This window comes from Actinomadura physcomitrii (genome assembly GCF_008923205.2).
Taxonomy (GTDB): Bacteria; Actinomycetota; Actinomycetes; order Streptosporangiales; family Streptosporangiaceae; genus Spirillospora; species Spirillospora physcomitrii.
Window position 1 is genome coordinate 251708 of sequence record NZ_WBMS02000001.1, and the last position, 57671, is coordinate 309378.

Annotated in this window: 53 protein-coding genes, 1 tRNA gene and 1 pseudogene (1 of these 55 cut by a window edge); 30 read left to right on the forward strand and 25 right to left on the reverse strand. The window is 68.8% G+C overall.

From position 1 onward, the window contains the following. On the reverse strand, positions 1-1620 hold a 1620-nt coding region (locus F8568_RS01130), incomplete at its 3' end, for a 3-hydroxyacyl-CoA dehydrogenase (protein ID WP_151590644.1). A gap of 125 nt (positions 1621-1745) precedes the next feature. Between F8568_RS01130 and F8568_RS01135 the strand changes: the two genes are divergently transcribed. After that, positions 1746-2954 carry an acetyl-CoA C-acetyltransferase gene (locus tag F8568_RS01135; RefSeq protein ID WP_151590217.1) on the forward strand — a complete coding sequence of 403 codons (1209 nt, stop codon included), beginning with the start codon at positions 1746-1748 and terminating at the stop codon, positions 2952-2954. Between the two features lie 121 nt (positions 2955-3075). Here the strand turns inward: F8568_RS01135 and F8568_RS01140 are convergent, their stop codons facing one another. Beyond that, positions 3076-3357 (reverse strand): hypothetical protein, encoded by a 282-nt coding sequence (locus tag F8568_RS01140; RefSeq protein WP_151590220.1) that lies wholly within the window; start codon positions 3355-3357, stop codon positions 3076-3078. Positions 3358-3515: 158 nt separating this feature from the next. On the opposite strand from F8568_RS01140, the gene F8568_RS01145 reads away from it, so the two are divergent. Then, the gene (locus F8568_RS01145; RefSeq protein ID WP_151590222.1) at positions 3516-3773 is read left to right on the forward strand and encodes a winged helix-turn-helix domain-containing protein; all 258 of its coding nucleotides are present in this window, start codon (positions 3516-3518) and stop codon (positions 3771-3773) included. A gap of 197 nt (positions 3774-3970) precedes the next feature. Then, on the forward strand, positions 3971-4222 hold the full coding sequence (locus tag F8568_RS01150) for a GntR family transcriptional regulator (RefSeq protein ID WP_151590224.1): 252 nt from the start codon (positions 3971-3973) through the stop codon (positions 4220-4222). Between the two features lie 52 nt (positions 4223-4274). Here the strand turns inward: F8568_RS01150 and F8568_RS01155 are convergent, their stop codons facing one another. The 6 genes from F8568_RS01155 to F8568_RS01180 form a co-directional block, all read right to left on the reverse strand. After that, on the reverse strand, positions 4275-4928 hold the full coding sequence (locus tag F8568_RS01155) for a maltokinase N-terminal cap-like domain-containing protein (RefSeq protein WP_151590226.1): 654 nt from the start codon (positions 4926-4928) through the stop codon (positions 4275-4277). A 59-nt stretch (positions 4929-4987) separates the two neighbouring features. Beyond that, positions 4988-5929: a TIGR01777 family oxidoreductase gene (locus tag F8568_RS01160; RefSeq protein WP_151590228.1), complete on the reverse strand. Its 942-nt coding sequence runs from the start codon at positions 5927-5929 to the stop codon at positions 4988-4990. Positions 5930-6019: 90 nt separating this feature from the next. Then, a complete protein-coding gene (locus tag F8568_RS01165) occupies positions 6020-6349 on the reverse strand; it encodes a DUF3140 domain-containing protein (RefSeq protein WP_151590230.1) in 330 nt (109 codons plus the stop codon). Then, on the reverse strand, positions 6346-6576 hold the full coding sequence (locus tag F8568_RS01170) for a hypervirulence associated TUDOR domain-containing protein (protein ID WP_151590232.1): 231 nt from the start codon (positions 6574-6576) through the stop codon (positions 6346-6348). The genes F8568_RS01165 and F8568_RS01170 overlap by 4 nt, the downstream gene beginning before the upstream one ends. A gap of 49 nt (positions 6577-6625) precedes the next feature. Continuing rightward, positions 6626-7870 carry an NAD(P)/FAD-dependent oxidoreductase gene (locus F8568_RS01175; protein WP_151590234.1) on the reverse strand — a complete coding sequence of 415 codons (1245 nt, stop codon included), beginning with the start codon at positions 7868-7870 and terminating at the stop codon, positions 6626-6628. Between the two features lie 107 nt (positions 7871-7977). Then, entirely contained in the window at positions 7978-8568 is a 591-nt protein-coding gene (locus F8568_RS01180; protein WP_151590236.1) for a TIGR03086 family metal-binding protein, read from the reverse strand. Between the two features lie 315 nt (positions 8569-8883). Between F8568_RS01180 and F8568_RS01185 the strand changes: the two genes are divergently transcribed. Together F8568_RS01185 and F8568_RS01190 are read left to right on the forward strand one after the other, a co-directional pair. Continuing rightward, positions 8884-11031 carry a (Fe-S)-binding protein gene (locus F8568_RS01185; protein WP_151590238.1) on the forward strand — a complete coding sequence of 716 codons (2148 nt, stop codon included), beginning with the start codon at positions 8884-8886 and terminating at the stop codon, positions 11029-11031. Between the two features lie 129 nt (positions 11032-11160). After that, entirely contained in the window at positions 11161-11919 is a 759-nt protein-coding gene (locus tag F8568_RS01190) for a ZIP family metal transporter (protein WP_151590240.1), read from the forward strand. Positions 11920-12070: 151 nt separating this feature from the next. On the opposite strand, the gene F8568_RS01195 is transcribed toward F8568_RS01190, so the two are convergent. The 4 genes and pseudogenes from F8568_RS01195 to dcd form a co-directional block, all read right to left on the reverse strand. Beyond that, entirely contained in the window at positions 12071-12952 is an 882-nt protein-coding gene (locus tag F8568_RS01195) for a glycine betaine ABC transporter substrate-binding protein (protein ID WP_236008233.1), read from the reverse strand. A gap of 154 nt (positions 12953-13106) precedes the next feature. Further along, positions 13107-13751 (reverse strand): annotated as a pseudogene (locus tag F8568_RS01200) (ABC transporter permease); the annotation flags it as partial. Between the two features lie 178 nt (positions 13752-13929). Further along, positions 13930-15198, reverse strand: a complete 1269-nt coding sequence (locus F8568_RS01205) for a quaternary amine ABC transporter ATP-binding protein (RefSeq protein ID WP_151590244.1) — start codon at positions 15196-15198, stop codon at positions 13930-13932. A gap of 185 nt (positions 15199-15383) precedes the next feature. Continuing rightward, a complete protein-coding gene (gene dcd / locus F8568_RS01210; RefSeq protein ID WP_151590246.1) occupies positions 15384-15959 on the reverse strand; it encodes a dCTP deaminase in 576 nt (191 codons plus the stop codon). 92 nt (positions 15960-16051) lie between these two features. On the opposite strand from dcd, the gene F8568_RS01215 reads away from it, so the two are divergent. After that, a tRNA-Gly gene (locus F8568_RS01215) sits at positions 16052-16125 on the forward strand. A 484-nt stretch (positions 16126-16609) separates the two neighbouring features. Here the strand turns inward: F8568_RS01215 and F8568_RS01220 are convergent. Then, entirely contained in the window at positions 16610-17116 is a 507-nt protein-coding gene (locus F8568_RS01220; RefSeq protein WP_151590248.1) for a hypothetical protein, read from the reverse strand. 376 nt (positions 17117-17492) lie between these two features. After that, positions 17493-18227 carry a hypothetical protein gene (locus F8568_RS01225; RefSeq protein ID WP_151590250.1) on the reverse strand — a complete coding sequence of 245 codons (735 nt, stop codon included), beginning with the start codon at positions 18225-18227 and terminating at the stop codon, positions 17493-17495. Between the two features lie 285 nt (positions 18228-18512). Between F8568_RS01225 and F8568_RS50115 the strand changes: the two genes are divergently transcribed. The 6 genes from F8568_RS50115 (at position 18513) to F8568_RS01255 (ending at position 25980) form a co-directional block, all read left to right on the forward strand. Beyond that, on the forward strand, positions 18513-19502 hold the full coding sequence (locus tag F8568_RS50115) for a LuxR C-terminal-related transcriptional regulator (protein ID WP_160573457.1): 990 nt from the start codon (positions 18513-18515) through the stop codon (positions 19500-19502). Between the two features lie 26 nt (positions 19503-19528). After that, entirely contained in the window at positions 19529-21319 is a 1791-nt protein-coding gene (locus F8568_RS01235) for a S9 family peptidase (protein ID WP_151590254.1), read from the forward strand. A gap of 97 nt (positions 21320-21416) precedes the next feature. Then, positions 21417-22685, forward strand: a complete 1269-nt coding sequence (locus F8568_RS01240) for an MFS transporter (RefSeq protein WP_160573458.1) — start codon at positions 21417-21419, stop codon at positions 22683-22685. A 167-nt stretch (positions 22686-22852) separates the two neighbouring features. Next, complete coding sequence (locus F8568_RS01245) at positions 22853-23428, forward strand: hypothetical protein (protein WP_151590258.1); 576 nt, start codon at positions 22853-22855, stop codon at positions 23426-23428. Positions 23429-23699: 271 nt separating this feature from the next. Continuing rightward, entirely contained in the window at positions 23700-24131 is a 432-nt protein-coding gene (locus F8568_RS01250) for a hypothetical protein (RefSeq protein WP_151590260.1), read from the forward strand. 37 nt (positions 24132-24168) lie between these two features. Further along, positions 24169-25980 (forward strand): relaxase/mobilization nuclease domain-containing protein, encoded by a 1812-nt coding sequence (locus tag F8568_RS01255; protein WP_151590262.1) that lies wholly within the window; start codon positions 24169-24171, stop codon positions 25978-25980. Between the two features lie 249 nt (positions 25981-26229). Here the strand turns inward: F8568_RS01255 and F8568_RS01260 are convergent, their stop codons facing one another. Then, positions 26230-26685, reverse strand: coding sequence for an RICIN domain-containing protein (locus tag F8568_RS01260; protein WP_160573459.1), 456 nt, complete (start codon positions 26683-26685; stop codon positions 26230-26232). A gap of 231 nt (positions 26686-26916) precedes the next feature. Between F8568_RS01260 and F8568_RS01265 the strand changes: the two genes are divergently transcribed. The 7 genes from F8568_RS01265 to F8568_RS01295 all read left to right on the forward strand — a co-directional run bounded on the left by F8568_RS01265 (position 26917) and on the right by F8568_RS01295 (position 36810). Further along, complete coding sequence (locus F8568_RS01265; protein ID WP_151590266.1) at positions 26917-30672, forward strand: nSTAND1 domain-containing NTPase; 3756 nt, start codon at positions 26917-26919, stop codon at positions 30670-30672. Between the two features lie 420 nt (positions 30673-31092). Next, positions 31093-31386, forward strand: a complete 294-nt coding sequence (locus F8568_RS01270) for a hypothetical protein (RefSeq protein WP_160573460.1) — start codon at positions 31093-31095, stop codon at positions 31384-31386. Positions 31387-31466: 80 nt separating this feature from the next. After that, complete coding sequence (locus F8568_RS01275; protein WP_160573461.1) at positions 31467-32333, forward strand: DUF2637 domain-containing protein; 867 nt, start codon at positions 31467-31469, stop codon at positions 32331-32333. Further along, entirely contained in the window at positions 32330-34330 is a 2001-nt protein-coding gene (locus F8568_RS01280; protein WP_151590270.1) for a toprim domain-containing protein, read from the forward strand. Before F8568_RS01275 ends, F8568_RS01280 begins: the two co-directional genes overlap by 4 nt. A gap of 19 nt (positions 34331-34349) precedes the next feature. Beyond that, on the forward strand, positions 34350-35201 hold the full coding sequence (locus F8568_RS01285; RefSeq protein ID WP_160573462.1) for a hypothetical protein: 852 nt from the start codon (positions 34350-34352) through the stop codon (positions 35199-35201). A 20-nt stretch (positions 35202-35221) separates the two neighbouring features. Then, a complete protein-coding gene (locus F8568_RS01290; RefSeq protein ID WP_160573463.1) occupies positions 35222-35527 on the forward strand; it encodes a superinfection immunity protein in 306 nt (101 codons plus the stop codon). An 809-nt stretch (positions 35528-36336) separates the two neighbouring features. Further along, complete coding sequence (locus tag F8568_RS01295; RefSeq protein ID WP_151590272.1) at positions 36337-36810, forward strand: hypothetical protein; 474 nt, start codon at positions 36337-36339, stop codon at positions 36808-36810. Positions 36811-36815: 5 nt separating this feature from the next. On the opposite strand, the gene F8568_RS01300 is transcribed toward F8568_RS01295, so the two are convergent. Continuing rightward, positions 36816-37151 carry a hypothetical protein gene (locus tag F8568_RS01300; protein ID WP_151590274.1) on the reverse strand — a complete coding sequence of 112 codons (336 nt, stop codon included), beginning with the start codon at positions 37149-37151 and terminating at the stop codon, positions 36816-36818. Between the two features lie 165 nt (positions 37152-37316). On the opposite strand from F8568_RS01300, the gene F8568_RS01305 reads away from it, so the two are divergent. Further along, entirely contained in the window at positions 37317-37634 is a 318-nt protein-coding gene (locus F8568_RS01305) for an Imm51 family immunity protein (RefSeq protein ID WP_151590276.1), read from the forward strand. 35 nt (positions 37635-37669) lie between these two features. Here F8568_RS01305 and F8568_RS01310 read toward each other — a convergent pair whose 3' ends face one another. Genes F8568_RS01310 through F8568_RS01325 form a run of 4 tightly spaced genes read right to left on the reverse strand, consistent with a single transcriptional unit; the run spans position 37670 to position 39583 of the window. Continuing rightward, positions 37670-38260: a hypothetical protein gene (locus F8568_RS01310; RefSeq protein WP_151590278.1), complete on the reverse strand. Its 591-nt coding sequence runs from the start codon at positions 38258-38260 to the stop codon at positions 37670-37672. Between the two features lie 13 nt (positions 38261-38273). Beyond that, positions 38274-38486: a DUF397 domain-containing protein gene (locus F8568_RS01315; protein WP_151590280.1), complete on the reverse strand. Its 213-nt coding sequence runs from the start codon at positions 38484-38486 to the stop codon at positions 38274-38276. A 31-nt stretch (positions 38487-38517) separates the two neighbouring features. After that, the gene (locus F8568_RS01320) at positions 38518-38730 is read right to left on the reverse strand and encodes a DUF397 domain-containing protein (RefSeq protein WP_151590282.1); all 213 of its coding nucleotides are present in this window, start codon (positions 38728-38730) and stop codon (positions 38518-38520) included. Continuing rightward, positions 38714-39583 carry a helix-turn-helix domain-containing protein gene (locus F8568_RS01325; RefSeq protein ID WP_151590283.1) on the reverse strand — a complete coding sequence of 290 codons (870 nt, stop codon included), beginning with the start codon at positions 39581-39583 and terminating at the stop codon, positions 38714-38716. Before F8568_RS01325 ends, F8568_RS01320 begins: the two co-directional genes overlap by 17 nt. Before the next feature lie 750 nt (positions 39584-40333). Here F8568_RS01325 and F8568_RS01330 point away from each other — a divergent pair. The 5 genes from F8568_RS01330 to F8568_RS01350 all read left to right on the forward strand — a co-directional run bounded on the left by F8568_RS01330 (position 40334) and on the right by F8568_RS01350 (position 44372). Beyond that, entirely contained in the window at positions 40334-41053 is a 720-nt protein-coding gene (locus tag F8568_RS01330; protein ID WP_151590285.1) for an ATP-binding protein, read from the forward strand. Between the two features lie 101 nt (positions 41054-41154). Next, positions 41155-41736 carry a hypothetical protein gene (locus F8568_RS01335; protein WP_151590287.1) on the forward strand — a complete coding sequence of 194 codons (582 nt, stop codon included), beginning with the start codon at positions 41155-41157 and terminating at the stop codon, positions 41734-41736. A gap of 157 nt (positions 41737-41893) precedes the next feature. After that, positions 41894-42190, forward strand: a complete 297-nt coding sequence (locus F8568_RS01340; protein WP_151590289.1) for a WXG100 family type VII secretion target — start codon at positions 41894-41896, stop codon at positions 42188-42190. Further along, positions 42187-43710 (forward strand): WXG100-like domain-containing protein, encoded by a 1524-nt coding sequence (locus F8568_RS01345; RefSeq protein WP_151590291.1) that lies wholly within the window; start codon positions 42187-42189, stop codon positions 43708-43710. Before F8568_RS01340 ends, F8568_RS01345 begins: the two co-directional genes overlap by 4 nt. After that, positions 43707-44372: a pentapeptide repeat-containing protein gene (locus tag F8568_RS01350; RefSeq protein ID WP_160573464.1), complete on the forward strand. Its 666-nt coding sequence runs from the start codon at positions 43707-43709 to the stop codon at positions 44370-44372. The genes F8568_RS01345 and F8568_RS01350 overlap by 4 nt, the downstream gene beginning before the upstream one ends. 126 nt (positions 44373-44498) lie before the next feature. On the opposite strand, the gene F8568_RS01355 is transcribed toward F8568_RS01350, so the two are convergent. Both F8568_RS01355 and F8568_RS01360 read right to left on the reverse strand, forming a co-directional pair. After that, a complete protein-coding gene (locus F8568_RS01355; protein ID WP_151590295.1) occupies positions 44499-46298 on the reverse strand; it encodes a S9 family peptidase in 1800 nt (599 codons plus the stop codon). Beyond that, on the reverse strand, positions 46192-47592 hold the full coding sequence (locus F8568_RS01360) for a helix-turn-helix domain-containing protein (RefSeq protein WP_160573465.1): 1401 nt from the start codon (positions 47590-47592) through the stop codon (positions 46192-46194). Before F8568_RS01360 ends, F8568_RS01355 begins: the two co-directional genes overlap by 107 nt. A 184-nt stretch (positions 47593-47776) precedes the next feature. Between F8568_RS01360 and fxlM the strand changes: the two genes are divergently transcribed. The 5 genes from fxlM (at position 47777) to F8568_RS01385 (ending at position 54651) form a co-directional block, all read left to right on the forward strand. Further along, the gene (fxlM, locus tag F8568_RS01365; RefSeq protein ID WP_328600664.1) at positions 47777-49051 is read left to right on the forward strand and encodes a methyltransferase, FxLD system; all 1275 of its coding nucleotides are present in this window, start codon (positions 47777-47779) and stop codon (positions 49049-49051) included. A 5-nt stretch (positions 49052-49056) separates the two neighbouring features. Further along, on the forward strand, positions 49057-49245 hold the full coding sequence (locus tag F8568_RS01370) for an FxLD family lanthipeptide (protein ID WP_151590301.1): 189 nt from the start codon (positions 49057-49059) through the stop codon (positions 49243-49245). Positions 49246-49340: 95 nt separating this feature from the next. Then, positions 49341-52418 carry a lantibiotic dehydratase gene (locus tag F8568_RS01375; protein WP_151590303.1) on the forward strand — a complete coding sequence of 1026 codons (3078 nt, stop codon included), beginning with the start codon at positions 49341-49343 and terminating at the stop codon, positions 52416-52418. After that, positions 52415-53653, forward strand: a complete 1239-nt coding sequence (locus tag F8568_RS01380) for a lanthionine synthetase C family protein (RefSeq protein WP_328600665.1) — start codon at positions 52415-52417, stop codon at positions 53651-53653. The genes F8568_RS01375 and F8568_RS01380 overlap by 4 nt, the downstream gene beginning before the upstream one ends. An 86-nt stretch (positions 53654-53739) precedes the next feature. Then, a complete protein-coding gene (locus F8568_RS01385; RefSeq protein ID WP_328600666.1) occupies positions 53740-54651 on the forward strand; it encodes a thiopeptide-type bacteriocin biosynthesis protein in 912 nt (303 codons plus the stop codon). Between the two features lie 641 nt (positions 54652-55292). Here the strand turns inward: F8568_RS01385 and F8568_RS01390 are convergent. The 3 genes from F8568_RS01390 to F8568_RS01400 form a co-directional block, all read right to left on the reverse strand. Next, on the reverse strand, positions 55293-56120 hold the full coding sequence (locus F8568_RS01390) for an alpha/beta fold hydrolase (protein WP_151590307.1): 828 nt from the start codon (positions 56118-56120) through the stop codon (positions 55293-55295). A 260-nt stretch (positions 56121-56380) separates the two neighbouring features. Next, positions 56381-57553 (reverse strand): alpha/beta fold hydrolase, encoded by a 1173-nt coding sequence (locus tag F8568_RS01395; RefSeq protein ID WP_160573466.1) that lies wholly within the window; start codon positions 57551-57553, stop codon positions 56381-56383. Continuing rightward, a protein-coding gene (locus F8568_RS01400) for a hypothetical protein (RefSeq protein WP_160573467.1) crosses the window boundary here: on the reverse strand, positions 57550-57671 show its end. The gene runs 919 nt beyond the window's last position; only the last 122 of its 1041 coding nucleotides appear in the window; its start codon lies beyond the right edge, outside the window — the gene reads right to left on this strand; it ends in the stop codon at positions 57550-57552. The genes F8568_RS01395 and F8568_RS01400 overlap by 4 nt, the downstream gene beginning before the upstream one ends.

Below are 57671 nucleotides of genomic sequence, written 5' to 3' on the forward strand. Positions count from 1 at the left end.
TGTGGGGGGCCCCCCCCCCCCCCCCCCGCGGCGGGGGGGGGGGCGCCCCCCCCCCCCCCCCCCCCCCCCCCCCCCCCCCCCCCCCACACCCCAACGGAGGAGGTCGGACGGGCTGGTGCCGGACTCGGTGAGGCCGAGGCCGGTGCCCGCGCGCTCGACCAGCCACCGGCTCGGCCGGTAGCGCGGGTCGCCGGTGTCGGTGTGCAGCAGCTCCAGGACGTCGAGGACGCGGTCGGCGCCGACGTGGTCGCCCCACTCCAGCGGCCCGCGCGGGTAGCCGAGGCCCAGCCGGACGGCGGTGTCGATGTCCTCCGGGCGGGCCAGCCGCTGCTCCGCGATGCCGCAGGCCACGTTCACGATCGACGCGAGGAGCCGCGGCGCGACGGGCACGGGTGCGTCCCGGACGACGCTCACCGACCGTCCCGCCGCGATCAGCGCGGCAACCCCGGCGCGGCCCGCGTCCGGGTCGAGGACGGGCGTGACGATGAGGGTGATCCGGCTGAACAGCCCGAAGAACGTGTCGATGCCGAGCGTCCGCTCCGGGTGGCGGGCGCCGCGCAGGCCGCGCCAGTCGGCGAGGACGACCGCCGCCCCGGACGGCTCGTCCCCGGTCTCGACCTCCACCCCGGCCTCCGACAGCAGGACGCCGAGCGACTCCCGCAGCTCCGGGGCCGCCCAGACCGGGCGCGGGTCGACGGCCGGGGCGGCGGCCTCCGGCGGCTCCTGCTTCACGCCGTTCACGTACGTGTAGAAGCCCTCGCCCGACTTGCGGCCGAGCAGCCCCGCCTCCATGCGCGCGCGGCCGATGCGGGACGGCCGGTACCGCGGCTCGGTGTAGAAGCCCGTCCAGATCGACTCCATCACGGGGTGCGAGACGTCCATGCCGGTGAGGTCGAGCAGCTCGCACGGGCCCATCTTCAGGCCGAGGACGTCGCGGGCGATGCGGTCGATGTCGGCCGGTTCCGCGATGCCCTCGGACAGGATCTGCAGCGCCTCCGTCACCAGGCCGCGCCCGGCGTGGTTGACGAGGAAGCCCGGCGCGTCCGGGGCGATGACCGGTTCGTGGCCGAGCCGCCGCACCAGCTCGGCCAGCGCGTCCGGGATCCACCCGGCCGTCCGCGCGCCCGGGACCACCTCGACGAGCCGCATCAGCGGGACCGGGTTGAAGAAGTGCAGCCCCGCGAGCCGCGACGGGTCGCGCAGTGCCGCGCCGATCGCCGTCACCGGCAGCGAGCTGGTGTTCGTCGCGAACAGGATCCGCTCATCGGCGGCCTTCTCCAGCGCCGCGAACAGCTCCCGCTTCGTGTCCAGATCCTCCCGGACGGCCTCGATGACCAGGTCGCAGTCCTGCAGCGGGGTGAGCGGCTCGCCGACGGGCTTCAGCCGCGCCTTCGCCGCCGCCGCGTCCTCCGCCGCCATGCGGCCCTTGGCGACCAGCTTGTCGAACATCGCGTGCACGTGCCCGACGGCGTCCTGCACGGCCTCGAACCGGATGTCCGCCAGCTCGACCGTCAGCCCGCCGGCCGCCGCGAGCTGCGCGATCCCGCGCCCCATCGCGCCCGCCCCGATCACCCGGACCGTGGTGGCCCGCCCTGCCCAGTCCTGCCCGGCCTGCTCCATCGCGCCTCCTCGCTCGCCTGCCCTGCATTCAACCCTCCGCCGCGCCCCGGCCCGGACGCGGGGCGCGTACTTCGAGGTCATAACCTGCGGAGTGCCCGCCGTTCCCGGATTGAGGAGAACCTGCCATGCGCACCGCGGTCATCTGCGAGCCGCTGCGGACCCCGATCGGCCGTTTCGGCGGGGTGTTCAAGACCGTCCAGCCCGTCGACCTCGCCTCCACCGTGATCCGCGCGCTGGTCGAGCGCACCGGCGTGCCCGGCGACGCGGTCGACGAGGTGTTCCTCGGCCAGTGCTACCCCAGCGCCGACGCCCCCGCCATCGGACGCGTCGCCGCCCTCGACGCGGGCCTGCCGATCGAGGTCGGCGGCGTGCAGGTCGACCGGCGCTGCGGCTCGGGCCTGCAGTCCGTGCTGAACGCCGCGATGCAGATCCAGACCGGCGTCAGCGACCTGATCATCGCGGGCGGCACCGAATCGATGAGCAACGCGCCGTTCTATACGACGTCCGCGCGCTGGGGCCTGCGCGGCCCCGCCCTCGAACTGCACGACACCCTCGCCCGGGGCCGCACCACCGCCGGCGGCGTCAATTACCCGGTGCCCGGCGGCATGCTGGAGACGGCGGAGAACCTGCGCCGCGAGTACGGCATCGGCCGCGAGGAGCAGGACGAGCTGTCCGTCCGCTCGCACCAGCGCGCCGTCGAGGCGCAGCGCTCCGGACGGTTCGCCGAGGAGATCGTCCCCGTCACCGTCACGTCCCGCAAGGGCGACACCGTCGTGGACACCGACGAGCACCCGCGCCCCGACACGTCCATGGAGACGCTCGGCAGGCTGCGCCCCGTCCTCGCCAGGAGCGACGACCAGGCGACCGTCACCGCGGGCAACTCCAGCGGCCAGAACGACGCCGCCGCGGCGTGCATCGTCACCACGCCGGAGCGCGCCGCCGAACTCGGCCTGCGCCCCCTCGTCCGGCTGGTCTCCTGGGCGCGCGCGGGCGTCCCGCCGCGCACGATGGGGATCGGGCCCGTCCCGTCCACCGCCAAGGCCCTCGCCGCCGCCGGCCTCACCCTCGCCGACATCGACCTCATCGAGCTGAACGAGGCGTTCGCCGCGCAGGTCCTCGCCGTCACCCGCGAGTGGAAGGTCAAGGACGCCGACTGGGACCGCATCAACGTTAACGGCTCCGGCATCTCCCTCGGCCACCCCGTCGGCGCCACCGGCACCCGCATCCTCGCCACCCTCGCCCGCGAGATGCACCGCCGCGACGCCCGCTACGGCCTGGAGACGATGTGCATCGGCGGCGGCCAGGGCCTCACCGCCGTCTTCGAGCGCGTCTGACCCGCTCAGAACATCGCCCGGTGCCGCCCCCGGTACCGCGGCCGCCGCTGCTCCATCGCGAACGCGGTGCCCAGCGCCGTCAGCACCGCCACGACGCCCATGGCGGACGCCCACACCGCGATCATCGGGGCGTCCCGTCGAGCAGGCCGCGGATGACCATCACCGCGTCCACCACCCGCTCCACCTCCGCGACCGGGTGCCGCCAGGACGTGTAAAACCACGCCCGCCCGCCGTCGTCCTCCCGCGCCCGGACGCTGATCACATCGGACGGATGCGCCCCGCAGCACCCCGCCACCGCCGGATTGACGACGCGCAGCCCGTCCTCGGTCATGGACGCGTGCAGCCGGTACACCCGCAGAACCACGCCCAGCGCCTCAAGCCGCGCTCTACTCTCAGGGGTCATGGAATGGACCTCCAGTGAGGTCGGTTCCCAGGCCCCGGCGCGGTGGTGACGCACCGCGCCGGGGCCGCTCTGACCCTCGATCGTATGGCAAGTGTCTTGGTGAGTCCTGTGAATCCCCAAGATACTTGCCAGTACCCCATGCGGCTTATAGTGTCAACATGACTGAATTGGACGGGATTGAGCCGCTGTACGAGCAGATCGCGGACGTGCTCACGGCACGGATAAGCGACGGCACGTATCCGTTGCGGACCCGTATTCCGTCGGTCGTGTCCATCGCCGAAGAGTTCAAGGTCGGCAAGTCCACCGCTGAAGCCGCGGTGCGCCTCCTGCGCGAGCGCGGGCTCACGCGTGCCACGCATGGACGCGGGACGTTCGTGATCGCCAAGCCGTCCAATGTCGGCAAGGCGGACGACTGACTGGGTGCCGTCCGCGCGCTTGCTTGCCGCGGAGGCGGGAGTGCCGACGCGGACGGGTGAGGCGGCGCTGCGGGAGCGCGGCCTGACGGTCGCCGTGCACGGCGTCGGCACCTTCGTCGCGCCCGACATACCACCCGAGTCGGACTAGCCGCCCGACGTCACACGTCCAGAATTCCGGATCGCGCTAGCGTCCGTGGGTGAGCATCGACCTCGAGGGCATGGAGCCTCTGTACCTGCAGGTGGCAGACGTTCTCACGGCGCGCATCGTGGACGGCGTCTACCCCGTGGGCCGCCGCATTCCCGCAGTTCGAGCCGTGGCGGACGAGTTCAAGGTGTCCGTCAACACAGCGGAGGCGGCGATCAGGCTTCTCCGCGAACAGGGCCTCGTCCGGGGCGTTCACGGACGCGGAACGTTCGTGATCGCCAAGCCGTCCGAGCCTGAGCGTTGAGTTGTGGCGTGTCGTGGTTATGACGCGTCGGATAACCACGATACGCCACAAGTCAACGGGGTGCGGCGTGCAGGACGGCGAGGACGGACCGGGTGCGGGTGCCGTCGGGGGTCGTCCAGGTGCCGGCGATGTGGCCGACGGCGTCCGGCGGCGCGGCGTCCGGGCCGGGGTGCAGGGCGCGGTGGACGCGGAGGGACGCGCCGTGCGGCATGGTCAGCACGGTGCCGTCCCGGTCGTCGGTGGCCGTGGGGACGAAGTCCGTGCCGGTGAGGGCTTCGCCACGATAGGAGCGGGTCACCTCGCGGTCGAGGGCGCCGGTGATGTTCTGGTCCTGGGCCTGGGCGCGGCCTTCGAGCAGGGCCGTCAGCTGGGCGGCCAGCACCGGGTCGTGGCAGCCGTCGTAGGCCCAGCGGTGTCCGAGCACGCCGTGCTCCATGGTGCCGACGAGGGCGTGGTCCGCGCCGTCGAGCGGGGCGCCCCGGTAGGTGAGGGGCGTCAGGTAGGTGGCCGGCCGCGCGCCCGAGGTGTCGGTGACCACGATGAACTCGATCCCGACCTCGCCGTCGGGGTCGTCGAGCCGGAAGCCGCCCGCCTTGGCGAGCTCCGGTCCGCCCGGCCCGCCGGAGTACCAGGGACGGGACGGGAGCCATGCGGTCAGCAGTTCCAGCTTGCTCGGCTCGAGCGTGGTCTCGTGAATGACGGCCATGCCGGAATCCTCCCATCGAGCGGCGCGGCGATCGGGCCAACGTCCCGGCGCACGCCTGGTCAGCGGGCGCGTACCTGCCGGACGAGGTCGGCCGCGGCCTCGGGCCAGTGCGGGTGCTCGAAGGCGAAACCGGCGTCGAGCAGCCGTCCGGGGACGACGCGGCGGCTCTTGAGCAGCAGCTCGGTGTCCGAACGGAGGGCGAGCGCGCCGATCTCCGCCATCCACTTCGTGGCGGGCAGGCCCACCGGCATGCCCCACGCGGTGCGCAGCGCGCGCATGAACGCGCGCTGGGGCAGGGGAGCGGGCGCGGCGAGGTTCACCGGCCCGTCGAGGTCGTCCCGGCCGATCAGAAACTCGACCGCGCGGACGAAGTCGTCCTCGTGGATCCACGAGATGTACTGCGCGCCGCCCGCGACCGGCCCGCCGAGGCCGAGCCGCGCCATCCGCAGCAGGACGTCGAAGACGCCGCCCCGGTCGGGGCTCATCACCATGGCCGCGCGCAGCGCGACCTTCCGGGTCGACGGGGTGGCGGCGCGCTGCTGCGCCCGCTCCCACTCCTCGGCGATCCGGACGCTGTACGACCAGTAGCGCGGGACGCCGGGCTCGCCGCCGCCGATGACGCCGGTCGCCTCGTCGTTGGGCGCGTCGAAGCGGTGCGCGTAGACGGTGGCGGTGCTCATCTGGAGCCAGACCCGGGGCGGACGCGCCGCGGCGGCGATCGCCTCGCCCACGACCCGCGCCGACTCGACCCGCGAGTCCATCATCTCCCGCAGGTTGGCGGGGGTGTAGCGGCAACTGACGCTGCGCCCGGCGAGGTTGATCACGACATCGGCGCCGTCGACCGCCGCCGCCCACGGGCCGGGCGTCCGGCCGTCCCAGGGCAGGTGCCGCTCGCCGGCCGGCCGCCTCGTCAGGATCACGACCTCGTGGCCCGCGGCGGTGAGCGCGCGGTCCAGGACCGTGCCCACCTGCCCGGTGCCGCCGGGGATCACCAGCTTCATCGCGTTCCACCTCCGCGTGCCCCCACGAGCGTAACGCAGATTTTTGAACGCGTTTAAAAACGAGACGGCCGCCACACGGGCGGGAGCGCGTCATTTCAGCGGGTCGTGGCCCCAGTTCATCAGGGAGTAGCGCCACCTGCTGTCCTTGACGTCGCCGGACGGCCGCTGCGCGAGGTGCCGGTGGACGTAGCCGACCACCTTGTTCATGTGCGCGTAGTCCTCGTCGGACAGGTCGGACCTCCTGGCGTGCATCAGCTCGACGATCCGGCGGCCGGACGCGTGGCCGGCCGACTCGCCCCCGCCGTCCTTCTGGCCCACGGACCCGGACTCCTCGGTCTCCAGCCAGTCCTCCAGCTCCTTGGGCGTCATGTTGACGACCTCTCCGAACCGCGCCGCCACGGCGTCCCGGTCGTCGGTCATGTCGCCCCCTTCCGGCGCAGCGCCGCGGCCTTGTGGACGGCCGTCTCGCCGCTCTTGGCGCTGCGCACGAGGTACTGCGGTTCCTCCTTGGAGGCCGCGACGGTGCGCCCGGCCTCCTCCCGCCGGTCGGTGATCTTCTTCTCGACGGTGCCCTCGGCGGTCGATCCGTGGCTCTGCCACGTGACCTCGTCGCCCACGCCGAAGTTCGCTTCGCGTTCGTTGCCCATGCGGCGGTCGTACCCCCCGTGACCTGGCACTATCAGCCAGAAAACCGGATCATGCCGGGTGCAGGGCGGCGCCGCTCAGCCGCGCTGCGTCGGCGAGCACGGCCTGCGCGGCGCGCCGCCCGGACACCAGGGCGCCCTGGATGGAGCCGGTGTCGCGGTGGTCCCCGCAGACGTACCGCCCGGCGCCCAGCCGCACCGGACGGCGCATCCGCAGCGGCGGCGGCATCGCGGGCAGCGCGCCCACGATCGGGTACTCGGCCACGAGCCGCCAGCCGGACGTGCCGCCGTAGATCTCGCCGAGCCGGTCCAGCACGCGCGCCTCGTCGATCCCGGTGCCGAGCACGGACGTCGAGATGAGCGCGCGGCCGTCGGAGGAGTAGCCCGGAGCCGCGTCGGTGAGGACCAGCGTGTCGGTGATGACGGCGTCCGCGTCGATGATCTGGATCGGCTCGCCCAGCGGCGAGGCGGGGGCCGAATGGTAGAAGGTCGTGACGTCGCGCATCGCCGGCGCCTCGATCTCGGGCAGCAGCGCGGCGGCCCGGCGCGGGTCGGTGGCGACGACCACGGCGCTCGCCCGCACGGTGCCGCCGCCGGAGATGCGCACGCCGCCGTCGACGATCTCCTGAACGGCGGTGTTCAGGGAGATCGTCCCCGCCGGCAGCCGCCCGGCGAGCTGCTCGGGGATGCGGCCCATGCCGAGCGCCGGGACGCAGAGGGTGCCGCGCGCGAACGACCGCCAGACCAGGTGGAAGAACCGGCTGGAGGTCTCCAGCTCGCGCTCCAGCAGGACGCCCGCCATGAACGGGCGCATCAGCCCCTCGATCATCTCGTCCGACATGCCCCGGACGCGGAGCTCGTCGCGGGTGCGGCGGTCCGGGCCGTCGCGCAGCCAGGAGCCGGACGCGGCCATGTCGCGGACGGTCATCGCCGCCAGCGCCGCCTTGTCGGCGGGCGTCCCGACGCGGGCGAACACGCCGCTCAGCGCGTGCTCCGGGTGCCGCCAGGGCAGCATCACCCGTTCCCGCTGCCGCCCGTGGACGACCAGCAGCCCCGACGAGAACGGCCGCAGGTCGAGGGCCTCGAGATCGAGGAGGCGCGCCGCCTCCGGATAGCCGGTGTTGAACACCTGGAACCCGCGGTCGAGGCGGAACCCGTCGACGAGGTCGGTGCGGACCCTGCCGCCGACCCCGTCCGACGCCTCCAGCACCCGGACGGGCACTCCTCTCTCGTGCAGCCGCACCGCGCAGGCCAGCCCGGCCAGCCCCGCTCCGACAATGACGACGTCCTCCGCCATCGTGCGCCCCCCTCGGCCGGCCCCCGCCGGCGGCTCCGGTCGCTCGCCTGGTCGTCATGCCCGCCGAACCGCCGGTCATCCCGCCGACCCCGGCGCGAACCTCGAGGTCAGGGGGTCCAGGACGGGTCGCGGCCGGTGAGGGCGATCAGCCGGTCGAGAGGGGACGCGCCGTCAGGGACGGCGACGGGCGGCCCGAACAGCCCCGGCGTGCCCTTGCCGCCGTTCTGCTCGACGGCCTGCCCGACGAACACCAGGCACTCCTGCACCTCCTCGGCGCCGCAGGCGTAGGGCTGCCCGCTGGCGGCCGCGATGTCCCAGCCGTGCACGACCAGCTCGTTCAGCGCGACGCGTCCCATGACCTGCGCGGGCATCTGCACGCCGCCGGCCTCCGTCATCCCCTCCCACGCGGACGGGTCGCCCCAGGCGGCGGCGAGCGCGCCGAGCCGCTCGGGGACGCGGGCCCGCCAGTCGGGCGCCAGGTTCGCCCCGTCCGGGACCGGCGGCTGCGAGCCGCCCTCGGCGATGTCCTTGGCCGCGGCCTGCGCGAACGCCAGCGACAGCCCGTCGACGTGGTCGATGAGCGTCGCGAGCGAGCTGTCCGCACAGGGCGTCGGCGCGCCGAGCCGGTCGTCGCGGACGGCGCCGAGCAGCTCCGCCAGCCGGCGGGCGGCGGGCGCGAGGTCGGGGTTCTGGGTCATCGGCGGTCTCTCCTTCGTCGGTCCGGCCCGCCGCGCCGGCGTCCCGCCGGGCGGGAACGCGGCCGGACGGGCCCTCGTCATCTGGTTCTGACTCGGGAACCGGCCGATACTCATCGGTGCGCGGGATCCGTAAGGTATGGGGACGACAGAACGGCAGTTAGCGGCCCACCGGCCGCGAACCGGTCGAGAGGCGTACTGACCTGCGCGTGTGACCACATAAGCTACTGCCGAGTAGTATTCGGGCCCCGGATGAGATGCGGTCTGTCGCGAGCCCTACGCTGACTGCCATCGCCCGTACCCCAGGAGGACGGAACAGTGTTCTGGATCACGTTGGTCATTGGGCTCGCCGGAACGGCGGTCGCCTTGGCACTCGCCGGCCGGCGGGTGCTGTTCCTGTACAACACGGCCATGGCCGGGCAGCCCGACCCCGAGCGCGTGCTGCAGGTCAAGCGGGACAAGAAGGCCGACATCGAGGGCCAGGTCACCGAGGTCCTGGGGCAGCGCAAACTGCTGAAGTGGACCCTGGCCGGGTCCGCGCACGCCGCGGTGATGTGGGCGTTCTTCCTGCTGGCCACCGTCTACCTGGAGGCGGCGGTCGCGCTGCTGGCGGGCCTGGACGAGAAGATCCCTTGGCTGCAGACCTGGCCGCCGATCGGGTTCGTCCAGGACACCATCGCCCTGGCCTGCACCGCGGGCCTGATCGTGTTCACCTCGATCCGGATCAAGAACTCGCCCAAGCGGCTGGAGCGCAAGTCCCGGTTCAAGGGCTCGCACCTGTCCGGCGCCTGGATCACGCTGTTCATGATCTTCAACGTGATCTGGACGATGTTCTTCTACCGCGGCGCGGAGTGGGCCAACGGCAACCTCGACTACGGCAAGGGCGCCTACTTCTCCTGGACCGTCGGGCATCTGTTCGACGGGCTGAGCCACGACACGCTGGACGTCCTGGAGTCCATCGGCCTGCTCCTGCACATCGGCGTCGCGCTGGTGTTCCTGGTGTTCGTGGTGCACTCCAAGCACCTGCACATCTTCCTCGCCCCGCTGAACGTGATGTTCAAGCGCCGCCCCGACGGGCTCGGCCCCGCGCAGCCGATGATGTCCGGCGGCAAGCCGCTCGACTTCGAGGAGGCCGACCCCGACGAGGACGTCTTCGGCCGCGGCAAGATCGAGGACTTCACCTGGAAGGGCTTCCTGGACATGGCGACCTGCACCGAGTGCGGTCGCTGCCAGTCCCAGTGCCCCGCCTGGAACACCGGCAAGCCCCTGTCGCCCAAGATGGTGATCCTGGAGCTGCGCGACCACGCCCTCGCCAAGGCCCCCTACATCCAGGCCTCCGAGGAGGCCCGCGAGAAGTTCACCGACGAGCAGAAGCTCGCCATGCAGGTCGACAAGGAGCTCGTCGGCGAGGACGGCGTCATCCACCCCGACGTGCTGTGGTCGTGCACCAACTGCGGCGCGTGCGTCGAGCAGTGCCCGGTCGACATCGAGCACATCGACCACATCCTGGACATGCGCCGCTTCCAGGTCATGATCGAGTCCTCGTTCCCGTCCGAGGCCGGCGTCATGCTGAAGAATCTGGAGAACAAGGGCAACCCGTGGGGCATGTCCGAGATGAAGCGCCTCGAGTGGATCGAGGAGCTGGACTTCGAGGTCGACGTCGTCGACGACAAGGTCGCCGAGGACACCGAGTACCTGTTCTGGGTCGGCTGCGCCGGCGCCCTGGAGGACCGGGCCAAGAAGACCACCAAGGCCGTCGCCGAGCTGCTGCACATCGCGGGCGTCAAGTTCGCGGTGCTCGGCCCGATGGAGGCCTGCACCGGTGACCCGGCCCGCCGCCTGGGCATGGAGTTCGTCTTCCAGATGCTCGGCCAGCAGAACGTCGAGACGCTCAACGACGCGGGCGTGAAGAAGATCGTGGCGACCTGCCCGCACTGCTTCAACACCCTCGCCAACGAGTACCCGCAGATCGGCGGGAACTACGAGGTCGTCCACCACACCCAGCTGCTCGCGCACCTGGTCGAGGAGGGCAAGCTCACCCCGGTCGCCCCGATCGAGGAGAAGATCACCTACCACGACCCGTGCTTCCTGGGCCGCCACAACAAGGTCTACAAGCAGCCCCGCGACATCATGGCCACCGTCCCGGGCGTCCAGACGCAGGAGATGCACCGGCACAAGGACCGCGGGTTCTGCTGCGGCGCCGGCGGCGCCCGGATGTGGATGGAAGAGCGGATCGGCAAGCGCATCAACACCGAGCGCGTGGACGAGGCGCTGACCACCGACCCCGACACCGTCTCCACCGCGTGCCCGTTCTGCCTGGTCATGCTCGGCGACGCCATCAACGAGAAGAAGAACTCCGGCGACGCCAAGGAGTCCCTGGAGGTCGTCGACGTCTCCCAGCTCCTCATCCGCTCCATCAAGGGCGAAGGCACCGCCCAGGAGAAGGAGCCCGTGGCCGCCGAGTAACGTGTCGTGGCCGAGGCCCCGGACCCCGCTCCGGCGGGGGCCGGGGCCTCTCCCATGGTCAAGCGTTCCGTAGCCGATCATGGACGCGGCGGGAGGACTGATCCGCGGAACGGCTGGTAAGACCAGGGGATGGCCGTGCTCGTGTCCGCCCTGGCATTCCTGATGACGCTCGCCGGCGGGCTCGCGGCGATGCGGGTGCGCGACAAGCGGCATCTCGTCCTCGGCCTCGCCGGCGGTCTCATGCTCGGCGTCGTCGCGTTCGACCTGATCCCCGAGTCGCTGGAGCTGTCCCGGGACCGGCCGCTCGGCGTCCCCGCCCCGATGATCGGCTTCGCCGCCGGGTTCCTGCTGCTGCACGTCGTCGAGCAGGCCGTCGCTATCCACCGCGCCCATGAGGGCGAGTACGCCCCGCACGTCCACGCGCACGGCCACGGCCACCCGGACGGCGGCGCGGGCGGCGCCGGGCTGCTCGCCGCGTTCGCGCTCATCGGGCACAGCCTGGTGGACGGCCTCAGCATCGGACTCGGCTTCCAGTCCGGCACGCGGACCGGCGCGTTCGTCGCGCTCGCCGTCATCACCCACGACTTCGCGGACGGCTTCAACACCTTCACCGCGGCCTCCCTCGGCGGCCGGGACCGCCGTCCCGCGCTGGCCCTGCTGGTCGCCGACGCCGCCGCGCCCGTCGCCGGGGCCGCGCTAACCCGGCTTGGAACGGTCCCGGAGGGCGTCCTCGGCCCCTACCTCGGGCTGTTCGCCGGCGTCCTGCTGTACCTGTCCGCCGCCGAGATCCTGCCGGAGGCGCACAGCGGCCACCCGCGCGTGATGACGCTGTGCGCCACCGGCCTCGGCCTCGCCGTGGTCGTCTTCAGCGTCGGCCTCGCGGGCTGAACGGAACTCCGCGCGGTCGGGACAGTCCAGAAAGCCGTGAAACGGTCCAGAACGCTCCGGAAAAGGCAGGGGGCCGTCCGGTGGTTCCGGACGGCCCCCTGACGCCTTCAGGAACGCTGGAACGTTCCCTAGGGGACGGGACGACGCATCGTCAGCCCGTCATGGACTGCTCGTAGCCCGGGTTCGCCTTCAACCACGCGTCCACCGCCTGGTCCGGCTTGCCCTTGTACTGGTTCTGCATCAGGTCCTCGAGGGTCCCGAGCTGCTTGTCGTCCATCTTGAACTTCTTGAGCCAGGCCGACACCTGCGGCTCGTCCTTGGAGAAGCCCTTGCGCGCGATGGTGTTGATGCCGTCCGGCTTGCCCATCGCGCCCTTCGGGTCCTGCAGGTCCCGGATCGGGAACTTCGAGTACGCCCAGTGCGGGCGCCACAGCGTGACGACGATGTCCTTGTGGGCGCTGATCGCCTTCTGCAGCTCGGTCAGCATCGCCGCCGTCGACGACGTGGTGACCGTGTACTCCTTGTCCAGGCCGTACGCCGGGAGCATCTTCTCCTGCGACACCCGGTACAGCCCCGAACTCTTCTCGATGCCGATGATCTTGCCGCCGTACTGGGAGCCCTTGCCCTTCAGGTCGGTCAGCGAGTGCAGCGGCGAGTAGTCCGGCACGGCGATCGTCAGCGGCGCCGACGGGTACCAGATGCCGACCTTCTCCAGCTTGTCGCCGTACTGCTTCCAGTAGTCCTCGTGCGTGTTCGGCAGCCACGAGTCGATGTACAGGTCGACGTCGCCCTTCGACATGCCCGCGTACAGCGGGCCGGTGTCGAGCTCCTTCACCGTGACCTTGTAGCCCTTGTCGGTCAGCATCTTCTTCCACAGCGCGGTGGCGGCCTCGCCCTCCGCCCAGCCGGAGACCGACCCGATGGTGATGTCCTTGCTGTTCTTCTTGTCGTCCGAGCCGTTACAGGCACTCGCGGTCGCGCCGAGCGCCAGCGCCATCGCCGCCGCGGCCAGGACCTTGAACTTAGGACGCAATGCCCTTCCTTTCGTCGCCTTGCAGGGGGTGGGAAAGATCGTGCGCGGGTCAGCGCAGGGCGTCCGCGGTGGCGGCGGCCCGCTCCGGGGCCTCGGCGGCCCCGCCGGCCCGGCCCCGCGCGAACAGCGAGCGCAGCAGGCTCGGGCCCTCGCCCAGCGCCCCGGTAAGGCGGTCCAGGTAGATCGCCAGGACGACGACGCCGAGGCCGCCCTCGAAGCCCTTGGAGATGTCCACCCGCTGGATGCCCTCCAGCACCTCGCTGCCGAGCCCGCCCGCGCCGACCATGCCCGCGATGACCACCATCGACAGCGCCAGCATGATCAGCTGGTTCACCCCCGCCATGATCGACGGCATCGCCAGCGGGATCTGGATCCGGGTCAGCACCCGCATCGGCGGCGTGCCGAACGCCTCGCCCGCCTCGACCATCTCCGGGTCCACGCCGCGGATGCCGAGCTCCGTCAGCCGCACCCCGGGCGGCAGCGAGAAGATCACGGTCGCCACGACGCCCGGGACGGCGCCGATGCTGAAGAAGAAGATCGCCGGGATCAGGTACACGAACGCCGGCATCGTCTGCATGAAGTCCAGCACCGGCCGGACGATCCGGCTCACCACGTCGTTGCGGCCCGCGGCGATGCCGATCGGGATCGAGATCACCACCGCGATCACCGCCGCCACGATCACCTGCGCCAGCGTCTCCATGGCCGGATCCCACAGCTCCATGCTGTCGATCAGCCCGAAGCCCACCAGCGTGAAGACGCCGAGCCGCCAGCCGCTCACCGCCAGGGCGATCAGCGCCAGCACCACCGTCAGCCCGAGCGGCGGCAGCAGGTTCAGCAGGTCGGTCAGCTCGCCGACCGCCCAGTCGATGGCCGACCCGATGCCGTCGAACAGCCAGCCCAGGTTGTCGGTGCACCAGGTGACCAGGCTGTCGAACCAGTCGCCGACGTGCACCCGGGGGAGCTCGCTCGCGAGCACGTCAGTCGTCAACGGAACCCTCCTTCGTCAGCGCGAGCGCCGGCTCCGCCGCGTCCTCGCCGCCCGTATCGACGACATCGTCCACGTGCGTGCTGATCGCGCCGAGCGCCGCCAGCAGCGTCACCCGCGGGATCACCCCGAGCAGCGTCCCCGCCTCGTCCGCCACCGGCACCGGCAGGTCGCTCTCCGCGCACCGCTGGAACAGGTCGGCGACCGGCGTGTCCGGCGGCACCGGCTCCAGGTCCTCCGGGTCGATCAGGCCGTCGAGCTTCTGCACGTTCTCCTGGACCGCGTCCGCGATCACCGCGGCCTTCACCTTGCCGACCAGCTTGCGGTCCCGGCCGACGACGAACGCCGCGTCGGTCTGGTGCTCGCGCATCGTCCGCAGCGCCGTCCGCGGCCCCGTCGACGCCGGCACCGTCACCAGCGGCTGCTCCATCACCGACGACGCCGTCAGAACCCGCGTCCGGTCGACGTCCGCGACGAACTGGGCGACATAGTCGTTCGCCGGGTCCGTCAGGATCTCCTCGGCCGTGCCGATCTGCACGATCCGGCCCTCCCGCATCACCGCGATCCGGTCGCCGATGCGCATGGCCTCGTTCAGGTCGTGCGTGATGAACACGATCGTCTTGCCGAACCGGCCCTGCAGATCCAGCAGCAGGTCCTGCACCTCGCGGCGGATCAGCGGGTCCAGCGCGCTGAACGCCTCGTCCATCAGGATGATGTCGGTGCCCGCCGCCAGCGCGCGCGCCAGCCCGACCCGCTGCTGCATGCCGCCGGACAGCTGGCCGGGGAGCTTGTCCTCCCAGCCCGCCAGCCCGACCAGCCCCAGGAACTCCCGCGCCTTTCCCTCTCGTTCCTCCTTGGCGACACCGCGGACCTCAAGCCCGTACGCCGCGTTCGCCAGGACGGACCGATGGGGGAAGAGCGCGAAGTGCTGGAAGACCATGCTGATCTTGTCCTGCCGGAGCGTTCGCAGCGCCTTCGGCGACAGCTTCGCGATATCCTGGCCATCGATCTCGACGGTCCCGGAGGTGGCCTCCAGAAGCCCGTTCAGCATCCGGATCAACGTGGACTTACCGGACCCCGACAGGCCCATCACCACGAAGATCTCGCCCTGCTCGACCTCGAACGTGGCGTCCACGACGGCGGGAGTGACGCCCAGCGAGCGGACGTCCTGCAGATCCGCTCCCGCCTTCAGTTTTCGTTGCGCCTCGGCCGCCTTCCGGCCGAACAGCTTCGTGACGCTTTCCGCGCGGAGTATGGACACGATCTCCTTCCGTGTTCCCACACCCGGAGGCGGCGCGGAAACGGGTAGCCCTCATCCGTCCGGCACCCGTCGACGACCTCGATGCAAAAAGGCTGTCAACCAAGTGCCAAGGCTGTGCGTCGCTCGAAACTACCCGTCCCGAGAAGATGTTTCATCTTCGGGTGATCTGTGTCACGTGCCCGCCGTCACACCTCGGTGCGGTGAAAGTTCAGATACGACCGCGACGGCGTGGGCCCCCGCTGGTCCTGATACCGCGACCCGTACCGCTCCGACCCGTACGGGTACTCCGCCGGCGAACTCGTCCTGAACAGGCACATCTGCCCGATCTTCATCCCCGGCCACAGCTTGATCGGCAGCGTCGCCACGTTCGACAGCTCCAGCGTCACGTGCCCGCTGAACCCCGGGTCGATCCACCCCGCCGTCGAGTGCGTCAGCAGCCCCAGCCGCCCCAGACTCGACTTCCCCTCCAGCCGCGCCGCCAGGTCGTCGGGCAGCCCGAACACCTCGTACGTCGAGGCCAGCACGAACTCCCCGGGATGCAGCACGAACGCCTCCTCGGCGTCCACCTCCACCAGCCGCGTCAGATCCGGCTGCTCCACAGCCGGGTCGATGTGCGGGTACCGGTGGTTCTCGAACACCCGGAAGTACCGGTCCAGCCGCACGTCGACGCTGGACGGCTGGACCATGCCCGGCTCGTACGGGTCGATCTTCACCCGCCCGGACTCGAGCTCGGACCTGATGTCGCGATCGGAGAGCAGCACCCCGAAAAGCTATCCCACCCGCATCCCCCACCACGCCGCACCCGACTTTCCGGTACGATGTCCAAGCGCGGGCGGCCCCGACCACCCGCCACGCGGGTGTAGTTCAATGGTAGAACTTCAGCTTCCCAAGCTGACAGCGCGGGTTCGATTCCCGTCACCCGCTCCAGTGTTTCCCCAGGTCACAGCCTCGTTAGAGCCTTGGTGATCTTGTCTCAAGATCGCATGTCAATCAGATGTCAATGAGACTCGGTTTGATCATGTGACATCCCGTGCCACGCAGGCGCCCGGAACGAACCTCTCGAAGCCCTCGAAGTGGACATCCCGCTCCGCCGGGCACGCAGCTCCCCCCGGTGGGTCGACGACAGCCGTACTCAGGCGCTAGCCACACCCCTTTGTCGCGGGGTAGGCCGCGGGGCCGGCTCGACGAGTTCTGCGGGGCGGTCAGGCCGGAAAGGCAGCCTCCCCCAACCCCGCCGCCCTCGGTGCATCTAGATCGATCGGATGTGAGCTCCCAGCCTCGTGATCGCTTCCTGCGCCGACAGCAACGCCTTGCTGGATGGGGTGGGGCTCTACCGCAGGGACTGATTTGCCCAGCTCAATGGGGCTCTACAGGAGAGTTGCACCCGGGTGGGTCTTGTTGGGGCGTCCGGCTATCCCAGACGGCTCAGCAGTCGGGCCTCGGCCGCTTGGGCTTCGCGTGCTGTCTTGGCCCACACGTCGAGGGTGCAGGTGGGTCTCTGCTGTGCAGGGAATAGTCGGCCCATCGTGGTCGACAGGAAGACGCGAAAGCCTTCGTCCTCCCACCACCATTGCGTCAGCCCCGTTCCTTCTTCCAAGAGCGGGAGCCCGCGGGCGCGCTCCCGGAGTCGCTCGGCATCGGACAGGCTGATCGCCTCGGACCGTTTCCAGGCCCAGCTTGCCGATTCCTCGTGCAATGCGGCGTCCTCGATCAGCGCATCGGGATGGGCGAACACCTTGACCACGTCCTCGGGCGTCCAGCCTGGGCCGGTTACCGTGTACGCGACGGCCCCATCCGCCCTGAGCAGGATTGACCAGGGGATCGCCGTGCTGTGTTCGACCAGGTCGATCCACGGCTCGTCCCTGGCCCCACCGAAGTCGGGCCGAGGCTCGAAGACCATGCGTTCGCGGAAATGCACGGCCGGGTTGTAGAAGGCCAGCCCGCCGTAACGCTGCTGGGCCTCGCGCAGCAGGCGCAGCGCCCGGTCGTCACCGGCCTCGTGATGCTCCCGCAGTTGGGAACGGAGAATCTCGTTCCCAGGATCAGCCGAGACGTCGAACGGCTGATGGGTGGCATAAGAGTTGAGGAAGCGCCGCGCACGGGGAGTCAGCCGACCCGGGTCATCGAGTATGTGCCGTATCGACTCATCCTGACACGATCAGGTGCGGCTCTGGAGCGACTCTAGCGGGCCCCGCTCGCCTGATAGGAGCCTCATTCCCAGCTCAGCGCTCCCTGCAAGAGACCCGCACTTCCCCTGAACGAGATGCGAGGTCCGCTGCTGTGATGCGTGCCGCTTAGGCTCCCGGGGCGGGCCCTTGGGTCAGCTTGGCGACCGCCTGCTGACGTGAGAGCAGCTCGATCGACCGGCGTGGAGGCTTCCAGGGGCCGTCGGCTTCGATCAGGTGCGTCGGGCCGTAGGCCCAAGGACCGGAGATGAGTGCGGTCAGGTTCGGTTTCCGCTGGGCCTGAAGGGTGTGGTGGACGACATCGGCGTCTTGGCGGGGTGTCGCGAACCAGGCCAGAGTCGGAGCCTGGTCGGGCTTTGCGCCTGCGCTACCGATCGGCACCGGATCGGTCCTGGACTCGATGTGTTCGATGGCGTCCTCGAGTGCTTCGGCCGAGTAGATACGGGATTCGAGAGCCTCCTCGAGGTCACGTGCGGCCGCACCGCCGAAGAGGCGGTAGAGGTCCGCGTATTCGATGACGACTTGCGCAACGCCGGCAGGGCACGCGATCGCCTCGACGAACGCGGCTCGCTCGAAGCCTTCGGCCCCCGGGCCGACCAGGCCTGCTCCTTGCGGAGCACCGAAGAGCTTGATCAGAAGATCATTCGTCTTTGTCGTCTGTGGCCTGTGGACGGCACGATGCTGAAGGAGGGCGCGGAAGCGGCTCTGAGACGTTCGTGATGACAGTCCGTTTGGAATGGATGGTCTTCTGGCGGGGATCAGCCGCGGTCGGCGGTGCTTCGCGAGGTCCCGGTCGGCCAGGCGGTCACCCTGACTGCCGGTCGGCGTGGAATCGTTCGTCATGCTCGCTCCCGGTCGGTTGTTGGCGCTGACAGGGCAGATGAAACCGGATAACCGCAGGTCACGGGCATGAGCAAAACTCGTCGTGGTCGCAATTGACCAGCGCGGACGGAGGCTCTTCAGGGGGCTGGACGCTTGGAGTCCAAGCGAGGATGGGCCCTGGCGCCTGCATGGAGCGGCGTGGCGACTTCTGCTCGTTGACGCGAAACACTCACCCGCCAGGTCATGTCACTCTTACGCTTCGAGTCGCTACTCTCTGCGATCGGAGGTGATCGAGTGAGCTCTGAGGTGGAGCAGCAAGCGACACGGTTGTTGAAAGGCGTCGTACCGGACGAACTACTCGCCTCGTACACACGCTTGCTCGCGGAGGGGTCCTGCCCGCGCGACGAGGCGCCGGATCTGCTCGGCGGAATCGGGCAGGTCGAGGCGCTGACGAGATCGGGGATGGCGCACGTCAGTTCGTCCGGGCCGGCCTTGCCGCAGCGGCTTGTGCCCGTCCCGCCCGACCTTGCGCTGCAAGGCACGCTCGCGGAACTGACGCGCCGGCTGGTGGCCGATCAGGAGCGTCTGCTGGACGGGCAGCGTCGCATGGCCGAGACGCACCCGTGGACGAGTTCGGCGGTCACCGAGTCCGCAGACCGTCTCGTCCGGATCATCACGGACCGGGAAGAGATCAGCACAGTCTCCCGAGCCCTGATCAGCGCGGCCCGGCACGACTGGATGACTTTGGACAACCAGTCCGTCGAGCGGCCGATGGACGAGCTGACCGCGGTGCCGCCTCCGCCGTCCTTTGACGGCCACGTTCGGTGCCGGGCGATCTACGAGAGCGGTTGCGCGGAGCATCCCGTCGGCCTCAAGACGATTGAGATCGCTGTCGAGGCAGGGGAGGAGGCTCGACTGCTACCGCGAATCGGCATGAAGATGAAGCTCGCCGACGAGTCGATCGCGATGCTGCCGCTGACCCCGACCGGGATGTCCGGCGCGCTGCTGATCCGCTCCTCGGTCATCGCCGGAGCGCTGCGCGAGTACTTCGAGATGCTGTGGGAACGCGCGGTCCCGCTCGGGGCCGCCAGCGCCGAGAGCCCGCTGAGCGACAAGGAGCAAAAGGTCCTCAGCCTGCTCGTCGAAGGCGTCCCGGACGCCATCATCGCCAGGCGGACGGGAATGGGACTGTCCACGGTGCGGCGGCACTCGGCGACCATCCGCGCGAAACTCGGCCACAACAACCACCACTTCGCCGCTGGAGTCGCCGCCGTCCGCCGCGGCTGGATCAAGTGACCCCCATAAACCCTGGAAAGGTCGCCATGCCCGGCTACCGGGACTTCGTGCCCCGACAAGGCTTCCAACCGACCCTGGCGCTGTCTCCGGACGCGCGCACGGTGGCCTATGCCGGCAATGCCGGTGGGCACTTCGATCTGTGGACCGTCGCGGTCGGCGGCGGCGAGCCTCGGCAGCTGACTCGGTTGGTCGATCAGGCCGTCCGGCGGATCGCGTGGGCGCCGGACGGCAAGAGCCTGGTGTTCGCCGCCGACCGTGAGGGCGATGAGCAGTACCGGCTGTACCGCATCGGGTTGGACGACGAAGGCCCCATCGAGATCAGTTCGGGACGCGATTGCCAGCGCGTTCTGGCGACCTCGCCGTTCGACGCCGCTGGCCGTTTTCTGGTCTACGCCGCCAATGACCGTGACGCCACCGTCCAGGACGTCCTGATCCGGGACCTGGCCGAGGAGTCTGAGCGGCGTATCCAGCCGCCGGCGGGAGTGGTGTTCGAGCCGGTCGGGATCTCGCCGGACGGGCGGTGGCTGCTGGCCGGGGGTTTTCGTTCCAACAGTCAGGTGGACGCCTACCTGATCGACCTCCAGGACGCGGCGGCCGAACCGGTGTGCGTCACTACCGAGCATGGGGACGGGTTCTTCGAGCCCGCCGTGTGGGCAGCAGACTCGTCCGGCTTCTACCTGCGCACGGACTTGTGGGGCGAGTACACCTCGGCTGCCTTCTACCGTCTCACCACCCGAGAGCTAGAAACGGTCACCCGTCACGATTGGGACGTCGAGCACATCGACGTCGCCGGCGACACGCTCGTGTGGTCGGTCAACGAGGACGGCCGGTCCGTCCTTCATGCTCGTCAGGGCCGGGACGTGCTGCAACTTCCTTCTATGCCACCGGGCGTGATCGCAGCTCTAGCGATCGCCCCCGCAGCCGAGCCGATCGTCGTCCTCTTCGATACCGCCACCCGGCCTGCCGAAATTGCAGCCCTGGATCCGGCAGAGGAATTTCGGTACCTCACCGACGCCCGCCCGCCCGCGCTTAGGGTTTTCGAACCGGTTGAGCCGGAGCCTGTCGTCTATCCGGCATCGGCGGGACGAAGCGTGCACGCTCTTGTGTACCGGCCGACGTCTCCGGGCCCTCACCCGGTTCTGCTGTCGATTCACGGCGGCCCCGAAGCACAAGAGCGACCCATGTATCTGCGCTCGGGCCTGTACCAGCACCTGGTGAGCCGAGGCATCGCTGTCTTTGCACCCAACATCGCTGGGTCCACCGGATACGGGAAAGCGCACCAGAAGCTCATCTACCGCGACTGGGGCGGCCCCGACCTCGACGACCTCGCCCACGCCGCCCGCTACTTGCAAGCCGACCCTGGAATCGACGGTGACCGCATCGCCGTGATGGGTGGCTCCTATGGCGGCTTCGCAGCACTCTCGTGCCTGGCGAGGCTGCCGCACAACTGGGCCGCCGGGGTCTCGCTGTGCGGACCGACCAATCTTGTCACTCTTGCTCGCGCGTGCCCCCCGACCTGGAAGAACTTCGTTGCCACCGTCCTCGGTGACCCCGAAACCCACGCCGAGTACCTGACACGGCGCTCACCGATCACCTACGCCGACTCCATCACAGCACCGGTGTTCGTCCTGCAAGGCGCACGCGATCCCCGGGTCCCTCGTTCAGAAGCCGACCGATTCGTTGCCCGCCTGCGCGAGCACGGCGTCGATGTCCGCTACGACGTCTTCGAAGACGAAGGCCACGGCTTCACTAACCGTGAGAACGAACTACGAGCCTACGAAGAGATCGCGCAGTTTCTCTGCAGCCACCTCTTGTAGATAACCACCTGTCACCACGCCAATTTCCCCACTGTTTCTCGTCAAGAGCAAGGAAAGGAAGCGGTGTATATATAGCTCCGCCGGCTACCGTTCTGCAGTGCTCAAACTCCTGTCGCCCTTGGCTTTGTTCAAGGATCCGGATATAGCGCCGCTGTTCATCGCGCGCCTCGTCTCCAGCGCCGGTGTCGGGTTCGGCGAACTGGCTCTGGCCTGGGGAGTCTTGGGCCTCGGATACGGCCCCGGCGGGCTCTCCCTCGTCCTTGCCTGCAACTCGCTTCCTGCACTGCTCATCATCTTCACCGGCGTCGCCGGGGACCGCTTCCGGCGCCACCACATCCTCGTCGCCGCCGAGGCCATCACCTGTGTTGCATGGTTGGCTCTCGGTATCTGCATCCTGACCAAGCAAGCACCGCTTCCGCTGCTCTGCACGCTGGGATTCCTGTCGGGCATCGCCACAGCGATGTTCCTGCCGACGATCCGGGGAATTGTCGCCGACCTGGTGGCCGGCGACGGGCGGCTCGGCGGCAACGCGATCATCAACCAGACCGAATCGATCGGCCTGCTCATCGGTCTCGCTTCATCCGGGATGGTCGTTACCGCCCTCGGCCCTGGGTGGGCGGCGTCCACGCGAGGAATCCTGTGCGCGGTCAGCGCGCTGCTCCTGGGCCGCCTCCGCACACCGCGCTGGCAGCAAGCCCGCCGCGGCGTCCTGCGTGACCTGCGCATCGGCTGGCACGAATTCACTGCGCACCGCTGGGTCTGGATCATGACGCTGCAGTACACCGTCGTGATCATCGCGATGGTCTGCTACGACTCGATCGCCGGTCCGGTCTACATGGCCCATGGCCATGGCGGCGCGCGAGCGTGGGGCATCGTCTCCGCCTGCGAGTACACCGGTGCCCTGGTCGGTGCCTTCATCGGCGCCCGCTGGAAACCGTCGCGGCTTATCCTCACCGCCGCGGCACTTCCCGCCGCCGGGGCGATCCCCATGCTCCTCATGGGCGTCGAGACCCCGTGGATTCTTCTGGCGGGCGCCGCCGTGCTCCCCGGAGCGTGCGAAGCGATCTACTACGTGCTCTGGACGACTGCGCTCCAGGACACCTTCGCCCCCGACGTCCTCGTCCGCGTGAACAGCTGGAACATCATCGCCAGCTACGCCTTGATGCCCGTCACCCTCCTGACCGCCGGCCCCTTGGTCGAGCGCCTCGGCCCCCAGCCCACCGTCCTCTGCGCGAGCGTGATCACCGTCCTCGCAACCGGCTGCTCCCTCCTGATCCTGCACCTCCAGGCCGTCTCGTCCTCTACACGTGCGGCTCTGCCCCTGTCAGCTCCGGCGTACGTCGATTCACCGCCCCACGGTGATTGACGCCGGCGCAAGCGACGGCGGAGCGCCACGCCGAGCGTGAGAGTGGCGCCAGCCCGTCACCTCCTGCAGTATGGAGCGCAAACGACCTCACACGTTTCTAGGTCGTCCCTTGTCATCCACAGAGAGGAAGTCTGCATGGCCCCTGTGACAACGAACCGGAGGACCTCATGGTCGATCACGAGACCCCCACGAACGAGCGCACGGAACTTCTCGCGGGCGAGCTGCATGAACGCGCTCGCGCGCTCAACAACCTGACCCAAGGGCCGCCCGGTCTGACGAGACCTGAGACCGCCTACAGGATCCTCGGCGACCTGGCCAAGACCGCGTTCCGACTCGTCGGGACGGCCGAGCAGCTGGACGCCTTCCTCAACCGAGAACTCGACGCCGGACGGCTCCTGCACTATCGCGGCGACGACCCGGTCCCGACCGTCCTGATAGCGCACGATGCGCTCGCCAAGGCCGGCGAGCAGTCCATGAACCTCGGCGAGTCCTTCCGCCAGGCCCAGGCTGCGCTCTCCGGCATCCACGGGCCCGAGACCGAGCCGGGAGCACTGCAGCACACCCACGACGAGAGCCAGACGTTGCCTGACGAGCAGGCCGAGGGTGTCGCGTCCGACATCCGGCCGGCGGCCAGAGACTTCCCGCACGGCATCGGCGACGTGTTGTCCGGCCCGCCCGCGGCCCCATCCTCGCCGGATCCTCGTCCGCACCCCAAGCCACCGCATCCACGTCGGGAGCTGTAACCCGCGTAACTGCAAGGCCATGTCGGCGCATCAAGCTGGCCCCTGCTCCTGGCGGCTGCCCTGACGCGCGGACCTCCCCCAGCGAACGGAAGGCGAGTCGTTCGAGGGTGTCGAAGGCGACGCCCTCGGACGCTCCCCTCGCCGGGTCGGCGAGGGGAGACAGGTCCGCACCGGCCTCTGCTCGCGCAGGGCAAGAAATGGACTTCCTAAGGATGTCTCTGCTGACCAAGCGCGGTCAGCAGCGAGGTAGACGGATCGGGCGCGATCCGGAGTGAAGGAGCTGATGACACAAGACCGAACGAACCGGACACCGAAAACGGCGACACGACGCAACCGAAGGACGCTGCACAGCCCTCGACGAAACCGGGCGTTGTTCATCGCGCTATCGGATGAGGAGTACGCCTCGCTGGCGAAAGCCGCCGCGAACGAGAAGCTGGCGGCGGGCGCATGGGCGGCGATGACGCTTCTGGCCGCGGCGGAGGGGAAGAGGCGCGCGGATTCACATGAACTGCGGGAAGTGCTGCAGGAGGTGCTGCACGCACGCGCACAGGCACAGCGGATCGGGGTCAACCTCAACCAGGCGGTCGCCGCCTGGAACTCAGGGGAACTGTCTCCGACGCTGTGCTGGTATGCCCGGGCCGCGGCGCAGACGGTCCGCAAGCTCGATGATCTGGCCGACGAGCTGAGGAGCCGGCTGCCATGACGACACCGGCGTCGCTACCAGCGGCGAGTCCTACCAGGTGATCGGGAAGGTACTGCGCGGCGTCCGGGTCCAGGGGCTGCTCCGCTACCTCTATGGCCCGGGCGCCAACGGCGAGCATCGCGACCCGCACATCGTCGCCGGCTTCGATGACCCGACCGATCTAGAACCACCGACGGGACCTGACGGCCGCGACTTTCGCCGCCTGGACGGCCTACTGACCCAACCGCTCGCGCTGCTCGGTGAGCGCAACTACCGCAAGCCCGTCTGGCACTGCGCCGTCCGAGCCGCCCCCGAGGACCCGATCCTGACCGATGCCCAGTGGGCGCAGGTCGCGACCGAGATCATGCACCGGACGGGCCTCGCCCCCGATGGGGATCTCGAGGCCGTCCGCTGGATCGCCGTTCGCCACGCCGACGACCATGTCCACATCGTCGCGACGCTTGCCCGCTCGGACGGCATCCGTCCGGAGGTGTGGAACGACGGGTACCGGGTCCGGGACGCCTGCCGGGCGGTGGAGCAGCGCTACGGCCTGCGGTCGACGGCCCCGGCGGACCGGACGGCCGCCCGCCGTCCCAAGCGCGGCGAGACCGAGAAGGCCGTCCGCCGCGGCCAGGCGGTGCCGTCCCGTACGCTCCTGCACCGCACCGTCCAGACGGCCGCAGCCGGAGCCCGCAGCGAAGAAGAGTTCTTCGACCGCCTCACAACCGAGGGCGTCCTGGTCCGGCGGCGGTACAGCCAGCGGACGACCGGCCAGGTCACCGGGTACGCGGTAGCCCTGGCCGGCGACGTCAACGCCGAAGGCCAGCCGGTCTGGTACGGCGGCGGCAAACTCGCCGCCGACCTCACCTTGCCCCGGCTCCGCCGCCGCTGGACAAACGCGGACGGCTCTGTCCGCGCGCCGTCCGCTGCCGGTCCGCTGGACGGACGGCACCTGTCCGCGCGGACAAAACGCGTCCTGCTACGGACAACCGTCCGCCGCGCCGCGGACAAGTCCAGGACGACCGCCGAGTTCATGCGGCGGCTCCAAGACGACGGCCTCTGGGTGAAGCCCCGATACAGCCGGCTCGATCCCGGCCAGATCACCGGCTACGCCGTCGCGTTCCCCACCGAGCACCACAGCGACGAGCCAGCCTGGATCCCCGGCAGCCGCCTCGCCGCCGGCCTCTCGCTGTCCCGCCTCCAGCAGCGCTGGTCAACAGGCACCGCTCACCCCGAGCCGCCCCTCGAGCACGACGACCTGACGCAGGAAGAGCGGCAAGCCATATACGACGATGCAGCCCGCGCCGCCGCCCATGCCACCGCGGAGATCCGCCGGCATCTGGCCACCAACCCGTACGCGGCGCAAGACGCCTGCTGGGCGGCGTCCGATGCCCTTCACGCCGCCGCCCAGGCCACCGGCAACCATCACCTGCGCCGCGCAGCCGACGCCTACGACCGCGCAGCCCGCGCGCCCTACGGGCGCATCCCGCGGCCGACGCCTGCCGGTGACGCCCTGCGCACCACGGCGCGGCTTCTCGCGATCACAGGCTCGCTCAGAAACCGGACGGCAGTGACCAGCATGATGCTCGTCGCGAACCTCATCGCCTTGCTCGACACCATCGCCGAGCTCCGCTGGCTCCAGCAGCGCCAAGCCCAGGCCGACGCCGCCCGGAGAGCAGCCGTTCACGTCCGCGAAGCGAGATCCGCCGCGGGCACCCCCATGCCCCGACAGAGCGAACCGACGGCCACGCCCTCGCAGGTGAGCCTGGCCATGGCCGGCTTCCCAATGCCGTGGGCTCCAATGACCCCCGCCGCCAGACCAGCACAAACGGGGCCCGTTCGCCCCGTCCGGAACAGAAAGGGGCTCTGAACGAGAGTGAGGCCTGACGAAGGGATTGCGAGCCAGAGGGCCGGTGCGGCGAGGTCAGCGATCTGGCCGGTCGCGCGGTCGCGGTATCGGTGCGTCCGCTGGCGCACCGTGAACCGGCTCGGCACCCGCCGATGTGGGGCGCCCCTACCTCAGGAGAGGGGAGTGGTGAGGTAGGGGCGCCCGGATCAGGGATTGCTTCCCGATCTGGTCAGCACCGGGAATTGAAGGATTCCCGGCGCCCGTGGGTGATCAGTTCTGGAAGCGCCACCTCTCGTAGCCGTTGCTCTTGCTGCAGACGGAGGTGTAGACGGCGCCCTTGTTGCCGTCGAGGCACCGGCCGGTGGCGGCGTCCTTCAGCATCCAGGTGCTGCTGAGGGGAGTGCGGCTTCGCCACCAGGACTGGTAGGCGCCGCCGTTGCAGGCTCGGGCGTAGACCTGGCCGGCGGCGTTGCTGTCGAGGCAGACGTTGTGGTCGTCGTGCAGGCGGATGGTTCCGTCCTTGTCGGGCATGTCCCACCGCTGCGCGGACTTCGGACCGCAGCTGCCTTCGAGGGTCACGGAGGCGCCGTTCACGTGCAGGCAGGTGTTGTCCTGTACGTGGATGATTTGCACGAATCCCTCTTCGGCGACGGCGTGCGGGGCGGCCAGGCCGGACACTGAAGCGGCGGCGACGCCGCACGCGAACAGCGCGATGCTGCGTTTCATGATCGTGTGCTCCATTCCAGTTCTCTCGCGGTTGTGATGACGGGCTCCGTCGGTCGACTGTGGATCGCATTGCGTCTCGATCCGTCGGACCACGGGCGGCAAGAACTCCGTCCTTGCGTCGCCCACTGGCCCTTCGACTTTCTCGGCCCGACTGAAACTCTGCGGCCTTGGCGATAGATTCACCAGTGTTTGCCTGTTGCGCGGCTCCCACGCAAAAGGAAAAGCGACCAAATGGACGAAACGACGGGTGAATCGACCGACTTTGGGTCGATTCTGCGCGAAATGCGCCAACGGCGCGGTATGACGCTTACGCAGCTAAGCAAAGAGGTGCATTACAGCATCGGTCACCTCAGCAGGGTCGAACGAGGCAAAGCCTCTCCGACGCCGAAGATCGCCGAAGCGTGTGATCGCATCTTGAAGGCCGATGGGCAGCTTGCCGCTCTGGTTCCCGCTGATCCGCAAGAGCTGGGCTGTCCCTATCCAGGCCTGGCTCCATTCGGTCGGCGGGACGCGGATCTGTTCTTCGGCCGCGACAGGGCGGTTGCCGATCTGGTGACGGAGTTGGCCGACCGTACCGGGCGAGGTGGCCCGCTGCTGGTAACCGGGCGGTCAGGCGCGGGCAAGTCGTCGGTGCTGCGGGCGGGACTGGTACCCGCTCTTGCACGGGGCGCGCTCCCGGCGCCTCGTTCCAGGGACTGGCCGGTGGAGATCTGCACGCCGGGCGCGGACCCGCTGGGCGTGCTAACCGCCCTGCTCAACCGCCATACCGGAGCAGCACAAGAGGCGATCGTCGAGGCCTTGCGCCGCCCACCGGCCTCGGTCCCACCACCACGGGGGAACGCACTCCAGCCGGGCGACGCAGCGGTGCCGGGCCCAGAACTGGTGGTGATCGTCGACCAGTTCGAGGAGGTGTTCGCGCTTTGCTCGAACGAAGAGGACCGCGCGATCTTCATCGCAGCGCTGTGCGCGATGGCCGGTCCGGCTCCAGTGGACGGGCTGCCGCGAGCGCTGGTCGTTCTGGGAATGCGAGCCGACTTCTATCCGCGTTGTCTGTCCTACGCCGGGCTCACCGACGCGCTGAAACACGGACACTACGTACTGCGCGACATGTCGGTGACCGAACTGGAGAAGGCGATCACAGGCCCGGCGGATGCCATGGAGCTGTCTCTGGAGCCTGGCCTGGTAAAGGTGCTCTTCCGAGATTTGGGCGTCACGGCCTGGCATGAGTCCCGGCCGGATGAGCCGGTGCCGGCTTCGCTGCCGATGCTCGCCCACGCGTTGCGCGTGACCTGGCAGCAGCGCAACGATCAGAAGCTCACCCTGACCGGCTACCAGGCCTCCGGTGGCATCAGCGCAGCGATCAAGACCAGCGCCGATAAGGTCTACGCCAGCCTCGACGAGCAGCTTCAAAGCACCGTCCGTCGTCTGTTCCCGCAGTTGGTCGCGATCGGCCCGGGGCCGCAGGAGACGCGGCGCAGGGTGCCCCTGGACCGGCTCGTAGAGTACGTCCCCTCTCGAGAGACCGCGCTGGAGGTGATCGAGAGGTTCACCGCCGCGCGCCTGCTCACAGTGGATGGCGCCACAGTCGAGATCACCCATGAGGCCCTCTTGCACGAGTGGACTCAACTGCGCAACTGGATCGACACCGACCGAGAACGTTTGAAGTTTGATCAGCTCGTCGGAGAAGCCGCGAGCACATGGGAGCGAGAGGGACACGATCCAGGGCTGCTGCTGCGCGGGGAACGGCTGAACAAGGCGCTAGCGGCCGCCGCGACCGCACCCGCTGAGGGCATCGACGCACCCAGCAGCGGGCGCGACAGCCTGCAACGCCGGTTTCTAGCCGAGTCAGCCCGGAAGAGAGATGAGGAGGAAGGGCTTCAACGCGCACATGAGCACCGAAAACGGCGCTTGATCTGGATGCTGGCGATCACGGTGCCGGTCATCCTGGTGGTATCGGGCTATCTCATCTTGCTACTCCGGGACCGCGCCGCGATGAGACAACTCAGTGAGGCGACCGACCTGGCGGTCCGCGCCAACGCCGACTCTTTCGACCGGCCCGACAAGGCTTGGAAGGAGGCCGTGAGCGCGTACCGCAAGCGCGACACGGCGGCCACACGAAGCGCGCTGCTGAGCACCCAAGCCCAACCGCTGGTGGCCAGGTGGCAGGCCGGTTACGCCCAGGCCGCCGGCGTCAGTTTCAGCCCGGACGGCTCGCTCGCGGCGACCGGCGATCTGGATGGCACGCTTCGGCTGTGGCGGCTCAAAGGCAGGGCCCGGGTACGTTCGGAACACATGCCGTATGGGATCACCGCGGTCGCATTCGGCGGACGCACCTCCTCCGGAACCGCTCTCGCCGTCGCCTACGGTCCCGCCGTCTCGATCTTCCAGATCGGTCCGGACGGAACGATCACCAGCGAAGCGAAACACACCTTCAACGTAACAACCGTTCTGGCTCTCTCCTGGGACGGCGACCGCCGACGTCTGGCGGTCAGCGGGACCGGCGGCCTGGTCGCCACCTGGGCGGGCGGAACCACCAAGCCACAGATCCTGCACGGAGGGGGCGCCAAGGTATACGCAGTGGCCTTCGATCCGCACTCCGATCTTGTGGCCGCCGGTGATGACACCGGTCACCTGACCTTGTGGGACGCCACCACCGGCAAACGCGCGGCCACGCAGCCACCTCTTGCCGACAGCGGCGTCATGGGCGTGGCTTTCAGCCCGGACGGCGCCACCCTGGCGTTCAGCTTACAGGCTGGCCAGGTGCAGTTTTTCAATACGGGCACCGGCCGGATCGAGGGTCGAACCGCGATACCAGAGGGAGCCGGGGCCCTCGCCTATAGAGATGATGGGCGTCTGCTGGCAGTCGTAAGCGGGCGCACCGCCCAACTGATCGACGTCCAGGGGCACCGACAGGTATTCACCCTTGGTGGCCACCTCCAAGGTGTCCGGGCTGTTGCGTTCCAGCCGGGCGGGCGCCTGGCTGCCACAGCCAGCGACGACGGCGCGGTCACGGTGTGGAGAACGCTCGCCCCTGCGTTTCTTCCCCAACCCTCCGCAAGCCTGCACGCTCTGGCGGTCGATCACACGGGATCTCTCATAGCCACCGGTGGGGACGCTAGAATCGTTTACCTTACCGACCCGCGCCACCCCGACAACCCGGCAACACCCCTGTCGCCGCACCTTCCCGACGGTATCTGGAACGTGGCCTTCAGCCCGGACGGGAAACGTCTCGCCGCAGTGGTCTATGGCCATAAGCAGGTATGGATCTGGGACGTCGCATCCAGAACCCTGCTCTCCGACGCCCGCGTCCACACCGACACGGTGTGGTGCGTCGTGTTCGACCCGCGCCGGCACTTCGTGGCGACGGCCGGAGACGACCAACAGATCATTATTCACGACTACGCGATGCACAAGGTACTAAAAAGGCTTAAGACGACACCGGGACAGTCCAAGGGAAACATCGAAGCCCTCAATGTCAGCGACGACGGCCGGTGGCTGGCCGCCGCGGAGTATGGGGGCACCGTCCACGTCTACCGAACCAGCGACTGGCAGGAAGAATACCGATTCCAAGACGGCCGCAGCGTCATTCACCGGCTGGCTTTCAACCCGGCCGGCACCCTGCTGGCCATCGCTTCCACTGACGGCAGCATCCGGCTCTGGGATCGCCGCAGTAACAAACTCACCCGTGCTCTGCCCTCCGGTCACAACAGCGCCGTTAACGGCCTGGCCTTCAGCAAAGATGGTCTCCACCTCGCTGGCAGCGGCGACGACCGAACGATTCGCATCTGGGACATGCGCCACAGGCGCTTTGAATTAGCGCTCAGCGGCATCCCCGAAGCCATTGACTCCGTGGCCTTCACACCCGACGATCATTTGATCAGCGCATCCAACGACGGCGTCCTACGACTCTGGACGATCAGTCCGACCGATCTTCTGCACCACCCGCTTCAAGCCATAGGCGCCGAGCAGAACGGGAATCCGCACTGACTTGGCCGTTCGGCGTATACCTGCGGCCTTGATCCGTCCGGCGCCACACCGACGTCCATCCTCCGGAGCTGCTGACTGCGTCGACACCCTGGCGCTTCAAAGGCCTGACGGGCGAGGTAGTGGTCGGCGCCGTCGACGGACGTGCCGACCGGAAGCTTGATCGCCTCGGCGGCGCTCAGCTCGATGTTAAGCAGCAGCCTCACTGCCGCGGCGTCCACTGGTGGACCTCGGCGCCGGCCATCAGGCCGGGCGCGTCCTCCCAGGTGTCGGGCCTCGACGCAGGTGGTTGATCGTAGGCCACCGTCGACACGCCGGGTACTTACTGTAGTTGATCGACGACGTTGTGTGTTGCATCGTTTCTACTCACTGACTTTGGTTGACGGAGCTGTGGCTCGTCAACCACCGGCCGACGGGGGAGCGATGGGAACGCTGGTAGCGGTCGAGCAGAGAGAGCTGGCGGTGCGGCGGGAGCGCCTGCTGCGGCTGCACTTCGAGCTCAAGCGGCTGGGCGCCTCGACGAGGGTGCGCCGGCCGCGCCATGGGCGATGGCGGTTGAGGGTCCGCTGCGATGGCTGGTCGGAGACCGTCATGTGCGCGGGAGCGGACGGCGCGTACGTCTATGTCACGGCGCACGGGCGGGTGCTCGGGACGGCGAGCGAGGTCCGGCACGTCGCGCGGCTGCTGATCTGGATGGTGGGGCGGCGGAAGCGGTGACCATCTTCAGACGACGGAGCCGTCGAGGGTTCGCGCTGGAAGAACCACCGGTGGCCTCGGTAGAAGCATCGACCGGAGGGATGCATGGCCGCGTCGTTCAGGTCGTGGTGGTCCTGGTCGCTCCGCTGATCGCGGCTCTTGCCGTGCTCGGCGGGGTCGGCTCGTTCACCACGGTGCGGCAGCTGGCCGAACCGCACTTCAAGGGCTTGGCGTGGATCGTTCCAGTCGGCATGGACCTGGGCATCTCGATCCTGCTGGCCTGGGATCTGCTGCTGGAGTACCTGGACCTGCCGTGGCCGGTGCTGCGGTGGGTCGCGTGGGCCTACATCGGCGGCACGGTGCTGGTGAACGTGTCCGCCGCGCAGGGTCAGCTGGCCGGCAGCGTGATGTACGCGGCGATGCCGGTGCTGTTCATCACGGTGGTGGAGGGCGTCCGGCACCTGATCCGCCGGTGGGTAGGGCTGGCGTCCGGGCGCCGGGTGGAGCGGGTGCCGGCGGCTCGTTGGCTGCTCGCGCCGGTTTCCAGCCTGCTGCTGTGGCGGCGGATGGTTCTGTGGCACGTCACCGCTTACCAGGACGGGCTGAAGCTGGAGTACCGGCATCTGCTGGCGGTATCGCGGCTGCAGGAGGAGTACGGGCGGTGGGCCTGGCGCTGGGATGCGCCGCTGGCCGACCGGCTCGCGCTGCGCCGGATGCCGACCGGTAGCGGCGCGGACGGCGCTCTCGAGGACGGCACGTTCAGCGCCGTCGAGCAGGCTCTCGGTGAGGACGAGCTGTTGGTGGCCGCGCGGCGTGTTCAGCGGGAGGCGCGGCGGCGAGGCGTCCGGGTCACCCGCAACTACCTCGGTGACCGGCTGCGAGAGCTGGGGTACCCGATCGGTACCGCCCGGCTGCAGCAGCTCTTGACCGTCCTGCGCAACGACTCGGCTCAGGGTGGTGGCGAATGACCAGGCCCTTGTCACCTGAGCAGGAGGAGACCGGTTCGGAGGAGAAGCGGCAGCGCCAGCTGGACTTCCTGGGTGGGATCGCCGAGTACGGGGTGGCGGCTCTGCTCGACGGGCGCCTCGGCTGGGCGGCGTGGCTCGAGCAGGCGAGCCGGCACGGCCGCTACGGGTTCACCAACACGCTGCTGATCCCGGCGCAGCGGCCCACGGCCACCGACGTCCGTTCTTACGACGACTGGCTGAAGCTGGGACGGCAGGTCCGGCGTGGCGAGACCAGCATCTGCATCCTGTCCCGCTCGGGTAAGCCGCGTCCGGTCTTCGACGTCGAGCAGACCGATGGCGCGGCGATCGAGGATGCCGTTCCTGTTCCGACGGCCACGGGTCTGACGAGGCTGGGCCGGCTGACTGCCGACCTCGGCGTCTACCTGGATCGGGGGCAGGGCTGGACGTACCTGGGAGACCCCGAGCGGCGGCTGTCGATCGCGCCCGAGCTTGACGACCTGGAGGCGGCCACGCTTCTGGCCCACCAGCTCGCGCACCTTCTCGACGTCCAGGGACGACTGGATGCGTCGAACCTGGACCGCGAGCCATGCCACGGGGCCAGGCGCGCCTTCGCCGAGTCGGTCGCTTTCCTGCTGCTGGCAGAGGTCGGGCTGCCGACCGGGCATCTGTCGTTCTCGGCTCCGCGCAGCTGGGCGGGCGCCGACGAGCGAGTCAATGCGGCGGGAGCCGTCCGGCTGGTCGGGGAGCAGGTGGTTCGGACTGCCTCGCGGTTGCGGTTCCGGCTCAGCAAGCTGCAGCCCGTCGATCCTGCCGCTTCCTTTCCGGCGGGCCGAACTCTGGGGATGGAGGCCGTCTCATCGAGGCCGTCGAAGAAGCCGCCAGCGGCGGAAGGCTCGCGCGATGAGTTGCTTGCTGCGATCGAGGACGCGCATCGCTTCTTCGTCGCCAACCTCGCCGGAAGCTGGGGCGCCTCCTATCTGGCCCGCCGAGGCTTCACTGCGGAGCTCCAGGCGCGGTGGCAGGTCGGGCATGCGCTCCGGTCACGCCGGACGCTCGTCGAGCACCTTCGCCGGCGCGGGCACGAGGATGAGGCGATCGTGGCCGCCGGTCTGGGCAAGCGCGGACGTGACGGCGAGCTGATCGACGTCTTCCGTGACCGGGTCGTGCTGCCGTTGCGCAACGGCGACGGCGCGGTCATCGGATTCGTCGGCCGGAGACAGGACGGCTCCGCAGGCCCCAAATACCTCAACACGCCAGACACGGTCCTGTTCCACAAGCGGGAGGTGCTCTTCGGCCTGCACGAGGTCGGCAACCGGCTCGCCGCCCAGGGCGTCCGTCCGCTGCTGGTCGAGGGCCCGTTGGACGCGATCGCGGTCAACACCGTCATGCCGGACACCTATGCCGCCGTCGCCACCTGCGGAACCGCTATCAGCCCAGCCCATCTGGACGCGCTGATCCGTCACACCGACCTCGGCACCTGCGGCCTGGTCATCGCACTCGACGGGGACGCGGCCGGACGGGGCGGAGCCGTCCGGGCTTGGCGCTACCTGAGCGAGGTCGCCGGGCCGGTCGAAACCGTCCGGCTCCCCGTAGACCGGGACCCCGCCGACCTGCTCGGCGATCCGGGCGGCACGGACGTCGAGACGGCGTTGCGGTCGACGGTTCCGCTGGCTGACCTGGTCGTTGATGAGAAACTGGAGCGAGCTGGACGAACGCTGGAGTTCGCCGAGAACCGGCTGGCCGCCGTCCGCGCCGCCGCGACCGTCATCGCCGGCCTGCCCCCAGACCAGGCCGCCAGACAGGTCGCCCGCGTCGCCTCCCGCGCCCAGTGCGCACCGGCCGAGGTCACGGCCGCCGTGATGTCCGCGATCACCCGCGACCCGCCCCCGGAGCCGGCACCGCACGACTCCCCCTCGCTCCCCGATCTCCCGTCCCCTCCGCCTTCACGTGAAGCACCAGCGGCGACGCGAGCACCACGAGCACGCCGCACCAAATAGCCGAGCCAGGAGACACATCATGACCAACCAGCACCCGGACCCGATCACCGAAGGCTTCTCGCACGGCGGCGAGCGCATGATTCAGATCATCGCGATGGCGGCCGCCCTCAAACAGAGCTACGCACACCGCGCCGCCCGGTTACGAGCCGCCGAGCTGGCGCGGGACGCGGCGGCCGAACGCACGGAATCCGCGGCCCAGCAGGCAGCGTTCGCCGAGGCCCGCTCACGGTGGGTACGGGTCCACGACCGTCAATGGCTCCAGCAGGCCGGGCTCCTGCACGTCGCCGAGGCATGGGGAGCCGCCGTCCCCTACACCGCCACCAGCTCGTCGGCGGCCGCGGCCGTCCGCAAGTGCGAATCCCGGCTCCGCGACCTGCACCCGCACGCGATGAGCCACTACGACCGAGCCCGCACCGACGGCATGGAACCCCTCGACGCGATGCGCAGGGCCGCCCCGTTCTTCACCCGCGACCCCAACGTCCGCACCGGCGAGCCCGCGACCCCGCGGCCGGCGCTCGCCGAAGGCACCGGCGCCGAGTGGGCCGCCACGATCTACGGCCCCCACCGCAGCGACTGGGAGAACGCTCGCCTGCAGCAACGCGCCCACCAGATCGCCGACCATCACCGCGAACGCCAACTCGGCCCCGACGAGATGCGAACCGTCCTGGAGGCCACCACCAACCTGCCGGGCGAGGTGATCGCCAAGGTCGCCCCGGTCGCCTACGGCACGCAGGCGCGGCTGGCCGCCGAAGGCTTCCCCTTCACCATCGACCAGGCCCTGGAGATCAGCGCCAAGCGGCCCTTCGAACCACCGGCCGCGCGCAAGGCCGCAACGCAGACACCCGACCGGAACCGGCGCCGCAACCTCTGACGACAACAAGGGGGAACCGTATGTCCGACGAATTCCTCGTGGACGCGATCTGGACGCTGACCATCGTCACCGTCTTCGTGGTCCTCGCCGTCTTGCCGACCTTCATCGCCCTCGTCCGCGGCGCGGACGAAATCCTGCTCATCATGCTGGTCAACGCCCTGTGCTGCGCCACCGTCATCGGCTGGCCGATCGCGTTGATCATGGCCCTCAAGTGGCCTCGCAAGCACCCGCGCCCGACCAAGGCCCCAGCCCCTCACCGGCCACCGCCGTCCCCCGAACGCCACGACACCCGCAAGGTGATCCAGGTTCACGTGGAAGAGCCATGACCAGGGAAGAGATAGCTGGGCGGCGGCGAGGGCGCTTCACTGCCCATGGACGTCTACAACAACGGCAGGTTCCCACGCTCCTGGCCGGCGCGACGCTCACCGTGCTGGTCGGAGTGCCGAGCTGGGCCGGGTTCGCCGTACCCGCCCGGGCAGAGCCGAGCCCTGGCTGCCCGCCGCTCAACCCCATCGCGAAGCAGTACGTCGACCGCAAGAAGGTCTGCCGCCGCGCCCGCCAAGAAGTAATGCACAGCATCGAAACCGGCAAGGATCCCGACTGGGATTACGTCTTCCGCGATTCAGTTCCGGCCAAGCACACCAAACGGCACCGGCCCGCGAGCCACGGCCACCACGAGACCTCCGGACGCGGCTCCCGACCACAGCCAAGAAGTAGACCGAAGCCGTCCGCAAGCCCGAGCCCCGCTCCCGGGCGGTCCCGCACGCCGACCCGTCCCATGTCCGAGCAGCCGCAACTTCGCAAGAGCGTTACCGGCTCACCGTCCACGGCACCGTCCAACCGCACCGCCATCCCTCACCGTTCACGGACGGAGAAGAGAGGGCCACTCAATACGTACGGACGCGCAGCAGTCCTTCTCCTTCTCGCCGTGCTCGGCAGCGTAGCGATCTGGAGAGGCAAGGCCTTGCGAGCACAGCCCGTCAAGAGACGGCCCCATCACCGAAGACCACCCTCCGCTATAGAGCCCATGCCGCCCAGCCGCCAGCCGGGCGGCGCCGCTCCTCACGATCCCCTCGACTGGGGTGGCGCCTTCCTGGCGGGACCAAGAGCGGAAGACGCCGTCCGACACCTGGTCATGAGCACCCTCACCCACCAGCGCGAGCACGTCGTCGAGCTGGTGCTCACCCGTCCGGACGCCCGCCGGCTGCTCGGCATCGCGGCAGGCGATCTGCAAGACGAGCGCGTCCCAGGCTTGACCCTCACCGATGACGACCAGGAGGCGTACGCTCACCTGCGCCGTCTCGGCCTCTCGCGCCGCCTCCTCGTCACCTACGACGACGGAGACGACCACCCGCACATCCAGCCGCGGCACGACGAACGTACGGCCGTACTGACTGTCGCGACCTCGTCCCACCCGTCTACGCAGATCTCAGCCAACGGCGACATCAGGCCACGCCCGCCCTCCAGCCCCACCACCTCGGAGCCTCACAAACGAGCGCCGCTGCTCTCCGGACCCGACGCCCTCGACCAGCTGATGGCCCTACCGACTCTCGCCAGAAGGCAACGCTCGCAGCAGCCTCCGCGCGGCACGAGCCGGCCGTGTCCTTGAGGTGGTCAGAAATCGGGCTCGGGCCTGCGACGGAGGGCTTGCTCGGCCGCGTTCCGGTACCGCTCTTGCGGGCTCGGACGGTGGCACGGGTCGCGCGGGTCGGTGGGATCGCTGGGTGGGCGCGTGCCTGCGGCAAGGCGATGGCGCGGGACCTTGCTGTAGTCCTGGCCGGGGATGGGAGCGACCTCGGCGCCGGGCACGCGCGCATGCCGCCCGGTGTAGCCATCGGGGTTCATCTCGATCCAGAGGATTCTGGCCCACCATGACCGGTCCGGGTGGCGCTCCCAGCCGAGCAGGAACGCCGGGCCGTCGATGGCACGGTAGGTGACGGCAGGCGGCACCCGCACCTCAGCAACCCGGAATGTCGAACATGTGTTCTATTATGTCCCTGACGTCCAACTCGCTTGTGCCGTGGCCGGAAAAGTCACCGGGATGAGCGCGGCGAGAGGGGATGGGGCACTGGAGCGGATCCGGCGGCCCGCGCCGGAGGTGAGAGGAGCGCGGCTGTGACCATCAAGCTTCATGACTTCGACGGCGAGCACTCGCTGACGTTGGACGTCGGTGGCCTGGGGGCTGACGTTGCAGTGGCCGACGCAGGCCACGAGCCGAACGGGTACTTCTGGGAAGGTCTCGTGCTGTTCGCCTGGCCGGACATCGCCGAGAAGCTCGACTTCAACAGCGAGGCCGGCATGTTCTGCGCTGTCGGGACTCCAAGGGACCTCGCGCAACTCAAGACGGCCCTTGAGTCGGTCATCGCTAGCCCCGACGCGGTACGCGGCATCATCGTCCGGGCGGAGACCTCGGGCTTCGAGTTCGACGACTAGTGCTGCATCAGGCGGAGTCTGCCTTGTTGTGACAGCTACTGAGTGCCCTCCTGGGCGGGTGTCTTGTCAGGGTGCTCAGGTGGCCGCTCCTCCGGGAGGAGACCCCATTCGCGGTGGCCATCGAGGAAGGCTCTGAGCTGATCCATGGCTGCGGTCGGCGGCGCTGGGAGGTCGTCAGGCCGGGCCTCGAAACAACGCAGGAGGTCCTCAGCCAGGTGGTCATCCAGGACGGGCACGCAGTAGCGATCGATCGTCCCGCGCCAGAACAGCCAATCGAAGATCCGGCGGGCGGGGCACCTACCGCTTTGCGGCTCGTCCGGCTCGTGCTCCTCAGTCCACGCGCCCACGTACAGGTAGTCAGCCCTCAGGAGCGCGGCATCGAGTACCGGGGTGGGATCACCCTTGCCATTCCAGTACGTGCGCGTCTCGGCTGCTGGGACGGTCTCGTCGAGCGCCGCGAGCCAGAGGTGGAAGAGGTGGGGCACGAGAGAAGCGTCCCACTCGGGCGCCTGCCGTACAGCAGCGAAGCACGGCAACTGGCGCGGCCGAGAATGCCCACGCGAGATTTCGACGAGGCAAACGTTGCCTGCTGCGCACAGCAGCTCCACCGTGCTGAGCGCACGCATGTGCGCCCAGGTCTCACGACAGGTCGAGTTCACCTCGGCTGACACGCTCGGCCAGGTCCCGCCACGCTTCGCGGCCGAAGAAGAGCTTGGGCCCTTCGGGGATCTTGGAATCGCGGACGGCGACTCCTCCGGTGCTGTTGGCGACCTCGACGCAGTCGCTTCCAGTGCTACTGCTCCGACTGGCCTTGCGCCAGCGTGCCTTCGGTAGGTCAGCGTGAAGGCTCATCGGACTGCTGGCACTCCTCGACGACGCGCGCTCAGGCGATGTCGAACTCACCGCTGCCGACCCGGTCGGCCAAGGCACGCCACGCGTCGCTGTCGATGAACAGCTTGGGGCCGTCAGGATTCTTGGAGTCGCGGACGGCGACCAGCCCACGGAGGCGGGCAACTTCGACGCAGTCACTGCCGGTGCTGTTGCTTCGGCTGGCCTTGCGCCAGTGAGCCGTCGATAGGTCATTGTGAGGGCTCATCGGATTTCTGATACTCCTCGGCGATGTCGGCGATCAGCGCCATCGAGTCCTGCTCGGCCAGCGCTTGCCGGCGAAGACGGTCAAACCTCACATTACAACGGCTGACCTGTTCGACATCCTCGAGGTAGATCTCGTTGCCCATGTCCTCCAGGTAGACGATGTCGGGGTGGAAATCATCCACAAAGCGCAGGATGACGAAAGCGCCGTCCATGCAGGCATGCGCCCCCTCAGCCATCGGCATGATCTGGATGCTCACGTTCGGTTTGCCGGCCAGGGTGAGCAGAGCGTCGAGCTGATGGAACATGATCTTCGCGTCACCGACTGGGCGCCGTAGAGCCGCCTCGTCCAGGACGACTCTGTAGAAGGGTGCGTCCTTGCGTTCGAGGATGGTCTTGCGGGCCATGCGCGCCTGGAGTCGCCGCAGGTGAACGTCCTCGGGGTCGTCAGGAGTGCCGATACGGATGAGGGCGAGGGCGTAGTCGCTGGTCTGGAGCAGACCTGGGATGCACTGCACCTGCCAACTGCAGATTTCGGCGGCATCGTCCTCGAGCTCGGCGAATGATCCGGTGAGGACGTCGTTGAACGCCGACCACCAGCCGCGCTTGCGGATGTCCCGTGCGAGCTGCATGAGCGCGAGCTTGACGGCTTCGTCGCCCCCGTAGAGGTCGAACATCGCCTCGACGTCGGAGGGCCTCGGGCGGGTCTTGGCAGTCTCGAACCGCACGAGTTTCGGCCTGCTCCACCCCAGCGCGGCGGCGGCACTCTCCATCGAGAGTCCAGAAGTCTCACGTACGCGGCGGAGCTGCCGGGCGAGGCGGCGGTGCCTGACCGTTGGACTCTGTGCGTTCGACATGTCGCTCAGTGTGGCACGTCGCTCTCGACTGCACGGCCGAGAACGACGAATCCGTTCAGCAGGAATTTGAACAAGTACATGGACAGCGACCGGCATCGAGGTCAGTATGAGTAGCGAACACATCACTGAACGTGGCGAAGGGGATGCCTGCACCAAGCGGTAGCCGGGAGGCAGCCGCAGCAGAGGGCTTCGACCGGCAGGTCGAGCCGGTCCCGAGCGGTGTTGCAGCACCGCTCGGGACCTTGATCGGACACCGGAGGTCCAACCCATGCACGATCGTAGGGACGCGACCGTCCTCGATGCGAGCCCAACTACCATCCGATGCGCCCCCGGCGGCGCCTCAGTTCAAGTCCAGCCGCAGGGCGTCGCGTTCACGGCGTCGCCAGCGCCTTGGGCGACGGCCCAATCCGATCCCGAGAGCGCCCTCGCCGAACTCAGCGCTCAGTTTCCCCGCGCAACGTGCTGGGTCGGCGAGTACACCGGAAGCTACTGGGCCCTGACCTGCGAAAACGGCACCTTCCTTCTCCTTGAAGGGGCCACGCCCGACGCCCTGAGGCACCAACTGCTGGCCCTCGGCCGTCCGACGCGACGGCACCAGCCGTCTTCACTCGGCAACCCGCTCCAGTCCTCCGCACCCGCGCCGCTCCCGCGACCGGCCGCGCCGGCCACGTCCGCTCGCCGGCCTTTCCGACGGCGTCGCCGGACTCGCGGCCGTCACTGCCTGGCCGGGACGCGCCACCGGGGCGGACGATGCTGACCGGCAGGCCGGCCGACATCACGACCGGCGGAGCCTGCGCCTTCCAGCTCCCCCGCGACCCCAGCGCCGCCTCCCGAGCACGCTCCCTCATCGCCGCGACGATGCGCGACCTCGGCTTCGCCACCGACACGATCGACGACGCCAAGCTCGCAGTGTCGGAACTGGCCACCAACGCCCACACGCACGCCTCCTCGGCGACGCGTCCCGAGCTGTGGGTCTGGGCGCGCACCCATCCGGCCCGGGAGCTGGTGGTCTCGGTCTTCGACGCCCACCGCGACACCTGGCCGGTCTCCGGCAACGCCGACCTGCTCGACGAGCACGGCAAAGGCCTGTCCATCGTCGCGGCCCTGGCCACCCGTACCGGTTCGCACTTTACCCGCTCCCGCCTGAACACCACGTCCGGCAAGTGCGTCTGGTTCACCCTCCCCCTGCCCGCGTGCTGGCCGACCACCGCCCACGCGATCGCCCCGAAGCCGGCGTCCGACAACCTCCTGGACGCCCTGCGCAGCCGCGGCATACCCGCCACCGGCTGCAGCGATGACCGCGGCATTTCAGTGCTCACCGTCGCAGCCCTCAATATCTGGGTCGCTCCGACCGGCTTCTCGTGGCGCTGCAGCCGAGGGTACGTACGCCAACCGCTGATCGACCTTCAGGAAACCGCCGAGCGCATCGTCAGCCGCAACGAGACCCGACAGTTCCACCATCAGCCCTGACAGGCCGTACCCGAGCAACAGGACCACCGAGCCCCGGGGGCGCGGCGCACCCTCCCGTCGCCGCGCCCCCGGCCCACGCCCACCACGAGGCCCCCTTCACCATGTCCCCAGCCGCCGACCGCTACACCCGCCTGCTCCAAGCCGTGGAGACTGTCGGGAAACTCGCAGAACAAGGCGACATCGAGACCATCGAGCACCTGCTCACCCAGCCGACGGCCACCCGCCTCGATACCTCCGCCACCAATGCCCTGCGCAACGTCCGCGACTCGATCCTCACGATCAGACGAGCCCTCACCGCACTACTCCAAGCCGCACACGAGGACGGAACGAGCCCGAGTCTCATCACCCGTCCAACAGCAGACGATGCCACCTCAGCCGGCCACTGCAGCATCGACCGCGCCGAGGCTTGGCGCCGCGTCCACCGGCACCTGCCGCGCCACGGCAGCACCCCGCTGCTCCTGCACATCGAAGAGTTCGAGGACGGTTTCCGAGCACTCCCGGTCCAGGCCGACATGCCCGAACCGCCCTCCATCCCCACCCTGGAAACGCCCGCGACCTTCGCCGTCGACAAGGCCACCGGAGCAGTCACCCGCTGGCCCCTGCTCTCCCTTGACGTCCTTGCCCGCCAATACCGCCGCTACCGTCAAGGCGAACCCATGACCTTCGACGTCACAACCGCCTGATCAGGCCGCCTTTTCCACCGTGGGTCGCGGTGAAATGTAGATCGTTCCAGGCGTGACCGGTCTCCGTGCACCGCCTGGCCACTACCGGTCCTGCCGCATCGCACCCATAGGCTGAAATTGTCTGGAAAATAGTCGCTCGCGCGGTTAGCCTCCGGCCGTGGCTGATCGAATTCTTGCGGAACTGTCGGCGATGGAAGCCGGGGAAGCCGATCTCCAACGCGCCTACCAGCGGCTGGAAGACGAGTTGGACCGTTTGGACAACCGTCTGAAAACATCGTTATCAGACTGGTCAGGAGATGCGCGGACCGCCTATGAGCAGGCGCATCACGAATGGATGCTCGCCGCACGCGAGATGGCCCGCCAGGTGGACGAGCTGCATCGCTACGTCGCCCTGGCACGACGCAACTTCCGCGCCTCCCTCCAGGCGAACCACGGCATGTGGAACCCGGCGTGAGCCCTCCACCGGTACCGGCCACGTCCGTCCCGGCACGGGTCGACATCACGCCCGAGACGGTCGACCGGGCGGCGGCCAACTTCGCGATCGGCCAGCAGGACCTGATCAAGGCCTACACGACCCTGTCGCAGAAACTGTCCGCGCATTCGTCGGGCATGGCCGGGTTCGACAAGGCCGCCCACCAGTTCGCCGCCCTGTACGACCCGGCGGCCAAGGCCGCCTACCAGGCGTTCCACAAGGCGATCGAAGCGTTGGGCGGCACTTCCCTCGGCCTCTCCCAGACGGTCAACAACCACCTGGCCGCCGATCACCACTCCCGCGCCGACCGCCCCGGCGGCGCGCCGCCGCGCTTCCCGCCGCACCCGGTGACGCAGAACTTCGCGGTGGCCGCCGCGCCCCCGTCGGTGATCGGGGCGATGAGCTGGGCGCCCAACACCACCGTCCCGCTCCTGCGCCGCGCGGTACCGCACCTGCCCGGCTGGGTGGACGGTCTGCTCGGCACCTCCAACGACTGGCCGCAGGGCAACCCGGACATGTTCGACCAGACCGGCGACGCCTGGGCGGACGCTGCCCGCGAGATCGGCCAGGTCGGCTCGTGGCTGAACTGGACGATCACCACCATCCTCGACCCGGCCGACAACGCCGAACACACCACCGTCGCCACCTACTGGGCCACCCTGTACCGGCCCGGCGACACCTCCACCATCGTGCCCGGCCTGCAAGCGATGTGCACCGCGCTGGCCAACGCATGCCACGAGTACGCTCAGGCCACCCGGGACGCCACCCGCATCGTCACCGGCGAGCACATCGCCGAGATCATCCTTCTCCTCGGCGCCGGCGCCGTCACCGGACTGCTCCGCAAACTGTTCGGCCGGATCCTGTCCCGCGTCGGCGCCTACATGCTCGGCCGCGTCGCCGCCATCGCCGAACGCTGGGCCCTCCGCAGGATCCTCGCCGACCTCCTCAAAGCCACCGCCGACACCAGAGTCGTCAAAGCCGTCCAGGGCGCCTTCGACAAGACGGTCGGCAAGGCGCTCGGCAAGGACATCGAAGCCACCGAACGCCGCCTCGGCCTCGTACCGGGCACTCCCGAGTACGAGGCCCGGCTGACGGAGCTGGCGAAGGACCCCGCCCACGGAGGCAAACCCAACGCAGCGACGAGACGCGAGGCAGAAGTCGGTTTGCAATTGGAACGGGACGGCCTCTTGCCCGGCCCTATCAAGCGCGCCCCCTTCGATGAGGCGGGAAACGACCGAGGTGAATTCATCGACGCGGCCGGCCGGCATTGGGATGTCAAGAGTTCTCCGGATGTCAAGCCAAGCTACAACAAAAATCCGGGTCAGCCGATTCCGAGACCGCAGTCAGCCGAGCTCTTCACTGCAATGGTTAACAAAGAGCTAGACAAGGGGATCAATGTCATTATTGATCCCATCGGGATGACGGCGGAGCGGGTCAGCGCGATGAAGCAAGTGGTCGCCGCCCATCCGGAGTGGCAGGGGAAGGTAATATGGAAACCATGAGCGAGAGCTTCGGACGTACGCGCGGGGACGTTCGCGCTTTTCCGCACGATACGGCCGCGAGGGAAGCCCTGGAAGCCTACCTGGACGCTCTTCCCAAGGACCCCCAGGGCTTCATTCCGTGCTTTGAAGGCGACGGCCTCGATTTTTCCGGTGCGGATCTGTCCGGCCTCGAGCTACTCGGCGCCTGCTTGGACGAGGCGATTCTCGACGGGGTCAACCTCCGCAACGCGGAACTCGGAAGGGCGTCTTTGATCGCAGCGAGCATGCGCGGCGCCGACCTGAGCGGCGCGCTTCTAAGGAAGGCGCAGGGGCGAGCCTGCGATGCGCAGAGGGCGCTGCTCGTCGACGCGGATCTCCGGACGAGCGAGTTCGAGGAAGCCGACCTGCGATATGCCGATCTCCGCGGGGCCAAACTCGGGAACGCATGGCTTGCCAGAACGGACCTGCGCGGTGCCGACCTGCGAGCCTGCACCTTCGGGGGTCCCACGACGTCGACCGGCCTCATGGAAGTGCGCATGGCGGATACACGTCTCGACGGCGCCACCGGCCATGTCACCGGACCGGTCGACGTTGGCACGGCCTCACCTCAACTGATCGACGGCGACGAACTTCAACGCTGGTTCGTCGACCACGGCGCACCCGAGGTCGAAGTCAACACCTGAGGGGATATCTCTTCTGCAGTTACGAGCTCCGACGAGGAAGCGCTCCGGTGGCGCGGGGACGGCGAGAAAACCGAGGAGAAGGGCTGAAAGTTGGCCGTCCGGGTGTGGTTCTTCTCGTCGGCCTACTCAGGGTGCCGTGTCAGGCAGGTCGGCGAGGAAGTTCTCTTCGGCGGTCAGTGCTTGTTTGATCGATTCGGGTGAGCGGAGAACGTGGCCTTCGCCTGGGAAGGTGAGGAGGCGGGCTTGGGCGCCGAGGGCGGCGGCGAGGGCTCTGGACTGGGCGGGTGGGGTGATGGGGTCGTTGTCGCCGTGGAGGATGAGGACGGGGCGGGTGATGTCCTCGGGATGGTGGAGGAGGGAGCGCTCCTCGTAGGTGGGGGCGGTGTCGGGCCAGGGGCCGATGAGGGTGTCGGCGTGGTGTGCTTGGAACTTGGGGGCGGCGTCGCGCCAGGTGGCGGGGTCGATTACGGGGCAGTGGGCGATGGCGGCGGTGAAGGTGTCGGTGGTGGCGAGGGCGCGGAGGGCGGTGTAGCCGCCGGCGCTGGCGCCCCAGATGACGGTGCGGTCGGGGTCTGCGCGTCCGGTGGCGGCGAGGTGGGTGGCGGCGTCGGCGCAGTCATGGGCGTCGAGGAGACCCCATTGGCTGTGGAGTGCTTGGCGGTAGGCGCGGCCGTAGCCGGTGCTGCCGCGGTAGTCGATCTCGGCGACGGCGTAGCCGCGGCTGGTGAAGTACTGGGTGTGCCAGTCCAGGCGCAGTGGCGTGTTCGCGGTGGGGCCGGGGTGGGCTTTGACGATCAGCGGCGGTGGGCCCCCGGCGGCGGGTGGGGAGTGGTAGAGGCCGTGGGCTGTATTGCCGTCGCGGGTGGGGAAGCTGAACGGTTCGGGGGTTGTAGCGGGATGGGTGTGGGTGGCGGGCGTGGTGAGGGGTTGGTGGTGGCCGGTGGCGGCGTCGATCAGGACGATCTGGGGTGGCTGCTGTGGGTTGGAGGCGATGGCGGCGATCGTCGTTGCGGAGCCCGACAGGTAGGGCTTGATCGAGGTGTAGGGGAGGTCGAGGACGCTGGTCTTGCCGTCGCGGAGGAGCTCGATGGTCTGGGTCCCGCCCTGCTGGACGAGGACGGCGATGGCGTCATCGAGGAAGGTGTAGGTGGAGTAACCGAACTCCCACTGGGCGACGCCGAGTTCGGCGTGGCGTTGCAGGACCGGTTCGACGCGGTCGCCGGTCCAGCGGTAGAGGTTCCACCAGCCGGTGCGGTCGGAGATGAAGTGCAGGACGCCGTCGGGGCTCCACTCCGGCTGGAACACCGATTCGTCCGGGCCGCCGGCGATGCGCTGGGGCGTGCTGAGGGTGCCGGAGTCGTCGAGGATCTCGGCTATGTAGAGCGTGGTGCCGTCCCAGGGCATGGTGGGTGCGTTCCAGCAGGTCCAGGCCAGCCAGCGGCCGTCAGGGCTGGGACGCGGGAACGAGTAGAAGTCCCATCCGCTCGCCGCGGTGCGCGGAGAGCCAGAGGCGGGGATCCAGGCCAAGTCGTTGACTACGCGGTCGCCCTCGTGGCGTTCGCGGACGGTCCACAGGCCGGTGGCGCCGGGCCTCATGTCGGTGTAGCGCGCGCCGGTGGCTGATGTGACGGGGACGGGTTTGTGATCGGTGGTGCGGTAGATCCGCTGGTCGGAGGCGTAGCAGAACCAGACTTCGGTGTCGGTGGCGTAGTACGCGCCGCCGCCGTATTCGTGGACGTAGCTGGCCACGTCCGTTCCGGGGGGAAGGACGTCGCGGGCGCCGTCCTCGGGTGTCCAGCGGACGAGGACGTCATGTCCGTCAGGTCGGCCCTCCAGCCAGTAGACGACAGCACCGCCCCGCAGGACCTGGACGGCGTCCAAGGCGGTGGTGGCCTCGGCGACCTGGTCGGCGGGGATCGGGATCACTGCGGCTCCTGGAGCCGGGCCTTGACGTGCTGGTCCATCTGGTCTGCCTCCCGGTGGTGTCCGCCGTCGCGCAGAAGATCGCGGAACCGTCGTACCCGCCGCAACCCCGACACCGACCCGCGGGCGGCGAAGATCTCCAGCGAGCGGTGTGCGGCGTCGGTGGCCTGGTCGAGCCGGCCGTCGCAGAGGTGGGCTTCGGCGAGGCCGATGGTGATCTGGGCGCCGCGCCGTTCGCAGGTGGCCGGGAGCACGGCCAGTCCTCGCTGAACGCGGTGATCGCTTCCTTGGCATGCCCAAGGCGGAGGTGGCATTGGCCGCGGTAGTCGGCCAGGGCCGTCCGGTCGAACTCGTACATCCACTCTTCGCGGTCTTGGGCGGCGTCGAAGTGCTCCTCTTCTTGGTGGAGAAGGGCGAGGCTGCCGTCACGTCGGCCGGTGGCGGCGAGGGTGCCGGCGGTCAGGGCGGACAGCCAGGAAAGGGTGAGGCGCGTGGTGGCCTTGGGGGCCGTGTCGAGGGCCTGACGAGCGTGGTGGACGGCGTCGTCGGCATGCCCTTCGGCTTCGCTCGCGAGGGCTTGGTAGCCGCTGATGTAGGAGGCGAGGGCCGGGTTGCCCGCTTCGGGGAAGAGGTCCCGGGCCGTCCGGTAGTAGAGGGCGGACTTGTGCGGGTCGCCGAGGTCATGCCAGATCCAGCCGGCGAAGCCGGCCGCTTCGCCGGCCGCCGATGCGATGCGATGGCGCAGCGCAGTGGACGAGGCGTTGCCGAGGAGCGCGATCAGTAGCCCCAAATGCGCTTCGACCGGGACGCTCATCTGCGCGGATGTCAGTTCGTGGTAGAGGCGGCGCTGCCGGTCGGTGATCGCTTCGAGTTCGGCGACCATGTCGACGGTCACGGCTGAGGGACGTGCGGCGGCCGCGGCCAGGCGGCTCCAGTCGATGTCTTCTTCGGGCGCCGGGTCGGCATGGTGGCGGGCGGCTTCACGGGCGTGTCGCTGTGCGGCTTGTTCGCGGATCACGCCGGGCAGGAGCGAGGCCAGCCGGCCGCCGGCCGACAGCGCGCGTTCGCACGCCAGGACGACGTTCTCGGTGGGGACGACCCGGCCCCGCTCGACATTGCCGAGGTGCTGCCAGGAGTAGCCGGTCAGCTCGCCGAGCCGGATGAGCGTGAGGCCGCGTTGCAGGCGCGCCCGGCGGAGCTCGGCGCCGAGGTGGGCGAGCAGCGAAGCCGACGGGTTGAGGGGTTTGGCCGGACGGCCGGGGCCGCGGCCAGGACGTGGTGGTGGGGACGTCGTCATCGAGCCGCCTCGTGTCGCTGGGGGCGGGTTTGCTCGTCGTTGCGAGCAAACCAAATCGAGGTGTGTGCTGTCAGCCGTACCGCCCAGGCCGTGCAGGCTCCGGCTGTACTCGATGCACACGACACCGCGCCGCGAAGCCGAGAGCACGGCGACCTTCGTGGCGGAACCGGCTGGAGGAACTGCAGTGACTGAGACGAACGTCGCACCGGACCGCGCCGCGGAGTTGCGCGGACAGATGGTCGATGCGCTCGTCGCGGACGGCACGATCATCTCCACGCAGGTCGAAGCCGTTATGCGCGCCGTACCTCGGCACCGTTTCGCTCTGGACGCGTCCCTGGAGCAGGCGTACGACGCCTACAAGGCCGTGTTCACCAAGAAGGACGAGCACGGCGTCATCACCAGCTCGGTGTCCGCGCCGCAGATCCAGGCGATGATGCTGGAGCAGGCCGACATCGGCCCAGGCATGCGGGTCCTGGAGATCGGCTCGGGCGGATACAACGCCGAGCTGCTCGCCGAGCTGGTCGGCGAGGCCGGCGAGGTCACAACCATGGACATCGACTCGGATGTCACGGCGCGGGCCGCACGCCTGCTGGCCGACACCGGCTACGGACGCGTTCGGGTCGTCACGGGCGACGCGGAAGCCGGTGAGCCCGCAGGCGCGCCCTACGACCGGATCATGGTCACGGCGGGGGCCTGGGACGTCCCGCCCGCCTGGACCGCGCAGCTGGCCCCGGCGGGACGGCTGGTGGTGCCGCTGCGGATCAAGGGGCTGACCCGCTCGATCGCGTTCGACCGCGTCGCCGACCACCTGATCGGCTCGTCCGGGCAGGTGTGCGGCTTCGTGCCCATGCAAGGCGCCGGCGTCCACCAGGAGCAGCAGTTGCTGGTCACCGGGACCGGCGAGATCGCCCTGCGGTTCGACGACGGCCTTCCCCTGGAACCGAGCCGGCTCGACAACGCGGTACGCACCCCTCGGGCCGAGAGCTGGACCGGCGTGCGGGTCGGACGGCAGGAGCCGTTCGACACCCTGCAGCTCTTCCTCGCCACCGTGCTGCCCGGCTTCTGCATCATGGCCGTGGACCCGGACCTGGACACCGGCCTCGTCGCGCCGAGCAACAAGTGGTTCTCCATGGCCACCGTCGACGATCGCGGCTTCGCCTACCTCACGACCCGTCCCACAGCTGACCCGCAGACGGTCGAGTTCGGCGTACACGCCTTCGGCCCCAACGGACCCGCGCTCACCGAGACCGTCGCCGCGCAGGTGCGCGCCTGGGACCAGGAGCAGCGCGGCGGGCCCGGCCCCCGCATCGAGGTCCACCCGGCCGGAACACCCGATGACCGGCTGCCTGCAGGCCGCGTCGTCGACAAGCGGCACAGCCGGGTCACGATCTCCTGGTCCGCGGCGCGTTCCGCCGATGACCAGGTTGTCCCTCCCGCCCCTACCGCACAAGGAGAGTGATCCAGATGGCGCAGACCGCCACCCAGCCGACCCCCGTGACCGCGGACGACCTCCCCGAGGACGAGTTCGACCTCGACGTGCGCGTCGTGGTCGCCGCGCACCCCAACGGCAAGCTGATGTGCGACACCGGCGACGGGTGCGGCTCCACCTGCCAGGGCAGCGCCTGCAACTCCTACATCGACGACCCGTTCTAGCAGGCCGGTGACAGCCGGGGTGCGCTGGAGCCCCCGCCCGGCGCATCCCGGTTCCCCGGCTTCGGTATGTGGACCGCCAGCCTCGGAGGCCACCCATGGCGCGCAAGCCCCCCTTCAGCTACCAGTGGCAGCCCGGCGTGCTCCTGCGCGCCACCACCGCGCCGGACGGTATCGGCGATCTCCTCGCAACCCTCGACGACTTCGACGACCCCGAGCAGGGCCGGGATTGGCTTGCGGAGGTCTGGCGCGACGGACGAGCGCGAGATGCCCTGGAGGTCGCCAGTCCCGTGCTGGTCGCCCGCGTGCAAGACGTGCTGGAGGGGAGATGCCGCCAGCAGCGGCGCGTGCGGCGAGTCGTGCTGTCGGTGGCGTCGTACCTGCTCCGCTGGCAGCGGCGTCCGACCCCGTTCGGCTTGTTCGCCGGGGTCGCTCCGGCACACGTCGGCGATACAGCGCGCGTGTCCTGGGGGACCAAGCACCTGACGGCCGTGCGGCCCGACGCCGACTGGCTGGCCGACATCATCGACCGCCTGCATCACTGCCCCGAGCTGCTACGGCGCCTGCCGGTCGTCGCGAACGACACCGCGCAGGTGCGCGGCGACCGGCTGGTGATCCTCGGCGACTCGAGCGAGCAGCTTGCGCCGCTCGAGACATCGGTGCGCCTCACCCGTCCGCTCGAAGCAGCCCTCGAAACCGCTCGCCGACCGGTGAGATTCGGCGTGCTGCGCGACCGTCTCGCTGCGGAGTTCTCCTCGGCCGCCGTAGGACGGATCGAGGCCATGCTCACCGGGCTCGTCTCCCAGAACGTTTTGATCAGCAGCCTTCGAGCCCCGATGACCCAGCCGGACGCTCTGGGCCACCTGTGCCGCGAACTGCGCGGCGCCAATGCCGACACCATCGACTTGGTGCAGCGCCTCTACGAGCTCAACGAGGAACTCGGCATCGACGCTCCGCCGACGCCGTGGCGCGCACACGCCCAACTGGCCGAGCGAATGCGGACCCTCAGCGCTGCCGCACCAGTGCCGCTCATCGTCGACACCGCGCTCGACTGCCAGGTACAGATCCCCGAACAGGTCGCGCGTGAGGCACACGACGCAGCGGGTGTGCTGTATCGGCTGACGCCCCAGCCCTTCGGGTACCAGCACTGGCGCGACTACCACGGCCGATTTCGCGAGCGGTACGGCGCCGGGGCTGTGGTTCCCCTCACCGAGCTGGTCGCCGACAGCGAACTCGGTCTGCCCGCCGGCTACCTCGGCTCCGCCCACGGACGTCCCCGGCGTCCGCTGACCGATCGCGACGAGAAGCTCCTCGCTCTCGTCCAGCAGGCCCTCCTCGACGGGGACGACGAGATCGTCCTCACCGAGCAGCTGATCGAAGACCTGGCAGTCGGAGATGGCGACGACATCATCCCCGTCCCGCGCGCCGAGCTGGCCGTGGAGATCCACGCTAGGTCCGTTGAAGCGTTGACCCGCGGTTCGTTCCGCCTCGTGGTCACCGGAACCCCTCGTCCGGGCAGCAGCATGGCCGGACGCTTCGCTCACCTGCTGCCCCAAGCAGACCGGAGCGACCTCGAAGCCACCTATCGAGCCGGCGTGCCGGAGGCGATCAGCGCCCAACTGTCCTTCGCGCCCCGCCGCCGGCGCAACGAGAACATCAGCCGCACACCGCAACTGCTGCCGTACGTCATTGTCCTGTCCGAGCATCGCGCTGACCGCGCTTGCGTGATCGGGCTTGACGACCTTGCGGTCACCGCCGACGCCCGCCAGTTCTTCCTCATTCAGCTCTCTACCGGCAGGCGCGTCGAGCCGCGAGTCGTCCACGCCCTCGAAGCCGGCGTGCACACCCCGCCGCTCGCACGGTTCATCGCCGAGATCACCACCGCTCGGTGCGCTGTCTACAAGGCCTTCGACTTCGGCGCCGCAGCCCACCTCCCGTACCTGCCGAGAGTGCGGTACCGGCGCACCATCCTCGCCCCGGCCCGCTGGCTGCTGACGGCCTCCGATCTCCCCGGCCGTCACGCCACCATGGCCGAATGGGAAGCCGAACTCCGAACCTGGCAGGCCCGGCTCCGCGTAGGCGACAGGGTCACCATGGTCGACGACGGCCAGCGCCTACCGCTCGACCTCGGCCATCGCGTACACCGCGCCCTGCTGCGAACCCGGCTCGACAGCACCCGCCAGTTGGAACTGCGCGAAGCGCCTTCACCGGACGACCTGGGCTGGATCGGGAAGCGCGCCCACGAACTTCTCTTCCCGCTTGCCCTCGCCGAGGGCACTACCGCTCAGCCAGCCGTACTTGTACGACGATCTGCCAGTCCGATCGGCATCGAGGCGCATCTACCCGGACGCTCCAACGTCCTGTGCGCCGATATCAACGCCCATCCAATGCGCTACAACGACATTTTGACCACGCATCTGCCGAACCTGCTGCAGATCCTCGCACCGCAACCGCAGTGGTGGTTCCGTCGGCACCGCCGCATGGCTCACCCGGAAGACGACCAGTACCTCGCGCTCTACCTGCAACTCACCGACGCCGCGATGTACGGCCGAGTCGCCGCAGCGGTCCACGATTGGGCAGCCGACCTCCACCGCCGACGACTGCTCGCCGACATCAGCTTCACCACCTACCGACCCCAGACGGGACGCTACGGCCACGGCTCCGCGATGCATGCCGCCCACGCCGTCTTCGCCACCGACTCATCTGCCGCGCTCGCTCAGCTCAACGCGGCCAATCGATCCGGGATAGAACCGCAAGTCCTCGCTGCTGTCAGCATGATCGACCTGGCGCTGAGCTTCACCGCCTCACCCGGGCAGTGCTTCGACTGGCTCATCCAGCACCTGCCACGAGACGCCGGTCCGATCGACCGCTCCCTTGCCCAACAGTGCCATGACCTTGCCGCCGCTCTCACCGAGCCCGACGCTGACGCTGCTGCGATCCGGCCGCTCCCAGGCGGACCTGACCTCATCAGCGCCTGGACAGCCCGCCGCATAGCGCTAACCAACTACCGAGCCGCGCTGAAGTCGCAACGTGACCCGTTGACGGTCCTGCGGTCCCTCCTCCATCTCCATCACGTCCGTGCCGTCGGTGTTGATCCCGACCTCGAACGCCTTACCGGACACCTCGTCCGCAGCGCCGCACTTCGCCGCATCTCCATGGCCGGGAGCGCACGGTGACACCGCCAGCACGCCCCCGCGACGCCGCGGCCGAACTCGCCGACCAGCTCGTCCAGCACCTGGTCACTCCAGCCACATCTCCCGCGGACGAGGAGTGGACGGCTCAATCGCTCGCCAAGGGCGCCGCCGGCATCGCCCTCATGCACATCGAACGCGCTCACATCGGCGTCGGAACGTGGAAGGACGCGCACGCCCACATCAAACGAGCATCCGCCGCAACCATCAGCGCCGCCGACAGCACCGGACTGTTCCTCGGCGCCCCCGCCCTTGCCTTCGTCCTCCACGCTGCAGCCCAACAAGGCGACCGCTATGCCCGAGCGCTCAAGACACTGGACACCCACGTCCACCGGCTCGCCCATCGCCGGGTCGACGCCGCGATGGCCCGAATTCACCATCGAGAGCTGCCCGCCTTCGACGAGTACGACATCTTCTACGGACTGACGGGAATCGGCGCCCACCTGCTACGCCGCGACCCGAATGGCAGCGCCCTCGAGCGGATCCTGGCCTACCTCGTCGCGCTCACCAGGCCACTACGGACGAACGATCAGGAACTTCCGGGATGGTGGGTCGCCCACGATCCTCGCGGCCGCACCCCCACAGCGCATCACTTCGGCGGCCACGCCAACCTCGGCGCCGCCCACGGCATCACCGGCCCTCTCCTCTTGCTCAGCCAGGCGGCCCGACACGGCACCATGGTGAAGGGGCACCACGAAGCCATCGACACGATCTGCACCTGGCTCGAGAGCTTGCAGCAGCAGGGCGACGCCGGCCCATGGTGGCCCGAATACGTCACCCGATCAGACCTGCACACCGGCATCAGGCAGTCTGGTCCTGCCCGACCGAGCTGGTGCTACGGCACGCCCGGAATCGCCCGCGCCGGACAGCTCGCCGCCATCGCCCTCAACGCCCCCACCCGGCAACGCTTCTACGAGAACGCCCTCCACGACTGCCTCACCGACCGGGCTCAAACCGTCAAGCTCACCGACCCCGGCCTATGCCACGGCTGGGCCGGCACCTACCAGACGGCCTGGCGCGCCGCCCGCGACGCGGCCACACCCGAGCTGGCGGCCGTCCTCCCTCACCTGGCCGATCAGCTCATCCAACACACCGCCACCGCTCCTGAGCCAGAGCCCAGCCTCCTGGACGGCAACGTCGGCGCGATCCTCGCCCTGCACACCGTCGCCCGCGACGAAGCACCGATTTCGGGATGGGACGCATGCCTCCTGATCGACTGAACCGCCCAGAAGACGACCGTCAGCCGGACATCCCACCCGCGCCTCGATCAGCAACAAGTCAGCAGCTCACAAGGACCGAGGACGCCGTGCTGCACGTCCTGGCCGGCACACCCCTCAACCACGTGGCCGACTGTTTCCGGATGCCGCCCGCCACCCTGGCCACGGCCGTCGAGACCTACCAGCGCGCGGGCCGCGAAGCACTCCGCTACCAACACGGCGACTCCGACTGGTGGCAGCTCTACATCGAATTCACCGACTGGCCGCGCGCCGAAGAGGCCGCAGCCGAGCACCTCGCCCCGCTCCTGGACACCTCCACCACCCGATGGTGGTTCATCCGCAAGCATCCATGCTGGCGCGTGCGCCTTCGGGAAGACTCCTCCTACCGGCGAACCGTCCTGGACTCAGCACTCGACAGACTCACCGTCCGCGGGCACATCCAGAGCTGGTGGCACGGCATCTACGAGCCGGAGACGACAGCGTTCGGCGGCCCCGAGGGCATGAACGTCGCGCATGAACTGTTCTGCGCCGACAGCCACGCCATCCTGAACGCCCCGCTCGATGACCAGCCAAAGCTCGGTCGCCGCGAGCTGTCAGTTCTCCTGTGCACGGCGCTGTTCCGCGCCGCCGGACTCGAATGGTACGAGCAAGGCGACGCCTGGCATCTCGTCGCCCAGCAACGCCCCTTGCCCACCGACGTGCCGACAGGTCGGCTGGAAGCGATGGCCGAGTCCCTCCGGCTGTTGATGTCGGCCGACCTCGCTGCGGACGGCCCGCTGCTGAGCGAAAGCGGCCCCCTGCCGTTCGCTGCCGAGTGGGCAGGCGCCTTCCACCGCGCAGGCCAGGCTCTCGGTGCCTCCGCCCGCGCAGGCACCATCGAGCGGGGGCTACGCCGCGTGCTCGCCTACCACGTCATCTTCCACTGGAACCGCCTCGGTCTCCCCCTCCGAACCCAAAGCATCCTCGCCACCGCCGCCCAGACAGCGATCCTCACCGTGTAAAAGGTCGAGCCCAACTTACCGCACGAGGCGTCGCCAGCAGATGGCGGCCCGGCGGCGGCGCCCGGCTACGGCGAGGGCCACGGAAGCCTTTATAAATGTCGTCGCAGACTATTCAGCGGATGAGTAAGTGGTAGAGCCGTTGTGAAGGCCGGTAGTGCGCTGGAGGACGCAGCGGTGGACGGCCAGCCGCGCCGGCCACGGACGACCGCGATCGGCCCGGTTCCAACTATTCCAAACCGTTGATCCTGCGTTGTTCCCGAGCGAGACGGCGTCTGAGCTTCCTCCGCGCACGGCTGTTCAACCTGCCGACCAACTGCTCGGCGGTCTCGGAACGTGACTCGCGAGTCTCGGCGGTGACCGTGACGGCGCGCTTGCGCCGCCCATCGGCCCAGTACTCATTCGCAGGCATCGCTCTCACCACGTTGTGCCAGGGGAGATAGCACTTTAGACGGTGCGAGTCCGAACCTCAAGAGCTCGTTAGGCCGTAGGGCGCCCGCGCTTGAGTTGCGTGATCCCTCACCTCGACATACGCCTGCGCCGCGACATGAGTGAAGGTTGCTGAAGGCTGAATCGGACGAACTGCCCTGGCATGTGGCTGGTTGCGGGCTGAGGTGAACGAGGGGGCGGATGTTGTGTGCGCGTCATCGTTCGGCGTATGGCCGGGAAGTAGGATGGGAAAAAGTTTCCGCCAGGGTCCCGTAAAAATCGTACGGGTTATCCACCATGAGAAAGTGGCCGGCTTCCGGTATGCACTTGACCTGATAGTCGGCCAGGTATGGGAGTAGGTGCCTCTTGTCCTCCTCGGCTCCGTGAACATAAGTTTTCGCCTGCGGCAATTCACGAAAGAGGTTGAGAAGCTTCCCGCTGTCCGACCATTCTACAAGGGAGCGTGCACTTTGGTGGATGGCGTTCGGCTCGGCCTCGCTGTACCAGCGTGCCCAGGCGCGGAGGTCGGGTCGCTCGGAGCGGACGAGTTCGCGCTGGAACGACCGATAGCCAGCTTCGATGAATTGGTCGCTAAGCTGGTTGGCGGTCCAGCGGCTCACCAAGCCGCAGTCTTCGGCGATTAGGTTTCCTTCCACGCTGACATAGTGGGTCAGCGAGGGGATGTCCTGAGCGGCGAGGAGGCCGACCGAGCCGCCCATGCTGTGGCCGACGAGGAAGAGGCGCCCACTGGCCCCCCAGAGGCTCCGCAGGTATTCGATGAGCGATCGGGTGATCGCGGCGTAGGCCGGGAGTGAATGGTCCTGGTCATGATCGCTTTCGGAGTGGCCGTGCCCGGGAAAGTCGAAGGCGCAGAGGGTGAATCCGCGCAGAGCCTGGCAGTCGAAGGCCCCGGCGAAGCTCTCCTTTGCACAGCCCAGGCCGTGGAGGAACAGCACGAGGTCGTTTCCGCTGTGACGCATGTTGACGGCGATCCGTGTCGGACGTTCGCCGAGGGTGATGTACACCTGCTCTGCCTGTTTCATGGCTTCGCTCGTTCATATAGAGGGGGAGTTTGAGGCGTTTCAGCCCGCACCGGTCGAGCGTGCTGCCCGCCGGCCCCGGACGCGGGAGCCTGGGTGATGTGGCTTACACCATAGTTACCCGAGTAAGATCACAACTGAACTATGCCAAAAAGATCTCCGATGTTCACAAGATTGTCGGCAGCATGGCCACAAACGTCCAAGACCTACTTCTCGCAGGGTGCTGGTAGCATGCACCGTTCCAAGTGGGGTCCGGCGCGTGATCATGGATCAGTTGGTCTTTGAGGCGGGTACAGCAGACCCTCAAGCCTTTCCTTGAGGAACTGGGGGCCGATGAGATCGAAATGACCCAGCCGCGAGCAGTCCAGGTTGCTGATGTCCAGGCCCCGGTTACGGGCAGCTCGTGCCATGCCGTTGAACTGGTTCTCGAAAGCGAAGGACAGGATGATGTGCACGTCTCGGGCGATGCGCGCTAGTTGCCCAACCCGGTCGAGAAACTGGTCGTAGCCGTCGCCCTGCCACACACCTACGACTTCCTGCGCATGCCGCCGGACTTGACCGAAGTCCTTGGACGTGATCTTTCTCAAGTAGGCACACAGGTAACCGAGTTCACCGATGTCCCGGGCGGAGTGCAACAGGTCGACGAGCTCGGGCAGCGGATCTTGGGAGTTCACAGCGGCGACCTTGCTCGAAATCGTCGTCGTCGTGCGGTTGACGTTGGGGTCCAGCAGCACGGTCCGTTCGATCCTTACGTCGCGAATCTGGTCCTGTGCGTAGCGGTTGAGGAGGAGCAGCGCGTCGGCGCCGAATGAGAAACCGACGACGGTGATGGTCTTGTGTGGGTTGTCCTTGCGGAACCTCCTCAGCGCGTACGCAAGCAGCTGCAGGTGGGACTCGAGGGAGATCGGCTTGTAGTGGTCGTCGTTGCGTTCGCTGGTGTTGAAACCGAAGAGGGTGAGCGCGATGCAGTGGAACCGGCTTTCCAGCATGTACGACTGGAAGTCGTCGTAGTCCAGCCCCAGTCCGTGCAGGAAAATGACGAGGTCGTTGGAGTCGCGTTTCGTCTCCAGGTAGCGGAGCGACCTGCCGACGACCGAGTCGCCTTCGCTGTGGATGTGCTGGATCGCGTCGGAGGTGATCGGAATCTCGCCGGTCTGCAACTCGGTCGGCCCGTGCCGCCGTGCCAGGAGGCGGTAGAAGGCGAGTGCGGAGCCGCTCGACACGGTGGCGATGAGCAGCGCCGAAAGGACGGTGGCGCTCAGCCATTCGCTCGTGGCGGCGATGGCGCGGCGGAACTCGGCGGAGTAGAGGTTCGTCGCGAGGCCCAGCAGCGAGCCACCAGTGCCGGCCAGTACCGCCAACCAGCGCGGTACGCGCGGGCCCTCCTCGTGGACGGCGACCTCACCGCCGCCGTTGCGAGCCAGCGGTCTGATCACGACGGCTGGAATGCGATGGGATACCTGGCGGTGAATTCGTCGTAGTCTTCCAACGCGGTCACCTCGCCGATGAAGTGTCCGTCGGACACGGTGCAGAGCCGGTACGGGTCGGTGCGAT

Excerpts from the sequence above, each read along its gene's own strand:
- F8568_RS01335 (WP_151590287.1), top strand. The coding sequence starts at position 41,155 with ATGTCCCCAGCCGCCGACCGCTACACCCGCCTGCTCCAAGCCGTGGAG.
- F8568_RS01260 (WP_160573459.1), bottom strand. The coding sequence starts at position 26,685 with ATGAAACGCAGCATCGCGCTGTTCGCGTGCGGCGTCGCCGCCGCTTCA.
- F8568_RS01370 (WP_151590301.1), top strand. The coding sequence starts at position 49,057 with ATGGCGCAGACCGCCACCCAGCCGACCCCCGTGACCGCGGACGACCTC.
- F8568_RS01225 (WP_151590250.1), bottom strand. The coding sequence starts at position 18,227 with ATGACGAACGATTCCACGCCGACCGGCAGTCAGGGTGACCGCCTGGCC.
- F8568_RS01265 (WP_151590266.1), top strand. The coding sequence starts at position 26,917 with ATGGACGAAACGACGGGTGAATCGACCGACTTTGGGTCGATTCTGCGC.
- F8568_RS01290 (WP_160573463.1), top strand. The coding sequence starts at position 35,222 with ATGTCCGACGAATTCCTCGTGGACGCGATCTGGACGCTGACCATCGTC.
- F8568_RS01245 (WP_151590258.1), top strand. The coding sequence starts at position 22,853 with ATGGTCGATCACGAGACCCCCACGAACGAGCGCACGGAACTTCTCGCG.
- F8568_RS01235 (WP_151590254.1), top strand. The coding sequence starts at position 19,529 with ATGCCCGGCTACCGGGACTTCGTGCCCCGACAAGGCTTCCAACCGACC.
- F8568_RS01325 (WP_151590283.1), bottom strand. The coding sequence starts at position 39,583 with ATGTCGAACGCACAGAGTCCAACGGTCAGGCACCGCCGCCTCGCCCGG.
- F8568_RS01390 (WP_151590307.1), bottom strand. The coding sequence starts at position 56,120 with ATGAAACAGGCAGAGCAGGTGTACATCACCCTCGGCGAACGTCCGACA.
- F8568_RS01275 (WP_160573461.1), top strand. The coding sequence starts at position 31,467 with ATGCATGGCCGCGTCGTTCAGGTCGTGGTGGTCCTGGTCGCTCCGCTG.
- F8568_RS01285 (WP_160573462.1), top strand. The coding sequence starts at position 34,350 with ATGACCAACCAGCACCCGGACCCGATCACCGAAGGCTTCTCGCACGGC.
- F8568_RS01145 (WP_151590222.1), top strand. The coding sequence starts at position 3,516 with ATGACTGAATTGGACGGGATTGAGCCGCTGTACGAGCAGATCGCGGAC.
- F8568_RS01165 (WP_151590230.1), bottom strand. The coding sequence starts at position 6,349 with ATGACCGACGACCGGGACGCCGTGGCGGCGCGGTTCGGAGAGGTCGTC.
- F8568_RS01175 (WP_151590234.1), bottom strand. The coding sequence starts at position 7,870 with ATGGCGGAGGACGTCGTCATTGTCGGAGCGGGGCTGGCCGGGCTGGCC.
- F8568_RS01350 (WP_160573464.1), top strand. The coding sequence starts at position 43,707 with ATGAGCGAGAGCTTCGGACGTACGCGCGGGGACGTTCGCGCTTTTCCG.
- F8568_RS01270 (WP_160573460.1), top strand. The coding sequence starts at position 31,093 with ATGGGAACGCTGGTAGCGGTCGAGCAGAGAGAGCTGGCGGTGCGGCGG.
- F8568_RS01170 (WP_151590232.1), bottom strand. The coding sequence starts at position 6,576 with ATGGGCAACGAACGCGAAGCGAACTTCGGCGTGGGCGACGAGGTCACG.
- F8568_RS01330 (WP_151590285.1), top strand. The coding sequence starts at position 40,334 with ATGCTGACCGGCAGGCCGGCCGACATCACGACCGGCGGAGCCTGCGCC.
- F8568_RS01360 (WP_160573465.1), bottom strand. The coding sequence starts at position 47,592 with ATGACGACGTCCCCACCACCACGTCCTGGCCGCGGCCCCGGCCGTCCG.
- F8568_RS01375 (WP_151590303.1), top strand. The coding sequence starts at position 49,341 with ATGGCGCGCAAGCCCCCCTTCAGCTACCAGTGGCAGCCCGGCGTGCTC.
- F8568_RS01280 (WP_151590270.1), top strand. The coding sequence starts at position 32,330 with ATGACCAGGCCCTTGTCACCTGAGCAGGAGGAGACCGGTTCGGAGGAG.
- F8568_RS01190 (WP_151590240.1), top strand. The coding sequence starts at position 11,161 with ATGGCCGTGCTCGTGTCCGCCCTGGCATTCCTGATGACGCTCGCCGGC.
- F8568_RS01315 (WP_151590280.1), bottom strand. The coding sequence starts at position 38,486 with ATGAGCCTTCACGCTGACCTACCGAAGGCACGCTGGCGCAAGGCCAGT.
- F8568_RS01155 (WP_151590226.1), bottom strand. The coding sequence starts at position 4,928 with ATGGCCGTCATTCACGAGACCACGCTCGAGCCGAGCAAGCTGGAACTG.
- F8568_RS01320 (WP_151590282.1), bottom strand. The coding sequence starts at position 38,730 with ATGAGCCCTCACAATGACCTATCGACGGCTCACTGGCGCAAGGCCAGC.
- F8568_RS01180 (WP_151590236.1), bottom strand. The coding sequence starts at position 8,568 with ATGACCCAGAACCCCGACCTCGCGCCCGCCGCCCGCCGGCTGGCGGAG.
- F8568_RS01310 (WP_151590278.1), bottom strand. The coding sequence starts at position 38,260 with ATGCGTGCGCTCAGCACGGTGGAGCTGCTGTGCGCAGCAGGCAACGTT.
- F8568_RS01135 (WP_151590217.1), top strand. The coding sequence starts at position 1,746 with ATGCGCACCGCGGTCATCTGCGAGCCGCTGCGGACCCCGATCGGCCGT.
- F8568_RS01140 (WP_151590220.1), bottom strand. The coding sequence starts at position 3,357 with ATGACCCCTGAGAGTAGAGCGCGGCTTGAGGCGCTGGGCGTGGTTCTG.
- F8568_RS01160 (WP_151590228.1), bottom strand. The coding sequence starts at position 5,929 with ATGAAGCTGGTGATCCCCGGCGGCACCGGGCAGGTGGGCACGGTCCTG.
- F8568_RS01295 (WP_151590272.1), top strand. The coding sequence starts at position 36,337 with ATGAGCACCCTCACCCACCAGCGCGAGCACGTCGTCGAGCTGGTGCTC.